We start from the raw sequence: 55,855 nt of genomic DNA on the forward strand, positions 1-55,855 counted from the left end.
GGTTGCCGTTCCCGACGCCGATGACTAGCGTGGGCATCCGTAGTTATCCACAGGGCAGCCTCTCCCGCGCTCCCCTTCCCGATCCGTCGTCCGGAGCACCATGTCCTCACCAGCCCAGCCCGATGTCCCGATCTGGACCACGGTGCAGGAGCTGCTGGAATCCGATGACCGGGTCACCCCGCAGCTCCAGGGCTTCCTGAGCCTCGCGGTGCCGGCCGGCGTGATGTCGGCGACGCTGTATCTGGAGGTGCCGAACGACCTCACCGCGGCACAGATCAACAAGCGTCTGCGCCTGCCCATCATGGAGGCCCTCGCTCATGTCGGCGAGGAAGTGACGTCGTATCGGGTGGTCGTGAACCACGAGCTCGCCGATCAGCCCACCGCTCCCATCGCCGTGGCGGACTATGGTCGGCAGGACCCGGTGCGCGCCGAGTCACCGATGGAGCAGCCGACGGCGCTACGCCACGAGTCACGCCTCAACCCGAAGTACACCTTCGACAACTTCGTCATCGGCCAGTCCAACCGCTTCGCCCACGCGGCCGCGGTGGCCGTCGCCGAGGCGCCCGCCAAGGCCTACAACCCGCTCTTCATCTACGGCGACTCCGGACTGGGCAAGACCCACCTCCTGCACGCCATCGGCGACTACGCGCAGTCGCTCTACGCCGGGGTCAAGGTGCGCTACGTCTCCAGCGAGGAGTTCACGAACGACTTCATCAACTCCATCGCCAACAACCGTGGCGCCGCCTTCCAAGCCCGGTACCGCGAGGTGGACATCCTCCTCATCGACGACATCCAGTTCCTCCAGGGGCGTGCGGAGACGCAGGAGGCGTTCTTCCACACGTTCAACACGCTGCACGACCACAACAAGCAGGTCGTGATCACCAGCGATGTCGCGCCGAAGCACCTCACGGGCTTCGAGGACCGCATGCGCAGCCGTTTCGAGTGGGGCCTCATCACCGACGTGCAGGCGCCCGATCTCGAGACCCGTATCGCCATCCTGCGGAAGAAGGCGCAGAGCGAGGCCCTGCACATCCCCGACGAGGTGCTCGAGTACATCGCCACGGTGGTGTCCTCGAACATCCGCGAGCTGGAGGGAGCACTCATCCGGGTGTCGGCGTTCGCGAGCTTGAACCGCTCGGCCCTCGACATCTCCCTCGCCCAGACCGTGCTGCGGGACATCATCGACACGGCCGAGGACAACATCATCTCGCCCACCGACATCATCACGGCGACCGCGCAGTACTTCAAGCTCACGGTCGACGACCTCTACGGGTCCAGCCGTTCGCAGCAGATCGCCACCGCCCGGCAGATCGCCATGTACCTCTGTCGTGAACGGACCAGCCTCTCCCTCCCGAAGATCGGCCAGCTCTTCGGCAACCGCGACCACACGACGGTCATGTATGCCTACAAGAAGATCAGCGAGCTCATGAAAGAGCGTCGCTCCATCTACAACCAGGTGACCGAGATCACCACGCAGCTCGGCCGCCGCTGACGACCTGCACTCACGAGAGGGACGCCGCATCCGATACCCGGACGGCGTCCCTCTCGGCGTTCCCTGACCATCCGCATGGCCGGATAGATGCGTCTATGCACATGTGGATAACTTGTGGATGACCGTGGAACGCGCCGTGCCGGATGTGGGCCAATCCAGCAAACCTGTGGATAACCCCGGGAAGAAGAAACGCTGACCGCCCCCTCTCCACCCGCGGATTCCTCAGGGTCTCCACAAGTGACAGGCTTGTAGTTCCCTACTCGCGTCTGCTTTCCACCGAGTTATCCACAGTATCCACAACTGTTAACACCGTTAAGGAGTTAAGTCATTCAGGGTGCGATCCGATCACCAGACGGTGGGGAGAACCGTCCGAGGCATGACAAGTCCTCCGGCGTAGGGAAGCGCAGGACTGTGGGGCTAGCATGGGATTCCCTGCACTGGCAGGACCCGACGACGACCCGTCATGTTCGACGACAAGGGAGCACCCGTGAGGTTTCAGGTCAACCGCGATGTCTTCAGCGAGGCTGTGTCCTTCGTCGTCAAGCTGCTCCCCCAGCGCAATCCGCAGCCGATCCTCGCCGGAGTCCTGATCGAGGCTGACGGTTCGGGACTCACGCTCTCGGCCTTCGACTACGAGGCCTCCGCACGGACGACCATCGAGGCGACGGTCGAGACCCCGGGCACGATCCTCGTCCACGGCCGCCTGCTCTCGGACATCGCGAGCCGACTCCCGAACGCTCCCATCGAGATCGCCGTGGAGGATGACGGCGGGATCGCCGTCACCTGCGGCTCGGCGCGCTTCACGCTCGCCGCCATGCCGGTCGAGGAATACCCGTCGATCCCCGAGGTGTCGGGATCCTCCGGCGTCGTCCCCGCCGACGAGTTCGGCACCGCGATCGCGCAGGTCGGCTTCGCCGCATCCCGCGACGATGTGACTCCCGTGTTGACGGGTGTCCAGCTCGAGGTCACCGGCCACACGCTCAGCCTCGTCGCCACCGACCGCTACCGGGTCTCGCTCCGCGACGTGCCGTGGGACGGCGAGGCCGTCGAGGCGACCGCGCTGGTCCCCGCTCGCACGCTCGTCGAGGTCGGGAAGACCTTCGGTCACGCCGGCACGATCCAGATCGCGTTCTCGGGAGCCGGAGACCGCGAGATCATCGCGTTCACCGCAGGCAACAAGACCGTGACCTCGCTGCTCATCAAGGGCAACTTCCCCCCGGTGCGACGCCTCTTCCCGGAGCAGACCGACCACTACGCCGTCGTCAACACCGCCGATCTCATCGAAGCCGTCCGTCGTGTGTCCCTCGTGCTCGATCGTGCCGCTCCGCTCCGCTTCACGTTCTCGACCGACAGCGTCACGATGGATGCGTCCGGCAGCGAGCACGCCCGCGCGTCCGAGTCGGTCGACGCGATCCTCTCCGGCGGCGATGAGGTGACCCTGGGGCTCAACCCGCAGTACCTCATCGAGGCGCTCGGCGCGGTCAAGAGCGAGTTCGTGCGGGTGACGTTCACCTCCAGCGACAACGCCAACAAGCTCAGCCCGGTCCTCATCACCAGCCAGACCTCCGTCGACCAGGCCGGTCTGGACTCGTTCAAGTACCTGCTGCAGCCCAACCTGCTCCTGCGCTGAGCGCGAGCTCTCGCCCCGAGGGAGTGTCCGACCCGGGAGGTAGGCTGGCTCCGTGATTGTGGAGCACCTCAGCCTGGTCGATTTCCGCAATTACGCGACCGCGGAACTCGCGCTGCACCGAGGGCCGAACGTGCTCGTCGGGCGGAACGGCCAGGGCAAGACGAACCTCGCCGAGGCTGTGGTCTTCCTCGCGACACTCGGGTCGCATCGGGTGTCGTCCGATGCCCCGATGGTGCGGGACGGCCAGGACTTCGCCGTCATCCGGGCTCGGCTCTCCCACGGCGAGCGGCGCGTGCTGGTCGAGGTGCAGCTCAATCGGCAGGGATCGAACAAGGCTCGCATCAACGGCTCCCCGTCGAAGACCAACGAGCTCCCCCGCTATGCGCACGTCGTGCTGTTCGCGCCGGAAGACCTCCAGATCGTCCGCGGAGACCCGTCGGCCCGTCGCCGGTTCGCCGACCAGCTCCTCATCCAGCGCACCCCGCGTCTCGCCGCGGTACTGGCCGATTACGATCGCGTGCTCAAGCAGCGCAATGCCCTTCTCAAGTCGGCGCGGGCGCGCGGCATCCGCGGTGAGGCCTTGAGCACGCTGGACGTCTGGGACGACAAGCTCGTGTCCCTCGGATCGGAGATCATCACCGCGCGGCAGCGGTTGGCCGCCGACCTGCAGCAGCCGGTGGCCGACGCCTACGCGGCGATCGCGGGCGCCGACCACCGGCCGCAGCTGGACTGGGCCCTGTCCGTTGCCGGCGGCGATCCGGAGGACGACGACGATCGGGACGACACAGAGGGCACCGCTCCCGGCGACGACGTGCGCGGGGACACCCGTCGCATCGCCGAGATGTTCCGCGCCTCCCTCGCCGCGAAGCGATCGAACGAGCTCGACCGCGGCCTCACCCTCACCGGACCGCACCGCGACGATCTGGTGCTGCGTGTCCGCGACCTCCCCGTGAAGGGCTACGCCTCGCATGGCGAGTCCTGGTCCGTCGCACTCGCTCTGCGTCTCGCCTCCGCAGAACTCCTGCGCAGCGAGTCTCCCGCCGGCGACCCGGTGCTCATCCTCGACGACGTCTTCGCCGAGCTCGACGCGGATCGGCGCCAGCGACTCGCCACCCTCACCGCAGGCTACGAGCAGGTGGTGGTCACCGCGGCGGTGGAGGAGGATATCCCCGACGTGCTCCGTGCTCACGTGGTCCGTATCGCGGCGGGCACCATCAGCGACGAACGGAACCGATCGCAGGCAGAGGAGGGTGCCAGCCATGACTGATGTGCTCACCGACAGCGCGGCCGCGCCGGAGGCTCCCGAGACCGTCGCCACCTACCTGCGACTGCGGGGACTCCAGCCGAGTGCCAAGAACTGGAAGCGCAAGCGACGGATCACCGTCGACGACAACGCGCCGTTCACCCCCGGGCGCGATCCGGGCAGTCTCGGTGCCGTGCTCGACACCCTCAGCCGCGAGTCCGGGTGGGAGACGACGCTCGCCCGGGAAGACCTCGTCCGCCAGTGGGCCGACCTCGCCGGGGCGGACACCGCGAAGCACTCGGAGCCGGTGTCGCTCGAGCGCGGACTGCTCACCGTGAAGTGCGATTCGACGGCCTGGGCGAAGAACCTCCAGTTCATGCGCGCGACCATCCTCACGGAGATCGGGCGACGGTATCCGGAGGCGGGGGTGGAGAACCTCCGCTTCATCGGACCGGACGTCCCCTCGTGGAAATGGGGTCCCAGAGCCGTTCCAGGGCGGGGCCCGCGCGATACCTACGGGTAGGGCACCATGCAAGGGGTCCGAAACGCTCAGAGGGCCACACGCGGCCGTTGAGCGGCATTTCGACTCGAAACCCCGCTAGAATGGGAATTCGAGATATCGATCTGGAGAATGCCCTCTGATGACGCCTGAATCCCCTGCTGACGAGACGGAACCGAACAACGACGCTTCGTCGGGCTCACAGGCCGGAGGATCGGCGGCACCCGCACCGAAGAAGCAGCAGCCCGGTGAGTACGGCGCCGACTCGATCCAGATCCTCGAAGGACTCGAGGCCGTGCGCAAGCGCCCCGGCATGTACATCGGCTCGACCGGACCCCGCGGCCTGCACCACCTCGTCTACGAGATCGTCGACAACTCCGTCGATGAGGCGCTGGCCGGCTACGCCGACACGATCTTCGTCACCCTTCTCGCCGACGGCGGCGTGCGCGTGGTCGACAACGGCCGCGGCATCCCCGTCGATCCGCACTCCTCCGACCCGTCGAAGTCCACCGTCGAGGTGGTCCTGACGATCCTGCACGCCGGCGGCAAGTTCGGCGGTGGCGCTTACGCCGTCTCCGGCGGTCTGCACGGCGTCGGATCCTCGGTGGTGAACGCCCTGTCGACCCGCTTCGACGTGGAGGTCAAGCAGAAGGGCTTCGTCTGGCGGCACAGCTTCGCCGACGGCGGCGTCCCGCAGCAGAAGCTCGAGAAGGGCGAGGCCACCGAGGAGACCGGGACGAGCATCACGTTCTGGCCGGACGCGGAGATCTTCCAGGAGACGGTCGAGTTCGATTACGACACGCTCCGCACCCGGTTCCAGCAGATGGCGTTCCTCAACAAGGGACTGCGCATCGAGCTGTCCGACGAGCGGCCGGAGTCGGCGTACGAGACCGAGGAGGACGGCCAGGCGGTCACGAAGCAGCCGAGCGACGTCTTCTTCTACGAGCGCGGTCTCGTCGACTACGTCGAGTACCTGAACAAGGTGCGCCACGCCGAGGTCGTCAACGAGGAGATCATCGCCTTCGAGTCGGAGGACACGGCCCGCAAGATCTCTCTCGAGGTCGCGATGCAGTGGACCACGTCCTACACGGAGAACGTGTTCACCTACGCGAACACGATCAACACGCACGAGGGCGGCACGCACGAGGAGGGCTTCCGGGCGGCGCTCACCACGCTCGTCAACCGCTACGCCCGTGCGAACAACCTCCTTAAGGAGAAGGACGACAACCTCTCCGGCGACGACGTGCGCGAGGGGCTGACCGCCGTCATCTCGATCAAGCTCGGCGAGCCCCAGTTCGAGGGCCAGACCAAGACCAAGCTCGGCAACACCGAGGCGAAGGCGTTCGTGCAGAAGGTGGTCGGGGATCAGCTCGGCGACTGGTTCGACCGCAACCCGACCCAGGCGAAGAACGTCATCCGCAAGGCGATCGACGCGGCGACCGCGCGGCTCGCCGCCCGCAAGGCGCGCGAGACGGCTCGCCGCAAGAGCGTCTTCGAGTCGGCAGCGATGCCCGACAAGCTCAAGGACTGCACGAGCAAGGACCCGTCGATCAGCGAGATCTTCCTCGTGGAGGGCGACTCGGCCGGCGGTTCGGCGGTGCAGGGTCGCGACCCGCACACGCAGGCGATCCTCGCGCTGCGCGGCAAGATCCTCAACGTCGAGCGCGCGCGTCTCGACAAGGCGCTCGGCAACAAGGAAGTCCAGGCGATGATCCAGGCCTTCGGCACGGGCATCGGCGAGGAGTTCGACATCGAGAAGGCGCGCTATCACAAGATCGTGCTGATGGCCGATGCCGACGTCGACGGCCAGCACATCACCACCCTGCTGCTCACGCTGCTGTTCCGCTACATGCGCGGACTCATCGAGGCCGGCTTCGTGTACCTCGCGATGCCCCCGCTCTACCGCCTGAAGTGGTCGAACGCGGCGCACGAGTACGTGTTCAGCGACGCCGAGCGCGACGCGCTGCTGGCCTACGGCCTGGAGAACGGCAAGCGCATCCCGAAGGACGCCGGCATCCAGCGCTACAAGGGTCTCGGCGAGATGAACGCCAAGGAGCTGTGGGAGACCACGATGGACCACACCACCCGGACGCTCCGCCAGGTGACCATCGAGGACGCCGCCGCCGCAGACGAGATCTTCAGCGTGCTGATGGGCGAGGACGTGGAATCGCGTCGGAGCTTCATCCAGCGCAACGCCAAGGACGTCCGGTTCCTCGACATCTGATCACCGCGGGGCCCCTGAGCGTGTGCCAGGGGATCCGACGCCTCGACAAGCTCAGCCAACCAGGAAAGACACATGACTGACGAAGAACGCCCCGACATCACTGAGGGCCACGAGCACGGCAAGATCGACCAGGTCGATCTGCAGTCGGAGATGCAGCGCAGCTATCTCGACTACGCCATGGCGGTCATCGTCGGCCGTGCTCTCCCCGATGTGCGCGACGGTCTCAAGCCCGTGCACCGGCGCGTGATCTACGGCATGTACGACGGCGGATTCCGCCCCGACAAGTCGTTCTCCAAGTGCGCCCGCGTCGTCGGCGAGGTCATGGGTCAGTATCACCCGCACGGCGACTCGGCGATCTACGACGCGCTCGTCCGCCTGGTGCAGCCGTGGTCGCTCCGATACCCGCTCGCTCTCGGCCAGGGCAACTTCGGCTCCCCCGGAAACATGGGCGCGGCGGCACCGCGGTACACCGAGACGAAGATGGCCCCGCTCGCGCTCGAGATGGTGCGCGACATCGAAGAGGACACCGTCGACTTCGCCGACAACTACGACGGTCAGACCCAGGAGCCGACGGTTCTGCCGTCCCGGTTCCCGAACCTCCTCGTCAACGGCTCGGTCGGCATCGCGGTCGGCATGGCGACCAACATCCCGCCGCACAACCTCCGTGAGGTATCCGATGCCGCGCTGTGGGCGCTGGACAACCCGGACCTCCCCCGGGAGCAGCTGCTGGACGGGCTGATCCAGCGCATCCCCGGACCGGACTTCCCGACCGGCGCGCAGATCCTCGGCACGAAGGGCATCCACGAGGCGTACCGCACCGGCCGCGGCTCGATCACGATGCGCGCGGTCGTCAACGTCGAGGAGATCCAGGGGCGGACCTGCCTGGTCATCACCGAGCTGCCGTACCAGGTGAACCCCGACAACGTGGCCGTCAAGATCGGCGACCTCGCGCGCGACGGCAAGATCACCGGCATCGCCGACATCCGCGACGAGTCCTCGGACCGCACGGGTCAGCGCCTCGTCGTCGTGCTCAAGCGCGATGCCGTGGCGAAGGTGGTGCTGAACAACCTCTACAAGCACACGCAGCTGCAGGAGAACTTCGGCGCGAACATGCTCGCGATCGTGGACGGCGTGCCCCGGACGCTCGCGATCGACGGCTTCATCTCGAACTGGATCGCCCACCAGATCGACGTCATCGTGCGACGGACGCAGTTCCGGCTGAACGAGGCCGAGAAGCGCATGCACATCCTGCGCGGCTACCTGAAGGCGCTCGACGCGCTCGATGAGGTGATCGCGCTCATCCGCCGGTCGCAGACGACCCAAGATGCGAACGAGGGTCTGCAGAAGCTCCTCGACATCGACGAGATCCAGGCCGATGCGATCCTGCAGATGCAGCTCCGTCGCCTCGCCGCACTGGAGCGTCAGAAGATCATCGACCAGGCGAACGAGCTCGAGGCGCTCATCGCGGACTACAAGGCGATCCTCGCCGATGAGGGCCGGCAGCGGACGATCATCCGCGAAGAGCTCACCGCGATCGTCGACCGGTTCGGGGACGAGCGGCGCACGCACATCCTGCACGGCTTCGACGGCGACGTCTCGATGGAAGACCTCATCGCCGAGGAGGAGATGGTCGTCACCGTCACGCGCGAGGGCTACATCAAGCGCACGCGCAGCGACAACTACCGTTCGCAGCACCGGGGTGGCAAGGGCGTCAAGGGCGCCCAGCTCCGCGCCGACGACATCGTCGAGCACTTCTTCGTCACGACGACCCATCACTGGCTGCTGTTCTTCACCGACAAGGGCCGGGTCTACCGCGCGAAGACGTACGAGGTGCCGGAGGCCGGGCGTGACGCGAAGGGCACGCACGTCGCGAACCTCCTCGCGCTGCAGCCGGACGAGAGCATCGCGCAGGTCCTCGACATCCGCGACTACGCGGTGGCCGACTACCTCGTCCTCGCCACGCGCGAAGGCCTGGTCAAGAAGACCCGCCTGGACAACTACGACACCAACCGCCAGGGCGGCGTGATCGCGATCCGGCTGAACGACGAGGACGAGCTGGTCAGCGCCCTCCTCGTCAACGCCGAGGACGACATCCTCCTCATCAGCCGCAAGGGCATGTCGGTGCGGTTCCAGGCGACCGACGAGGCCCTGCGCCCGATGGGTCGCGCCACCGCCGGCGTGAAGGGCATGAAGTTCCGCGAGGGCGACAGCCTGCTGTCCGCTTCGGTCGCCGCACTCGGGAAGTATGTGTTCGTCGTGACCGACGGCGGCTATGCCAAGCGCACCGCCGTCGAGGAATACCGGGTCCAGGGGCGCGGCGGATACGGCATCAAGGTCGCCAAGCTGAACGACGATCGGGGCACTCTCGCGGGCGGTCTGATCGTGTCCGAGGACGACGAGGTCTTGGTGGTTCTGTCCAGCGGCAAGGTGGTACGCTCTGCCGTGGCCGAGGTCCCCGCCAAGGGTCGCGACACCATGGGAGTGGTGTTCGCCCGCACGACGGAGGCCGACCGCATCCTCGCCATCGCCCGGAACGGTGAGCGTGGTCTCACCGAAGAGGAGACCGAGCCGGATGCCGATGCCGAGGCCCCCCAGACGACTGAGACACCCGAGGATACAGACGCATGAGCACAGTGGCCGACAAGCTGGCGAAGAAGTCGACACGGAAGACCGGCGGTAAGCAGGTCCGTCTGCGGCTCGTCTACGTCGACTTCTGGTCCGCCGTGAAGCTCTCGTTCCTGGGAGCGGTCGCACTGGCCGTGGTCACGATGGTGTCGTTCTTCCTGATCTTCCTCGTGCTCCAGGCCACCGGCATCATGTCCACGGCGGACGAGTTCGTGCGCAGCTTCACCGACGGCGCCATCCCGCTGTCGGAGCTCGTGGGTCTGCCGCAGGTCATGGCGTTCGCCGCCGTCGTCGCGATCCTCAACCTCATCGTGTTCACGGTGCTCGGCGCCGTCGTCGCCGGAATCTACAACCTGGCCGTGAAGGTCACCGGCGGGCTGCTCGTCGGCTTCATGTCGAACTGAGCCTCCGAGACCCCGCCTTTCCGCCGAGACCCCGGCCTGCACACGGATGCAGGCCGGGGTTTCGGCGATAGGACGGGGTTTCGGCAGAGTAGGGAAAACCCGAACGGGAGTGTCCGGCTGACTCGGTGGGCGCGGTCGCGCGGCGGCCCTACCGTGGAAGCATGACCACACAGACTGCGACCCCCGCGGCCGCTGCGACCGGGAGGCCGCCGCTGCGTATCCCCCTCACGATCCTGCATCTCGCCGGTGTCGGGGTGATCGGGGGCGCCATCTTCGGGATGCTCGGCGGGCTCCTCGGCACCGGGCTCGGCCTCCTCTTCGTCTTCGGCGTCGGCATCGTGGTGCTCGTAGGCCTCGTGTACGCGCTCTTCGGCGTCGGCTGGTTCGAGATCGCCCGCGTCGCCGGCCTGTACCGGGTGCCGAACGCCCCGCTGCGGCTCCAGCCTCGGGACCGGCCCGGCTTCGGCGGCTGGCTCCGCTCCCTCGGGCGGCAGGCCATCGACGGACGGATGTGGCGCGCGGTCGCGAACTTCGCCATCACCGCCGTCCTCGGGTTCGTGGTGCTCCGGCTGTTCTGGGCCTTCCTCTGGTCGATCTTCATCGCCTTCGCCCCGCTGACGTCGGTAGAGACGATCATCGGTCCCTTCGGCGGCGGGCAGATCCCGGTGTCCTGGGCGCCCCTGATCGGCATCCTCGGCGCGCTCGCCTCGGCGGCCGGCATCATCGGCCTCGCGCTCCTGGCTCGCACGATCGCTCTGGCGATCGTCGCCCGGGCCCGGGAGGTCGAGCTCACCGAGCGCGTGCGGGCATCCACCGCCCAGCGAGAGGGAGCGGTCCGCGCGGCCGACCTGGAACGGACGCGGATCGAGCGCGACCTGCACGACGGCGTCCAGCCGCGGCTCGTCTCGGTCGGGATGACGCTGGGGCTCGCCCAGCAGAAGATCGACACCGACCCCGACGCCGCGAAGGAGCTCATCTCCGAGGCGCACACGTCGACGAAGGCGGCGATCACCGAGCTCCGGCAGCTCGCACGAGGCATCCACGCGTCGGTGCTCGACGACCGCGGCCTGGACGCCGCACTGTCGGCGCTCGCCAGCCGCTCCCCCATCCCCGTGCAGTTGGACGTGCGGATGGACCCTTCGACAAGCTCAGGGACCCAGGGTGGCGGCTCAGGGACCCAGGGGTACGGCTCAGGGACCCAGGGTGGCGGCTCGGGGAGCCAGGGTTACGGCTCCGGGGCTGCGCGGCCGGGGCGCGATGCGGAGGCGGCGGTGTACTTCTCCATCGCCGAGTCGCTGACCAACGCGGCGAAGCACTCCCGAGCGAGCGAAGCGCGCGTCACGGTCCGGCTCCGTGAGGGGAACACCCTCTGGGCGCGGGTCGAGGACAACGGCATGGGCGGCGCCCAGGTGATCCCGGGCGGAGGCCTCGACGGCATCGCGAACCGGATCCTCGCCGCCGGCGGGACCTTTCGACTCGACAGCCCCCAGGGCGGTCCGACCAGCCTGGAGGTGAACGTGCCATGCGCATCCTGATCTGCGAGGATTCCGTCCTCCTGCGCGAGGGCCTGGTGCGCCTCCTCGAAGACGCAGGCCACGAGGTGGTCGCCGCGCTCACCGACACGACCGGTCTTCGCGAGGCCGTGCTCTCGACCACGCCCGACCTCTGCATCCTGGACGTGCGGCTGCCGCCCACCTTCACGGACGAGGGCATCCGCGCGGCCCTGGATCTGCGGGCCATGCACCCGGCGCTCGCCATCCTCGTGCTCTCGCAGTACGTGGAAGAGCGCTACGCGTCCGACCTCATCGCCGCGCAGGGCGGTCCGCTCGGCTATCTCCTGAAGGACCGGGTGGCGGACGTCGCCGAGTTCATCGATTCGGTGCAGCGCATCGCCGACGGCGCCACGGTGCTGGACCCGGAAGTGGTGGCTCAGCTCCTGACCCGGCGGAACCGCGACGACCGCATGATGCGGCTCACCGAGCGGGAGCGCACCGTGCTGGCCCTGCTCGCCGAGGGCAAGTCGAACCAGGCGATCGCCGGCCTCCTCTTCCTCTCGGCGGCGAGCGTCGAGAAGCACATCACCTCCATCTTCCAGAAGCTGGGCTTCGAACAGGACGAGTCGGGCAACCGCCGCGTGCTCGCCGCCCTCGCCCACCTCGAGAACACGGGCGGCACGACGCCGCCGAACGGCCAGACAGGAGTCACACGATGACCACCGAGAACACCGGAGCACAGGGGGGACACACCCCGATCACTCCTCCCCCGCCGCCGTCCGCGGCCTCACCCACGCCGGCGCCCGGCGCGCCCGGACCCCAGCGCTCGTCCGGAGCGACGGCGGTGATGATCGTCACCGCCGTGGTCGGTGGGATCGCCCTGCTCGGAGCCGGAGGCACGGCGGCCGTCGCGGCGACCGGCACCCTCCTCTCCTCCAGCCGGCCGGATTCGGTGCAGACGGTGGACGTCGACGGCGTCACCGCGATCGATCTCGACGCCGACGCGAGTATGGTCCGCATCGACTTCGGCGATGTGGACGCGGCGGAGCTCTCCGTGACCAACGGCCGCGGTTCGTGGACGTTCGAGCGCGAGGCGGACGAGCTCGTCGTCCGGAGTCCTCGGCCGGCCTTCGGCTGGTGGTTCGGCAACTGGTTCGGCGACGACGAGCGTGCCGTCCTCACCCTTCCGGAGGAGCTCAGCGGCTCCGACCTCGACGCGAGTCTCACGCTCGATGCCGGCGCTCTCGACGTCTCCGGTGAGTTCGGCACGCTGGAGGTCCAGATCAACGCCGGATCCCTCGACGTCTCCGGTGCGGCCTCGGCCTTCGATGTGCAGATGAACGCGGGACGCGCGGACGTCCTCCTGGACGGCGTCGACCAGGCGGATCTCGGCATCGCTGCAGGCGATCTGACGGTGGAGCTGACCGGCGATGCGCCGACGACGACCACGATCGACGTGAGCGCCGGATCGCTGAATCTGACCCTTCCCGACGTGGAGTATCGGATCAGTCAGGACGTCAACGCGGGCTCGTTCGATGCCCGGGTCGACGAGTCCCCGAGCGCTCGCCGCACGATCGACGTGTCCGTGTCGGCCGGCAGCGTGGACGTCAGTCCGGGACGGTGACCCGGCCGAGGGCGAGGATCCCGGAGGGGGTCCTCGCCCTCGATTCGGATTTTCGCCGAAACTCCGGTAATGTTCTGGAGGTTGACGGGGCTATAGCTCAGGCGGTTAGAGCGCTTCACTGATAATGAAGAGGTCCCAGGTTCAAGTCCTGGTAGCCCCACCCTTTCAATTCAAGAATTCCCTCACGGGGCCTTAGCTCAGTTGGTAGAGCGCCTGCTTTGCAAGCAGGATGTCAGGAGTTCGAATCTCCTAGGCTCCACCATCCTCTCCCTCACCGATCGGCCGGCGTGAGTTCGTGCGGCGCCGTGTTCAGTCGCTCGGCCCCGTCTGCCGTCACGACCACGATGTCCTCGATGCGGGCTCCCCACTCGCCGGCGAAGTAGATGCCGGGCTCGATGCTGAAGGCCATGCCCTCGCGGAGCACGAGGTCGTTGCCGGGGGCGATGTAGGGCTCCTCATGCACCGAGACGCCGATCCCGTGACCCGTGCGGTGCAGGAACGCCTCGCCGAGCCCCGCCTCCGTGAGAACCGAGCGGGCGGCCGCGTCGACCTCCGCCGCGGTGACCCCGGGGTGCACCGCATCCACGGCGGCCTGCTGCGCCCGGACGAGAGTGGCGATCCGGTCCGCGGCTGCCGGATCGGGCGTTCCGACGACGTAGGTCCTCGTGCTGTCCGAGTTGTAGCCGCTCGGAACGGCGCCCCCGATGTCGACGACCACCACATCGCCGTCCTCGATGACCCGGTCGGAGACCTCGTGGTGCGGGTCGGCCCCGTTAGGCCCCGACCCGACGATGACGAACTCGACGGTCCGATGCCCCTCCTCCACGATCGCCGCGGCGATGTCGGCGGCGACCTCCCGCTCGGTGCGGCCGGCGCGCAGCCAGCCGGGCACGCGGCGGTGCACGGCATCGATCGCCGCGCCGGCTCGGCGCAGCTCGGCGATCTCCTCGTCGTCCTTGGTCATCCGGCCCTCGCGGAGCACCGGCGTGGCGAGTTCGAGCCGGGCCTGCAGCCGTTCCCCGATCGGGACGACGTGCAACGCGGGAAGCGCATCCGACACCCCGACGCGGGAGACGGGACCGGTCGCCGCGGCGACGAGGGCGTAGGGATCGTCGCCGTCGACCCAATCGGCGACGGTCAGTCCGAGTTCTCCGACGGCCGTGCTGCGCACCTTGGCGAGCTCCATCCGCGGGACGATGACCGTCGCCGCGCCCTGCGGCGGCAGGACGAGGGCGGTCAGCCGCTCGATGGTGTCACCCTCGACACCGAGGAGGTACTGCAGGTCGGGGCCGGGACCGACGATGATCGCGTCGAGGCCAGCCTCCTTGGCGCGCTCCTGCGCGCGTGCGAGACGGCGGGTGTAGACGGCGGCGGAGAAGGGAAGGGTGCTCACAGGCACCACGCTAACGCGCGCGACCCCGCTGCGTCAGATCCACTTCGGGATCAGCTGATCGCCTGGCGGATGCGTCCGGCGAGGAACTCGAGGTCCTTCTCCGTGAGCGCGGTCACCGCGTACGCGGTCGGCCAGACGGTGCCGTCATCGAGGTTGGAGATCGGCTCGAACCCGAAGGTGCCGTAGCGGACCTTGAACTTGCTGGCCGGCTGGAAGAAGCACAGCACCTTCCCGTCGCGCCCCCACGCGGGCATACCGTAGTACGTGCGCGGCACGAGGTCCGGCGCCACCTCGGAGACCAGCGCGTGCAGCTTCTCCGCAAGGGCCCTGTCCTCATCGGTGAGCTTGGCGACGGCCTCCTTCAGGTCGGCCTCTCCGGCCGCGCGCAGCTCCTCCGGCGACTTCTTCGCTCGCGAGCGTCGCGTGCGGGCCTCCTTGGCGGCGGCCTGCATGGCCTCGCGCTCCTCGGCGGTGAAGTTCTTCTCGGTGTCAGCCATGATGTTCCTCTCGTGGGCCGGATGATGCTCCCAGCGTAGGGACGGCGCGTGATGTCGGGCTTCTCGATTCGTGATCGATCACCCCGATCGTCACGCGGCGAGGGACGGCCCGAGACCCGGATAAGGTGTGACGCATGGACCTGCGCGTCGCCGCATACGGGGTCGTCACCGATGAGGGTGGGCGCCTCCTGCTGGCGCGGTGGACGGAGGGCCGACGCGTGGCGTGGACGCTCCCGGGCGGCGGCCTGGAACCGGGCGAGGCGCCGGAGGATGCGGTGCGGCGGGAGCTCCGCGAGGAGACCGGGTACACGGTCCGGGTCGGGCAACTCCTCGGCATCCACTCCCGTGTCATCCCGGCCGGACGGCGCGTGCAGAAGTCGTCCGACCCCCTGCATACCCTGCGCATCGTCTATCGGGCCGAGGTCACCGGGGGGAAGCTGCGCTGGGAGACGGACGGCTCCACCGATCGCGCCGAGTGGTTCGCGCTCTCCGCGGTCGCCGGACTGCAGCGTGTACGGCTGGTGGACATCGCCCTGCGGATGGCCGGCCTGCTCTGAGGCTCCGGCGACGGTCAGCGCTCTTCGGGCACCGAGATGTCGGCGACGGTCGCGCCGTACGCCGCGATGAGGGCGTCGGCGTCGACGAAGAGGCTGTAGCCGTGCGCGCCCGCGCCCATCGCGACCCGCTCGCCGACGATGGAGGCGTCGGCGTAGACAGGCCAATCCGTGGTGCTGCCGATCGGGACGATGGTTCCGCGCTCGTAACCGGTCGCCGCGAGAGCGAGCTCGGGTTCGGGCAGGCGGAGTTTGTTCACTCCGACGACGGCCCGCAGCTTCGGCCAGGAGATGGACCGACCACCGGGGATGAGCGCGAACAGATAGGTGCCGTCCGAGCGCTTGACCACGAGGGTCTTCACGATGGCGGACGGCGGGATGCCGAGGATCTCGGCGGCTTCGACGAGGCTACGCGCCTGCGGCCGCTCGCGGATCTCGATGTCGAGTCCGCGGGCGGCCGCAGCATCCCTCACCCGCGCGTGCGGGTCGGGAGTGGTCACGCGTCGGGAGCCGACAGCGGGTCGTCGGCGACCCAGAGCTCGTCGTCGGCCCGCAGCGCCTGCCAGGCGGCGTACAGCACGCCGACGGCGGCCGCAGCACCCAGGACGATGGCGATGACGGATCCGAGACCGGGACCCTTCTTCTGCGAGACGGCCTTGCGGGCCTTGTACTCGACGCCGTGGCGCTTGGCGTTCGCGACGTCCCAGGCGGTCAGCGCCGTACCGACGACGCCGCCCACGATCGGAACGACCTTGTCGTCCACGACGTGCTTGCCGGCCTTGACCGAGCGGTCCACGACCGGGGCGACGCGGCGGTTGTAGGTGTCCTGGACCACCGGGACGATCTGCTCGCGATTGAAGTTGCCGAGCTGGCGACCCGCCTCACGAGCGACGTCGGCAGCGTGGCCGACGAGCACCTGCTGGTCTTCCCACAGCTGGTTCGCGTCCTTCTGAAGACGACGAAGCTGCTTCTTCCGCTTGCGGCTGAGGCTCACGATGCTCTCCTGTCCATTGGAGTACGGGTTCCCCATCTTGCCACGAGAGGCTGGATGCGGCGAGGGAATCGCCCGCCCCTTGCATCATCGGCTCCCGCGTTGTACATGCCCGGCTCGCTCACCGGAAGCTCTGCGAGAATGAACGCATGGTTCACGCTTCCCACGTCGCAACTCTGCACACCAACCACGGTGACATCGTCATCAACCTCTTCGGCGACCACGCCCCGAAGACGGTCAAGAACTTCGTCGGCCTCGCCGACGGCTCCCAGGAGTGGACGCACCCCGCCACCGGCAAGCCGGGCGAGGGTCCCCTCTACAAGGACGTCATCTTCCACCGCATCATCCCGAACTTCATGATCCAGGGCGGCGACCCGCTCGGCCAGGGCGTCGGCGGTCCGGGGTACAACTTCGACGACGAGATCAACAACGAGCTCAACTTCAACGAGCCCTACATCCTCGCGATGGCCAACGCGGGCCTCCGCCGCAACGCCATCACCGGCAAGGTCGAGGGCACCAACGGCTCGCAGTTCTTCATCACGACCGACCCGACCCCGTGGCTGCAGGGCAAGCACACGATCTTCGGGGAGGTCGCCGACGACGCATCGCGCAAGGTCGTCGACGCGATCTCCGCGGTCCCGACGGCGGCGGGCGACCGCCCGATCGAGCCCGTGGTGCTGCAGTCGATCGACATCGTCGCCGCCTGACGACAGCGACGGCCGATCCGGATGACGACGCCCGAGTTCACGAACAACCGTGAGAACTTCTGCTACCGGCATCCGGATCGGCAGTCCTTCGTGCTCTGCCAGCGGTGCCTGCGCACCATCTGCCCCGAGTGTCAGACGCCCGCCCCGGTCGGCGTCATCTGCCCGGAGTGCATGAACGCGGAGCGCAAGAACCGCACCCCCGCTCAGAAGAAGGCCGCGCGTCGGTGGCGTGGTGGTGGGGCCACGACCATGGGCGCCGTGCGCAGCGGCAAGCCCGTCGTCACGTACGTCCTGCTGGCGGTGACGTCGTTCATCGGCCTGGTGCAGCTGATCCCCGGGCTCAACGCCCCGATCATCCAGGCTCTCGGCTTCTACGCGCCGTTCCTCTACCCGAACCTCTCCCTCCTGCCGTTCGAGCCGTGGCGATTGCTGACCGTGCTGTTCGTGCATGGGGGCTTCGTGCATCTCGCGCTGAACATGCTCGCCCTGTGGATGCTCGGACAGAATCTCGAACCGATGCTCGGTCGTGTCCGCTATCTCGCGCTGTACCTCATCAGCGGTCTCGGCGGATCCGTCGCGGTGGCCGTCCTCGCTCCGGAGACGTGGACGGTCGGCGCCTCCGGGGCGATCTTCGGGCTCCTGGCGTCCCTCCTGATCATCGGACGCCACATCGGGGCCAACGTCACCGGCATCCTCGTGATCCTCGGCATCAACTTCGCCTTCGGGTTCTTCGCCGGTGGCATCTCCTGGCAGGCGCACCTCGGCGGCGCGATCACGGGCGCGCTCGTCGCCCTCATCTACGTCCGCACGAAGCGCCGTGACCAGCGGACCTGGCAGATCGTGTCGCTCGCCGCCCTGGTGGTTCTGTTGATCGTCGTGGTCGCCGTGGTGCCGCCCCTCATCCTTTTGGCCTGATCCTGAGTTGTTAACAGGGTTGTTAACCCCTGTGAATAACATCGGTGTAATTCTCCCCAGTGTGGGGATAACCTGTGGATAACTCGACGCCTGCCGCACAGACGAAAGGAACCCCTCGCCGAAGAGGCGAGGGGTTCCTTTCGTTCTGAGCGGTCAGCGCCAGCGAGTGGTCATGAGGAATCCGATGAGGGCGATGCCCAGACCGATGGCCAGATTCCAGTTGTCGAGGCCGGGGATGGGGAACTGCATGCCCGAGATGTAGAAGACGAGGATCCAGGCGAGGCCGAGGAGCATGAAGCCGATCATCACCGGCTTGAACCAGACGGCGTTGGGAGCGGCGTCGCCCTCGGCGCGCTCGACGGCGGGTTCTTCGGTCTTGCGGTCACGTGCCATGCCGTCATTGTACCCGGGAGACCTCGGCGCCGACGAGACGTGAGGACGTCGATCGGCGGCGCCCCGGCTCCTGCTGCACAGGTCGGGCGGATATGATCACGCCCATGACTGCATCTGTCGTGCCTGGGGGGCGGCGCGAGCGGCGGCAGCGACCCCGGTCGCGCGCCACGTTCGCGAGTGTGCTCGGCGAACTCCTCCTGACCGCCGGCGTCGTCGTGCTCCTCTTCGTCGCCTGGCAGATGTGGATCGGCGACATCATCATCGCGGCGCAGAAGAACGAGGAGGGGGCCGCGATCTCGCAGCAGCTCGCCGCGGGGGAGGCACCGGAACTGCCGCCGCTGGTCGAGACGGACGACGGTGAGACGGTCTACGAGGCGCCCGTCCCGGCGGCACCGGCCGACGGGGAGTGGTTCGGACAGATGCACATCCCCCGGTTCGGCGCCGACTACAACTTCGGCATCTACGGCGGCACGAGTCGCGCGCGCACCCTGGATCAGAAGGGCATCGGCGTCTACACGCAGTCGAAGATGCCTGGAGAGGTCGGCAACTTCTCGCTCGCCGGCCACCGCACGACCTGGGGCAAGCCGTTCAACCAGCTCGACAAGCTGCACGTCGGCGACGCGATCGTCGTGGAGACCCCTGACGGCTGGTACACCTATCGGTTCCGCACGCTGGAGTACGTGAAGCCGACGCAGACCGACGTGCTCGCCGATGTGCCGCAGATGCCGGAGCAGCAGACGGGGGAGCAGTACATCACCCTGACGGCCTGCTCACCGCTGTACTCGCTCGCCGAGCGCATCGTCGCGTACGGGGTGTTCGAGAGCTTCCAGCCGCGAGCCGAGGGACCCCCGTCCGCTCTGACCGACCCGCCGCCCCCGCCGGCCGCACCGTCCGTGTGACCCGCCTCCAGGAGAGAGAAGACCCATGTACGCCGCACTCTGGCGCCTGCTGCCCGGTCCGTGGTGGCTGCGCGTCCTCATCCTGCTCGTGGTGATCGCCGCGGTGCTCTACGCGCTGTTCTGGTACGTGTTCCCCTGGGTCAGCCCCCTCATCTCCCCCGGCGAGGTCGACGTCGAATGACGCGCGTCCTGGTGGTCGACAACCACGACAGCTTCGTGCACACCCTCGTGGGATATCTCCGCGAGCTCGGTGCGGACACCACGCTCGTGGAGTCCGACGCGACCGACGCGGCCGAGCTCGAGGAGCTTCTCGGCGCGCATGACGCGCTCCTGCTCTCCCCCGGTCCCGGGGCTCCTGCCGATGCCGGCGTCTCGATCGACGCTGCTCGCATCGCGGTGCGGCGGGGGATCCCCACGCTTGGAGTGTGTCTCGGGCATCAGGTCATCGGGGCCGCTTTCGGCACGGCCGTCCGGTCTGCTCCCGAGGTCATGCACGGCATGGTCTCGGCGGTCCGCCACGACGGCTCCGCCCTGTTCGCAGGGATCCCCTCACCTTTCGACGTCGGGCGTTATCACTCGCTCGCGCTGTCCGCGGTAGACCTCCCCGATGACCTCGCGGTCATCGCCACCGCCCCCGACGGCACCGTGATGGCGCTGGCGCACCGGACGTTGCCGCTGCACGGGGTGCAGTTCCATCCGGAGAGCGTCCTCACCCGAGGGGGTTACCGGCTCCTCGCCAACTGGCTCCGCCTCTGCGGCGACGAGGAGGCCGTCGCCCGCTCCGCCCTCCTCGATCCGCTGACGCGCTGAGCCGCGGCGCGTCCCGCGTCAGGACCCGGTGCAGTAGCGGAGTTCGACCGACGACCCGACGGGGACATCGCCCGGAGCGATGGACATCGAGTGCACCGTCGCCGGATCCGTCGCCGGGCACTCCGGCGCCTCGGTCGGCACCGGCGTGAGTCCCAGGTCGTCGAGCGCCTGCGTCGCCGAGTCCATGGACCAGCCGACGACGTTGTTCAGCGTCACCTTCCCGCTGGCGACCTCGAGGTTCACGACGGTGCCCGGAGCCACCTCGGCCTCCGCCTGCTCGCTCGCCGTCATCACCGTGTTGGCGGCGAGACCCTTGTCATTGCGTTGCGTCACCGTGCCGAGTTCGAGGCCGGCGGCCTTCAGCGCCTTCGTCGCGGCATCGAGGGACATCCCCTCGAGCTTCGGCACGACCACCGTCTCCTCGCCGGAGGACACGTAGAGGGTGACCGTCGAGCCCTTCTCCACGGACACGCCGCCCTCGGGATCGGTGCGGATGACGTTGCCCTCGGCGATCGACGGGCTCGACTCGATGACGATCTTCGAGGAGAGGTCCAGTTCCGCGAGGTCGTCCTGCGCGCGCTCGGAGGCGACGTTCGTCAGATCAGGGACGAGCCTCGAGGTGCTCGGCACGTCGGCGGGGCGCATGCTGATGGTCCAGACCCAGAACAGCACGGACGCCAGGAGCACCGCCAGCAGCGCGACTCCCGCCCAGATCCACGCGACGGGCGGTCCGGACTGTGTGCGGGCCATCGTGGTGTCGGTGCTGAGCTGACGCAGCGACCGCGCCGTCTCCTGCGCCTGGCGCGGACTCGGGCCGTAGAGCTCGCTGGTCAGGGCGCCGATCTGCTTGCGCGTGGGAGCGGCGCCGGTCACCGCGGCGTCCAGAGCGGCGCGGAAGTGAGCGGCGTCCGGATACCGCTGATACGGGTCCTTCGCGAGGGCGCGCAGCACGATCGGGTCCAGGGCTGCGGGCGACTCCTCGTTGACCTCGGAGGGCGGGACCGGCGTCTCGCTGACGTGCTGGTAGGCGACGGCGACCGGCGACTCGCCGCGGAACGGCTGCCGTCCGGTCAGCAGCTCGTAGAGCACCACGCCTGTGGAGTAGAGGTCGGCACGAGCATCGACCGGCTCGCCCTTGGCCTGCTCGGGCGAGAAGTAGGCGGCGGTGCCGATGATCTGGGTGGTCTCGGCCACGGTCGAGGAGGAGTCGGACACCGCGCGGGCGATGCCGAAGTCCATCACCTTCACCTGGCCCTTGTCGGTGACCATGACGTTGCCCGGTTTGATGTCGCGGTGAACGACGCCGGCGCGGTGCGAGTAGTCCAGCGCCTCGAGGATCCCGTCGACGTAGCGCACCGCATCCTCGACGGGCACGGGGCCATCGGCGATGATCTTCTTGAGCAGGGTGCCCTTGACCAGCTCCATCACGATGTACGGCGGCTCGTCCGAGGAGCTGTCGACCGTTGAGGGGTCGCCGGCGTCATACACCCGCACGATCGACGGGTGCGACATGCGTGACGCCGACTGCGCCTCCAGACGGAACCGCGTACGGAAACTGGTGTCGCGGGCGAGCTCAGGGTCGAGGATCTTGATCGCGATCTCGCGGCCGAGCGTCAGATCGTACCCGCGGTACACCTTCGCCATCCCGCCGTGCCCGATGAGCTCGTCGACGCGGTACCGGCCCGCGATGACTTGTGGCTCTGTGGACACGGATGACCCCCTGGAAACGACTGCGGCTGGACTGGATACTCAGGCTACCCTTAGGCGCCGTCCTCGCTGTCACCCTCGCCGTCCTCCGGGGCCACGATCGTGACGGACAGCGGCGGGGAGGCGTTCGACGTGCGCTGGTCGCCCCCGGAGCACAGGCCCTGATACGTCGCGATGAGCTGCTTCCCCACGGCGTCCCCGACCGTCACCTGCGCGTTGCGCTCCGTCGGCTGGAAGTTCGGCCCGCCCGAAGCGAAGGTGCCGTTCTGCAGGGAAACGACGTAGCCGGACAGCGTGGTGCCACTGGGGCAGGTGAAACCGGTGCCCCAGGAGATCGTCACGGTGCTGCCGGCGATCGGGTCGCCGGTGATCGTCGGCTCGTCCGTCGGCGTCGGCAGCGGCGTGCGGCCGGCGTAGACCGTGAGAGCGATCGGGGTCGTCGTCGCGACGTTCCCCTCCGGCTGCACCCGGTAGACCTTGCCGACGTCGCCGTCGCTCGGGGCGGGGTCGCCCTCACCGCAGGCGATGTCGGAGAACCCGGCCTCCTTGAGCGTCGCGGTCGCCGTGCCGCAGTCCATGCCGTTGAGCCCGAGCGCGGTCACGTCGACCCGGGTCTCGTCGGGCGTGGGCTCCTGCGAGGGCGTCTGCGTCTGGGTCTGCGTGGGGGTGCGGCTCGCGGACCCGGTGGGGTCGGGGTCGGTGTCCTTGCCCTGGTTGCCGAACAGCGCCCACAGCGTGCCGGCGACGACGATGAGCAGCAGGACCAGCAGCGCGATCAGCGGCCAGGTCCACGCACTCTTCTTCTTCTTTTTCTTCTCCTGCTCGTCCGCCGCGGCCTCGTCGGTGGGCAGCTGCGCGGTGGTGGGCAGGATTCTCGTCGTGCCGTCGTCGCCGGTCGCGGTCAGCATCCGCGTGGCGTCGTCGTCCCCGGCGATGCCGCCCGTCGCGATGGCGGGCACGGCGATGGCGGCGGAGTTCAGGTCTCCGCGGCGGAGGGCCTGGGCCGCGCGGGCGACCGTGGCCGAGGAGGACGGGCGGTCCGCCGGCTTCTTCGCGATCATCGCCATGACCAGGTTCTGCACGGGGATCGGGACCGTCGGCGGCAGCGGCGGGGGCTGCTCGTTGATCTGCGCCATGGCGATCGCGACCTGCGACTCGCCGGTGAAGGGGCGCTTGCCGGCGAGGCACTCGTACGCGACGATGCCCAGCGAGTACGTGTCGGTCGCGGGGGAGGCGGGGTGACCCGATGCCTGCTCCGGCGACAGGTACTGCACCGTGCCCATGACCTGCCCGGTCGCCGTGAGCGGTACCTGGTCGGCGATGCGGGCGATACCGAAGTCGGTGATCTTCACGCGGCCGTCCGGCGTGATGAGGAGGTTCCCGGGCTTGATGTCGCGGTGCACGAGACCCGCCGCGTGCGCGGCTTGGAGGGCCGAAGCGGTCTGCGCGACGATGTCGAGCGTCTTGTCGGCACTCAGCGCGCCGTCCCGCTCGAGGATCGTCGAGAGGGCTTCACCCGGAACGAGCTCCATGACGAGGTAGGCGCTGCCGTTCTCCTCGCCGTAGTCGAACACGCTGGCGATGCCCTCGTGGTTGACGAGCGCGGCGTGACGCGCCTCCGCGCGGAACCGCTCGAGGAACCCGGGGTCCCCCATGTATTCGTCCTTGAGGATCTTGATGGCGACGGTGCGTCCGATGACGTGATCCGTCGCCTCCCACACCTCGCCCATGCCGCCGATCGCAATCCGCGACTGCAGCTCGTAGCGACCACCGAACGACACACCCTGCGTCGGCCTCATCTGCCCAGCACCGCCTCTATGACCTTCTTCGCAATCGGAGCGGCGATGGTGTCCCCGCTTCCTGATTGACCCTGTCCGCCGCCGTTCTCGACGACGACCGCTACCGCGACCGCGGGGTCGTCCGCGGGGGCGAACCCCGTGAACCACAGCGTGTGCGGCCTGTTTCCGTTCTCCGCCGTTCCGGTCTTACCGGCCACGTCGACCCCGTCTATTCTTGCACCCTGCGCCGCGCCGTTTGAGACGCTGGCGACCATGGCGGAGGTCACCTCGTCCGCCACGTCCGGCTCCATGGCGCGACCGAACTCGGTGCTGTCGAACGACCGGATCACCGAGAGGTCGTTGCCGATCACGGCGTCGACCATCTGCGGGTTCATCACGACGCCGTCGTTGGCGATGCCGGCCGAGACCATGGCGATCTGCAGGGGCGTCGCGGTCACCTGTCCCTGACCGAATCCGGTGAGGGCGGTCTGCGCGTCGTCGAGTCCCTGGGGGTAGCTCGAGGGCGTCGAGGTGAGCGGGATGTCGAAGCTGCGGTTGAACCCGAACTTCTCCGCCATCTCCCGGATCGTGTCGTCGCCGAGTTCGACGGCGAGCTCGGCCATGGGGATGTTGCAGCTGAGACGGATCGCCTCGGCGATCGTGACCGTCGCACCGGAGCCGCAGGTGCCGCCCCATGCGTTGGAGACACGACTGTTCGAGCCCGGCAGCGTGTACGAGGCGGGGTTGGGGAGGGTCGACTCCGGCGTCCACTCGCCACTGGCGTAGGCGGCCGCCGCCACGACGATCTTGAACGTCGAGCCCGGGGGATTGAGGTCACCGGCGATCGCGCGGTTCGACAGCGGCTTGCCGGGGTCGGCCACGAGCTGGTCGTAGGTGGCGTTGGCGGCGTTCGCGTCGTGGGTCGCCATGCTGTTGGTGTCGAAGCCGGGAGTGGACGCCAGCGCGAGGATGCGCCCGGTCTTCGGGTCCATCGCCACGACGGCGCCCTGCAGGCCGTCCAGGGCCTCGGTGGCGGCGCGCTGCGCTGCCGTGTTCAACGAGAGCTCGACGCTGAATCCGCGCTGAGGCTGGCCGGAGAGGATGCGCTCGATCTCCGCGAAGAAGGCGTTCGAGCCGGTGCCGGAGAGGTCGGCGTTCATCGCCTCCTCGATGCCGGTGGCCGAGCCCAGAGCGGGGTTGAAGTAGCCGGTGACGGGCTCCCACATCTCGGCGTCGGTGTACACGCGCTGGAATCGGTACTGGTCGTCGCTGGGGACCGAGTTGGCGATCGCGGTGCCGTCGACGATGATCGCGCCGCGCTGGATCTCGTAGCTGTCCAGCCGGGTGCGCTTGTTGTGCGGGTTCTGCGACAGGCCGTCCGTCTCGACGACCTGGATCCAGCTCGTCGCGGCGAACAGCGCGATGAACATGAACAGCATGACGATGCTGAGTCTGCGGAGCTCTTTGGTCATGTCACCCGATCACCACCCGGGGCTGACGGCGGACGCCGTCGGAGATGCGGAGGAGGAGCGCCACGATGAGCCAGTTCGCGACGAGCGACGAGCCGCCCGCGGCCAGGAACGGGGTGGTCAGGCCGGTCAGCGGGATGACCCGCGTGACACCGCCGACCATGATGAACACCTGCAGCGCGATGGTGAACGACAGGCCCGTGGCGAGCAGCTTGCCGAAGTCGTCCTGACCGGCGAGCCCGATGCGCACGCCGCGGCTGACGAACACCATGTAGAGGCAGAGGATCGCGAAGAGCCCGATGAGGCCGAGCTCCTCGCCCAGGCTCGTGATGATGTAGTCGCTGTGCGCGAGCGGCGTGATCTCCGGGCGACCCTGCCCCCAGCCGGTGCCGATGAGGCCGCCGCGGGCGAGACCGAACAGCCCCTGCATGGGCTGGTAGCCGGCGACGTCGGGGTCGACCTTGGAGGAGTCGAACAGGAAGAGCCAGTTGATGAAACGACCCTGCACGTAGCTGAGGATCTGGGACGCGACGGCGACGCCCGCGACCACGAGGCCGAGACCGATGAGCACCCAGCTCGTCTTGCCGGTGGCGACGTAGAGCATGGCCACGAACATGCCGAAGATGAGCGTTCCGGTGCCGAGGTCGCGCTGGACGACGATGATGCCGAGGGAGACGAGCCAGACGACGAGCACGGGTCCGAGCTCGCGCATGCGCGGCCAGGTGATCCCGAGCACGCGCTTGCCCACCGACGTCAGGCTCTCCCGCGTCCGCACGAGGTAGCCGGCGAAGAAGATCGCCAGGCAGATCTTGGCGAGCTCTCCGGGCTGGAAGGCGAACATGCCGCCGAGCGAGACCCACACCTGCGCGTTCGCATCGGGGATCCGCAGGCCGGGGACGAACGGCAGGAGCAGCAGGAGGATTCCGGCGAGGCCGAAGATGTAGGTGTACCGGAACAGGATCCGGTAGTTGCGCAGCAGGATGACCACCGTGATCGCTCCGGCGAGGGAGATTGCGGTCCAGGCGAGCTGTTTGGTGGAGTAGGCGTTCCACCCGGTGTTCGCGAAGGCGATGTCGATCCGGTAGATCATCGCGACGCCGAGTCCGGTGAGCAGCGTCGCGATCGGGACGACGAAGGGATCGGAGTCGGCTGCCACGAAGCGCAGCACGATGTGCAGGGCGAAGGCCAGGGCCGCCAGCCCGCCGCCGATCGCCAGGATCATCGGGTCGATGGTGCCGAGAGCGCCGAGCTGGACGAGGGTGAGGGCGGCGCCGCTGATCGCACAGGCGAAGAGGAGCAGCCAGAACTCGCGGTTGCGCTGCGTCTGCGGCATGCGCAGGCGGCGCAGAGCCTTGATGACCGTGGTGTCGGCCTGGACGTCGGTGCTCACCCCGCACCTCCCGAGGGCGTCGCGCTCGGGGAGGGGAGCGGCGTGGGCAACGGGGTCTGCTCGATGATGTTCGCCTCGGCGCCCGTGCGGAGACGGTCCACGATGGCCATGGCGTCCGAGAGCGAGCGCGCGCTGATGGTGCGCTCGACCGAGGCCCGCTGGTACGGGGGCAGGTCGGCGAGGAGGATCTCGGTGTCCTCGACCGGTGTCGACAGCGTGATCGGACCGATGTTCTGCTGCACACCCTGGAAGATCACGACGCTGTCCTCATCCGCGCCGATGAAGTAGCGCGTCTGCGTCCAGCTGTAGGCGGCGAACGCGGCGAAGCCCAGCATGGCCAGCACCACGAGCGTTCCGGCGATCCAGCCCAGCCGGCGGCGCTTGGCGCGACGGCGGTCCTCCTCGATCAGCTCCTCGAGGTACTCGGGTGCCGGCTCGAAGTGGCTCGGTTCGTTCGCAGCCTGGCGGACCGGGTGCAGCCAGTTGCTCCGCGGGGCCCGCACCGGCGGCACGTAGACACCCGACGGGTTCGACGCCGCGCCGACGATCGTGGCGGTGCCGGAATGGACGGGGTGCTGTCCGCCCACATCGACGATCACGATCGTGACGTTGTCGGGGGCCCCGCCGTCGAGGGCCTGCTTGAGGAGGTTGTCGGCCGTGCGCCCCGGCGCGAGCCCGAGCTGCATGGCCTTGAGGATGCGGGCCTCGTCCACCACTCCCGAGAGACCGTCGGAGCACAGCAGCCAGCGGTCGCCGGGCTGCGCGTGCATGACGAACATGTCGAGCTCGGGGTCGGCGTCCATGTCGCTGAGCACCCGCATGAGGACGGAGCGCCGCGGGTGGTACCTGGCCTCTTCCGGGGTGATGCGGCCGGAGTCGACGAGGCGCTGCACGAAGGTGTGGTCGGCGGTGATCTGCGTCAGCGCATCGTCGCGGTAGAGATAGATGCGGGAGTCGCCGATGTGGCCGATGACGGCGTACTCGTCGACCATGATGATGGCGCTGAGCGTGGTGCCGAGTCCGGCGAGCTCCGGGCGGTCCTTTGCCGCGCGGATGAGGTCTCCCGCGGCGGTCGTGGCCGCGGCCTGCAGGGCGGCCTGCGCGTCCTCCGTGGAGGAGTACGGCTGGTCCAGCGGCTCCATGCGCTGGATGGCGATGCTGGAGGCGACGTCGCCGCCCGCGTGTCCGCCCATGCCGTCGGCGACGACGAACAGGTTCGCCCCGGAGTACCCGGAGTCCTGGTTGTTGGAGCGGACCTTCCCGGTGTGGGAGATCGCGGCGCTCGAGCCTTCGAAGACCATGCCGGCGTCAGGCCCTCAACTCGAACGTCGTCGCGCCGACCTTGACCGGGGTGCCGAGGCTCAGGGAGACCGGACCGCCCGTCACCCGCTGGCCGGCGACGAACGTGCCGTTCGTCGAGTCGAGGTCCTGGATCGCCCACGTGTCACCGCGGAGCAGGAGTCGGGCGTGGTGGCTGGAGGTGTAGTCGTCCCGGATCACGAGGGCGGACTCGCTGGAGCGGCCGATCGTCATCGCGTCGGAGCCGAGGGGGAGCTCGAGACCCGCCTTCGGTCCGGAGGTGATCACCAGGCGCTTCGCCGTCGCCACGGTCGCGGGACCGGTCGACGGTCGCGCCGACGAGGGACGGGGCGGGGCGGCCGGGGCCGCGGCAGGAGCGGCGGCGGGTGGTCCCGCGGTCGCCTCGGCGGGGAGCTTGCGGGCGCGCACTCCGAACAGGTCGGCGCGCAGGGAGTAGACGACCCCGAACACGAAGAACCACATCAGCACGAGGAAGCCGATGCGGAGCAGGAGCAGGACCAGTTCGCTCATCCGAGGGCTCCGAACACGCGGGTCGCGTCGTCGTCCGGTCGGGACGACCGCGACGGGGTGGCGACGGGGACGATGCGGAACACGAGATCGGTGCGACCGATCGTGATCGTGGTGTCGGAGGGGAGGGCGGCTTCGCGGAGCTTCTGCCCGTCCACCTTCGTGCCGTTCGTGGACCCCATGTCGCGGAGCATGGCGCGCTCGCCGTCCCAGAGGATCTCGGCGTGACGACGGCTCGAGCCCGCGTCGGCGATGGTGATGTCGGCATCGGAGCCGCGGCCGATCACCGTGCGGGCACGGGTGAGGGTGTGCCGGCGTCCGTCGACGTCGACCACGGCCTGCCAGCTCACGCGTCCCTCGACGGTGCCCGAGGTGACGCGGACGGTGCCGGTGGCGACCTTGTCGTCCGCTTCGAGCGTGATGGACAGAGGGCCGGCGAAGCTGTACCCCTGCGACTTCGCGTGCTTCGTGAGGAGGGCGTGCAGCTCGTCCGTCAGCGCGCCGCCGAGCCCGCGCATGCGCTCCGCGTCGTCGGGGCTGAGGCGCACGACGTAGTTGTTGGGCGTGATGATGCGGTCGCGGCTCACCACGGCCGCAGTGGTATCCGCCTCGCGTCGCAGCGCCGAAGCGATCTCCACGGGCTGGATGCCGCTGCGGAAGGTCTTCGCGAACGCGCTGTTCACTGCGCGCTCGAGACCCTTCTCAAAGCTGTCAAGTAGTCCCACTGGGCTCCTCTGGCATGCCGACCGGTAGGGACATCGTAGCCAGGTGACCTGGGGGAACGCCGCCGACGCCCCTGCCGGGGTGTGCAACGCGGTCGAAAACGCGTGATATCCTCGGAAAGTTGAGTTCTTCGGAACGAGACGCTCGCGCGAGTGGCGGAATGGTAGACGCGCTGGCTTCAGGTGCCAGTGTCCTTATGGACGTGGGGGTTCAAGTCCCCCCTCGCGCACAGCGAGACATTCATGAAAGAGTCGGTCAGAGTCTGACCGGCTCTTTCTGTTTCCCCGCGAACACCCACGAACGGTCTCCCGCATGAGCCCCTGGATGCACACCGTCGGACTGATCGTCGTCCGCATCGTCTTCCCCGGGGCCCTGGCTCTGACGACGTTGCTGCTCCTCTGGTACGGCTTCGGCATTCTGGACGAGACGACCGGGTTCGCGTGGGTGATGATCGCGACGGGGGGAGCAGGGTTCCTTCTCTCCCTCCTCCTTCTCTGGCGACTCAACAATGCCCGCGGTCGCGAGGACTTCCGGTGGTACGTCGTGCCGGAGGACGACGCGGAGGGCGCCGTCCCGCCGGAGCCGATCTCGGCCGAGGAGAGGGAGCGCCTCACCCGTGAGCTGGACGAGGTGAACCGCCGGTGGCGGGAGGCGCTGGAGGCCGGTTTCCTCTCCGGCGGCTCGCTCGCCGCCCACGAGATCCGTGCGGAACTCGAGGAACGCGCGACGGCTCTGCGCCGTCGACTCGAGTCGCCTTCCTCCCCCGGTCAGTGACCAAAGTCCTCATCCTTTAGCGACGAAAGGTGGCCTGGAGTTCCGTCAAGCGCCGCCCTACTCTCAGCCGTATCCCAGTTCGGAGGGGTGGGTGGACTGGGCACGGAACAGGGGAGTGTTCATGCAGTTCTCTCTGCACACGAATTCCGAGCGCGAAGAGAAGAAGGACCGGAGAACGCGACGGCGGCTGCTGTCGCCGCGACGCCCGTGGGCGGTGGCGACCATGCTCGCCCTCGTGCTGGGATCGCTCGTCGCGCCCGTGCTCCCGGCGACGGCGGCCCCGGGCGACCCGGCGCAGCTGTACCTCGGCGTCTCCTACGAGGGTCCGATCGTCGGTACGGACAAGGACCTGACGGCACCGACGGAGTGCCCGGCGAACTCGGTACTCACCGGCGTCCGGACGGAGAACAGGACCGCGGAGGCACCGTCCGGAGCGAACGCCATCCTCACTCGATTCGCGCTGCAGTGTTCGACCATCACGGTGAGCAACACGGGCGTCGTGACGGGAACGGTGAACCCCACCTGGATCGATGGGCCGGTCTACGATCAGAGCCGCGGGAATGTGTCCACCGCGACGTGTCCGGCGAACACCTTCGCGCATCGCATCACCGGCACGACCTTCGTCGGCCAGGGCGTTCGATGGCCATCCTCCGTGCAGATCACGTGCCGCCCGATGACCTTCACGGCGGCGGGGGAGCTGCGGATCAACCTCGCGGCGACCCCCACCGTCCTCACCGCGGGTGAGAACTTCAACACCAACGGCGGTCTCGATACGCCGACTCCTCGCTGTGGTCCGGGGGACACCACCGGGACGAGCGACATCGTCGTGCGCGGTTACCGCGCGCAGAGCGGTGGCGAGGGCATCGACGGCTTCAACCCCTCCTGTACGACGATTCCCGACGACTTCGGCGATGCGCCGGCCAGTTACGGCTCGGTCTCCCATGAGCTGAATGCGGCGACGTATCTGGGGTGGTCGGCCGATGCCGAGACGGCGATGCAGTACAGCGCGAACGCGACGGGCGACAACGTGGTCGGCGGCACGGCCCCGAACCAGACCATCAACGACGAGACGGGGGTGGCGTCGTTCGGGCCGATCATGGCCAGCGTGACGAACACCTATTCGGTGTCGGTGTTGGCGTCGAACAAGGTGCCGGGTGTGCCGGCGACCCTGGTCGGCTGGATCGATTTCAACCGCAACGGCGTGTTCGATGCGAACGAGGGTGCCACCGCGACGGTCCCGGCGGGCACGGCGGACGGCTCGTCGGTGACGCTGAACTGGTCCGGCATCGCCTCGCAGACGGTGGGCGGGCAGACGTTCGCCCGATTCCGTATCCAGAGCGGGACAGGGTTGACCGCGGCGACCCCGACGGGGACGGGCGGTCCGGGTGAGGTGGAGGACTACGCCGTCACGATCACGGCTCCGGCGCCCTCTCTGGCGTTGACGAAGACGGTCACGCCGACCACCGCCAGCGCGGCGGGGGACACGGTGACCTATTCGTTCGCGGTCTCGAACACCGGCAACGTCGCCGTCTCGGGGCTCGGCATCCGCGAGTCCGCGTTCAGCGGCACGGGGACGCTCGGGGCGGTGAACTGTGCGGCGACGACGCTCGCCGTGGGGCAGAACACGACCTGTACGGCGGCGTACACGTTGACGCAGGCGGACATCGACGCGGGGACGGTGACGAACACCGCGCTCGCGACCGGAACCTCCGAGGCCAACACCGGCGTGGAGAGCAACCCGAGCACCGCGACGGTCACCACGACCCGCACCCCGGCGCTCACGGTCGTGAAGTCGGCGACCCCGTCCGGACCGGACGACTTCACGGTCGGACAGGTGATCGACTACTCGTTCATCGTCACCAACACGGGCAACGTGACCGTCTCGAACATCGCGGTGAACGAGACGGCGTTCACGGGTTCCGGCTCCCTGTCGACGATCGAGTGCCCGGTCGCCCCCCTCGCCCCGGGTGCGCAGACGACTTGTCGTGCGAGCTACACCCTGACGCAGACGGACGTGGACGGGGGATCGGTCAGCAACACGGCGACCGCCACCGGTGTGCCGCCCGGGTCGCTGACGCCTCCGGTGTCTCCGCCCTCGACCGTGCGCGTGCCGGTGGACCCGGCTCCGGCGATCTCGCTGGAGAAGAGCTCCGAGACGACCGCGATCACCGGCGCCGGGCAGACGATCGACTACTCCTTCCTCGTCACCAACACCGGGAACGTCACCCTGACGAACGTCGGCATCGACGAGGAGTCCTTCTCCGGCACCGGAGCCCTCGACGTGACCTGCCCCGCCGGCGCCGCCTCCCTCGTGCCGGGGGCCGAGGTCACCTGCACCGCGAGCTACACCGTGACGGCCGCGGACTACAACACCTCGGCGCTCACGAACACGGCCACCGCGACGGGCACGCCGCCGACCGGTACGGCACCGGTGTCCTCGCCGTCCACGGTCGAGATCCCCGTCACCTCCGCCCCGGCGCTCACGGTGGCGAAGACGGCGGACCGCACGGAGATCACCGCGGCCGGACAGACGATCACCTACTCGTTCCTCATCACGAACACGGGGAACGTGACGATCGCCGACGTCGGCGTGACGGAGACGTCGTTCACCGGGACGGGTACCGCCCCCGTCGTCACCTGCCCCGCGGCCGCCGCCTCCCTGGCCCCGGGCGCGCAGGTGACGTGCACCGCACCCTACGTGGTGACCCAGGCCGACATCGACGCGGGCGGGGTGACCAACACCGCGACCGTGACCGGGGAGCCGCCCACGGGCGAACCACCGGTGTCACCGCCCTCGACCGTGGTGGTCCCCGCGGACGAGACGCCCGCGATCACCCTCGTCAAGACGGCCGATCCGACGTCGATCACAGCCGCCGAGGCGACCGTCGATTACGCCTTCCTCGTGACGAACACGGGCAACGTGACCCTCACCGACATCACCGTGACCGAGACCGCGTTCTCCGGCACGGGCACGGCGCCGGAGATCACCTGCCCGGCCGCCGCGGCGACACTCGCTCCGGGCGCCCAGGTGACCTGCACCGCGTCCTATGAGGCGACGCAGGCGGATGTCGACGCGGGTCAGGTGACCAACACCGCGACCGCGACGGGCACGCCGCCGCGCGACCTCGAGCCGCCGGTGTCCGGACCCTCCACGGCGATCGTCACGGTGCCCGGCGCGCCCGCCCTCACGGTCGCGAAGACGGCTGACCGGACGGAGATCACCGCCGCGGGGGACGTCATCACCTACTCGTTCCTCGTGACGAACACGGGCAACGTGACCATCGCGGACGTGACCGTGGACGAGGTGTCGTTCTCGGGTACCGGTGCGACTCCCGTCGTCACCTGCCCCGCAGCGGCCGCGTCCCTCGAACCCGGAGGTCAGGTGACGTGCACCGCGACCTACGAGGTGACCCAGGCCGACATCGATGCAGGCGGCGTGACGAACACCGCCACCGTGACGGGCGACCCGCCCGGAACCCTCGAGCCGCCGGTGTCGCCGCCGTCGGAGATCGAGGTGCCGTCGATCGAGACGCCGGGCATCACCGTCGTGAAGTCGGCCGACCCCTCCACGGCTGCCGGCTACACGGTGGGGACGGAGATCATCTACACGTTCGTCGTGACGAACACGGGCAACGTGACCCTCACCGACGTGACGGTGGACGAGACCGCGTTCACGGGCTCGGGAGAGGTGTCGGCGATCTCGTGTCCGGCGGGGGCCGCATCGCTCGCACCGGGGGCGCAGGTCGAGTGCACCGCTACGTACACGCTGACGCAGGCCGACATCGACGCCGGGCAGTTGTCGAACACGGCGACGGCGACGGGCACACCGCCGTCGGGGACGCCACCGGTGTCGCCGCCGACGACGGTGGAGATCCCCGGTGACCCGGCCCCGGCGCTGACCGTGGAGAAGACCGCTGACCGGACGGAGATCACGGCAGCGGGACAGACGATCACCTACTCGTTCCTGGTGACGAACACCGGGAATGTCACGGTGCGCGACGTCACGGTGGAGGAGGGCACCTTCACCGGTACGGGTCCTGCTCCGGTGGTGACCTGTCCTGCGGGTGCCGCCACGATGATTCCCGGTGCGCAGGTGACGTGTACGGCGGAGTACGTCGTCACGCAGGCGGACATCGACGCGGGTGGAGTCACCAACACCGCGACCGTGACGGGCACGCCGCCGTCCGGCGAGCCGCCGGTGTCGCCGCCTTCCGAGGTCGAGGTGCCGTCGGAGCCGTCGCCGGGCCTGTCGGTGTCGAAGACGGCTGACCGGACCGAGATCACGGCCGCCGGCCAGACGATCACCTATTCCTTCCTCGTCGTGAACACCGGCAACGTCACTCTGACGGACGTCGAGGTGACGGAGGCCTCGTTCACCGGCACCGGGACCCCGCCGGTCATCGAGTGCCCGGCCGCGGTGGCGTCGCTCGCTCCCGGGGACGAGGTGACCTGCACGGCGGAGTACGTCGTCACGCAAGCCGACGTGGATGCGGGTGGTGTGACGAACACCGCGACCACGACCGGTACTCCCCCGTCGGGGGAGCCGCCGGTGTCGCCGCCTTCCGAGGTCGAGGTGCCGTCGGAGCCGTCGCCGGGCCTGTCGGTCGTGAAGTCGTCCGACCGGTCGACGATCACCGCAGCGGGTCAGACGATCACGTACTCGTTCCTCGTCACCAACACGGGTAACGTGACGATCGCCGACGTGACGGTCGAGGAGACGGGCTTCACCGGCACCGGCACGGCTCCGGTCGTGACGTGCCCGGCGGGGGCCGCGTCGCTCGCGCCGGGTGCTCAGGTCACCTGCACCGCGCCGTACGTGGTCACGCAGGCCGACCTCGACGGCGGCGGGGTGACGAACACCGCGACCGTGACCGGCACGCCGCCCTCGGGCGAACCCCCCGTGTCACCACCCTCGACCGTGCTGGTCCCCGGCGACCCGGCACCCGCGCTGACCGTGGCGAAGACGGCCGACCGCACCGAGATCACCGCGGCGGGCCAGACGATCACGTACTCCTTCCTCCTCACCAACACGGGCAACGTCACGCTGACGGACGTGGGTGTGGACGAGGTCTCCTTCACCGGCACCGGCACGGCTCCGGTGGTGACCTGTCCTGCGGGAGCGGAGTCGCTCGCTCCGGGAGCGGAGGTGACGTGTACCGCGCCGTACGTCGTGACCCAGGCCGACGTCGATGCGGGTGGCGTCACGAACACCGCCACCGGCACGGGGACACCGCCGTCGGGGCAGCCGCCCGTCTCGCCGCCGTCGACGGTCGAGGTGCCCTCGGAGGGGTTGCCGGCCCTCACGGTCGCGAAGACCGCGGACCTCACGCGCATCAGCGCCGCAGGGCAGACGATCACGTACTCGTTCCTCATCACCAACACGGGCAACGTCACGATGACGGACGTCGGCGTGGACGAGGTGTCGTTCTCAGGGACGGGAACCGCGCCGGTCATCACGTGTCCGGCCGCGGCCGCCTCGCTGGCCCCCGGTGCGACCGTGACCTGCACGGCGCCGTACGTGGTCACCCAGGCGGATGTCGATGCAGGGCAGCTCACGAACACGGCCGTCGCGACGGGAGAGCCGCCGACGGGTCCGCCGACCAGCGAGCCGCCGCTCACGCCTCCGTCGACGGTGGAACTGCCCGGTGACCGGAACCCGGCGATCGCCGTGGTGAAGTCGGCCAGCCCTGACACGGCAGCGGCCTACGTCGTGGGCCAGGACATCACCTACTCCTTCGTGGTGACCAACACCGGCAATGTCACGCTGACGGACGTCACGATCACCGAGGGCGACTTCTCCGGGACGGGTCCGCTGTCGGCGATCGACTGCCCGCCCGGGACCGCGTCGATGGCCCCCGGTGCCCAGCTCATCTGCACGGCGACGTATGTGCTGACGCAGGAGGACATCGACGCCGGCCAGGTGACGAACTCCGCGACCGCCACCGGTGTGCCGCCCGGGGACCTGCAGCCCCCGGTGTCGCCGCCGTCCGAGGCGCGCGTCCCCGCGCTGTCGACTCCGGGCCTCAGCATCGTGAAGTCGGCGACCCCGGCCGTGATGACGACCGTGGGGGAGACTCTGGAGTACTCCTTCGTCGTGACCAACACGGGAAATGTCACCCTGGCGGACGTGGCGGTGGACGACACGGACTTCTCCGGTGAGGGCGAGATGTCGGCGATCACCTGCCCGGACGACGCCGCCCGCATCATTCCGGGCCAAACGGTGACCTGCGCGGCGACCTACACGACCACGCAAGCGGACGTGGACTCCGGACGGCTGACCAACACCGCGACGGCCACCGGCACGCCGCCCTCGGGTGAACCGCCGGTGTCACCGCCCTCGACCGTGGAGGTGCCGTTCGACGGGACCAACTCCCTCGCGATCGAGAAGCGGGCGACGACCGTCGACGTGAACGCCAACCGGCTCATCGACCTCGGCGACCGGGTGGAGTGGACGATCATCGTCACCAACACCGGGGCGCAGACGGTCTCCGACATCGTCGTGTCGGATCCCACGGCCGGTGCGGTCACCTGCCCGGCGACGAGCCTCGCCTCCGGGGAGCAGATGACGTGCACGGTGCCTCCGCACACGATCGACGCCGCGGACGTGCGTCGCGGTGAGGTGCGCAACGTCGCGACCGTGACCGGCAACACGCCGGCAGGGCCGATCGATCCGCCGACCTCGCAGACGGTCACCCGCGTGGTGCCGACGCCGCCGACCGGACTCGCGGTCACGGGTGGCACGCTCGCCGCCGGCGGCCTGCTGCTGGGCGGGGTGATGGTCCTCGCCGGACTGGGCCTGGGCCTCACGCGGATGCGACGGCGAGAGGAAGAGCAGGAACAGCGCTGACCGAGAGGCGGCCCGTGGCGGGTGATCGCCCGCCACGGGCCGCTCCTGGTCGAAGGAGGAGCCCATGATGTCCACACGCCGCCGCAGCATCGCCCGCCTCGCGGCCCCGATCCTGATTCTCGGATTCCTTCTCAGCGGCTGCACGCCCGCCGCGGAGGATCCGGCCCCGACGCGCACGGCCGCGGAAGGGGCGCCGCAGATCCCCGGTGAAGACGAGGGGGTCGTCGGAGCGACGAGCGTGCCGGAGGATGTGCCGGACGCTCCGGAGGTGCGCGCCGGCACCCAGATCACGACCTGCACCACGGAGGATGACGGCGGTACGGCGGAGGGCGTGGTCGGCAATCCGACCGACGAGGATGCCGCCTACGTCGTGACCGTGTTCTTCACCACCGATGCGGCTACGGTCGTCGGGTCCGGTCAGGTGACGGTGGAGGTCCCCGCCGGCGAGGAGGCCGACTGGTCCCTCACCGCGGACTTCGTGCCGCCGAGCGACCTCCGCTGCGCGCTGCGCGGAGCGGGCGCGGCATCCTGACCCGCTGAGGGGCTCAGCTGAAGAGGATGAGGACGTAGACGGCGAAGGTCACCAGGTGCGCGGCGCCGTGCATCGCGGTGACCCGCTTCGCCGCGAACGTCGTCACCGACAGCAGCAGCGTCACGGCGAGCATGAGGAGGTTCGCCGGCGACTCGGCGAGCACCACCTCCTGCCCGGTGAGCATGCCGATCAGGAGGACAGCGGGGATGGTGAGGCCGACCGTCGACACGAGCGCGCCATGGCAGAGGTTGTTCACGCGCTGCGCCTCGCCGTTCAGGGCGGCGCGGATCGAGGTGATCGACTCGGGGAGGAACACGATGCCCGCGATCAGCAGTCCCGCCAGGGCGACCGGAGCGCCGAGCCGGCCGAGACCGTCGTCGAGCAGGGCCGCCATGTCGTGCGAGAGCAGCACGATCGGGACGACCGTGACGACGAGGAGCACGAGGCGGGTCAGCACCTCGACGCGGTGGGCCGCGAGCACCTCGCGGATGGGGTTCCGCGGCGCCGCCGTGCCCTCGGAAGCGCGGGCCCCCGACCGCAGTCGCTCGTCCACCTCGGTGAAGTCGTCGGCCTGCGCACCCATCTGCCGGAACAGGAAGAACGCGTAGAGAGCGAGGGTGAGCAGGATGATCGGGATCTCCTGCCCGATCGTGTACGCACCGTTGTCACCGATGAGACCGGGGAGGCCGAACGCCAGAGCGACGAGGACCACGAGCATCGACAGGTACGCGGATGTGCCGGTGCGGTTGTGCGCCATCCCCCGATGGCGGAGGCCACCGAGGAGGAGGGCCAGGCCGATGACGAGGTTGAGGATGATCATCGACACGGCCATGACCGAGTCCCGCGCGATCGTGGCGTGCTCGCCCGGCCCGAGCATGACGGCCGAGATGAGGATCACCTCGATGAGCACGATCGACAGCGTCAGCACCAGGGAGCCGTAGGGATCGCCCAGCCGGTGGGCGAGGGCCTCCGCCTGCTTCACGACGCCGAACGCGCACACGAGGATGACGGCGACGATCACGAGGAGGGCGACGACGAGGAGGGGTCCGGGCACGGGCGGCGCGAGCAGCGGGTGCAGGGCCAGCAGGGCGGCGAACGCGGCCCACCCCAGCGCCACGCGCAGCACGTCGGTGCGGGTGATGGACGACCGGATCATGACGGACTCCTTCATGAGTCAGTCGTCGTGTGCGGGTACTGCTCCCTCGTCCGCTGCTCCGGGTGCCGGAGACACCTCCAGGATACCCGCGCTCCCGGAACAGCGGCTGAGCAGAGCCGGACTCAGCCTTGCGGTGCGTCGTTCCAGGACCAGATGTCGTCGCCTCGCAGCACGGCGTCGGCCCCGCCGTCGCAGTAGATCGTCTGTCCCGCCATGTGGGTGTTGGCCGGGCTGGTCAGCCAGACGAGCAGCTCGGCGATGGAGGACGCCGGCTGGTGGTAGTTCAGCGGCATCGGCACGGCGGCGTCCACCATGGCCAGGCCCTCGGGCGAGTCGAGCAGGCCGGCCGTCATCGCCGTGGTGACGGTTCCGGGGGCGACGGCGTTCAGCGGGATGCCCGCTCCCGCCCACGCCGGGGTGACGCTCTCGCGACGGACCCAGCGCGAGAGGGCGCGCTTGCTGGACGAGTAGTTGAGGAACCCGGCCTCGGGCGTCGCGGCCAGGCGGTCGCCGATCTCGATCGCGCGCGCCTCGTCGCCGGCGAGGGCGGCGTCGACGAGCTCGGGCGACACCGGCTGCAGCGAGGCCATCGACGACACCACGGCGGCGCGGGGTGCGTCGGCCAAGCTCAGCGTGGGCTGGAGCGCGGTCAGGAACTCGGTCACGCCGAAGAAGTTGATGGACATCGTCTTCGAGATCGGAGCCGAGATGCCGGCGCAGGCGATGACGGCGTCGATCCCGTCGTCGGCCGCCTCGACCACGGCGCTCGCCGCGGCCAGACGCCCCTCGTGGGTGGAAAGATCTCCGTCGACCTCGACGCCGGCGAGGTCGACGCCGATGACGGTGTGGCCCTGGGAGCGGAGCAGCTCGGCGGTGGCGGCGCCGATCCCGGATGCGGATCCGGTGACGACATAGGTGCGGGTCATGGGGTTTCCTCCTTGATGGACACGACCGGCGGCGTGCCGGACAGTGCGGTGACGAAGCGGCCGAGCTGGCGGCGGAATCCGTCGATCTCGTCCGGTGACCAGCCTGCGAGCGCATCGTCGACCATGCGATGGCCGGCCTCGACCAGGCGCGCATAGGCCGTCCGGCCTGCGTCCGTGAGGCGCACCTCGACCGTGCGTCCCGAGCGCACGGGGTCGACGACGCCCTGCGTCGCCATGCGGGCGACGAGCTTCGACGTGGTCGGCCGCGACAGTGTCGCGTGCGCGGCCAGGTCGCCGAAGCCCATCGCACCCCCGTTCATCCCGAGCAGGTAGAGCGCGCGGATGGCGGACGGATCGAGGGCGACGTCGACGGCTTCCGCGACCTGACGTTGCAGGTCGCTCTCACTCCATTCCGACACCACGCGGACGAGTGCCAGGTGGATGCCGGCGACGTCCTCGCCGGTGGTCATGTGTCCATGGTACGCCCCAAAGTTGCCTCAGGCAACAGTAGTGACGTATCCCGCGCTCGCCGTGTCCTCCGCGAGCGTGAAGAAGTGCCGACCGCCCGCGCGCCGCGCGCGTCGCCACCGTCGCTGCTGCCCGTCGGCGTAGTCGAGCACGATCCACGCGGGCGGGGGCGTGCCCTGCGGGCCGAGCACGAACGAGCACGCCCCGAGGCCGGGGGAGGCGAGCTCGGCGACGAAGCGATCGCCACCGGGGGCGAACGGTGCCGTGTCATGGAGCTCCGCCGGCTGTAGCCGCAGCACGGCGTCGGCCGGTTCCTGGGTCTCCGCGCGGAGCCGGCGCCTCATGCGGCACCGCCCTGGCGTGCCGCCCACTCCCGGGTGTCCCGAAGGCCGTGCGCATCGAGGTAGGCGCGGATCACGTCCGCGGTCAGGCGGATCTGCGCCTCCGTGCCCATCGCCGCCTGCATGACGCCGATCGCGGGCGCCGGCTTGCCGTCCACCCGCTCGAGCGCCTCCCAGACGATGTCCTCGCGGCCGCCGCGGCCGAGGGCGTGCGGCATCGAGGTGAACCCCGTCCTGCGCTGCTCGGTGGGTCGTGTCTCTGGCATGGGTGTTCCTCTCTCGGGGCGTATGGGCAGGCTCGCGCCGAGGGACGGGGGTCCCTCGCGAGACGCACGTCGGACGGCGGGGTGGTCTCCCCGGGGTCGGTGCGCGTGGTGCGGTGGCGCGCTCCGCCGGCGGCCCGGTGAGGGGCGTGCGGAGCGGTCGGCCTGGCCGGTTGCTGTCCTTCGACGGTACCACGTTATTTTGAGTCATTCAAAAGAAGTGGCTGGGTCATCCGCTCGTCGAGTGGGGTCCTGAGCGATTCCCGGGCGCGTTTTTCTCCCGTTCAGCGGGAAATTTGACTTCCCTGTGCTTCCGGGTATGGTCGGGGGTTACGCCAGCCAGTCACAAAGGGGAAGCGCCATGTCAGGAAAGTCCACACCGGGTCGCGCAGGAAAGAAGGCGCCGCAGCTCTCGCTCAAGGAGAAGCGGGCGGCGAAGCGCGCGAAGAACGCCCCGGACGAGTTCCTCAAGCCTCGCAAGGGCGCGAAGAGCTGAGGGCTCCGGCCCGGTGGGCGTGGCGGTCCTCCGCTGCGCCCACCGGGGATACCGGGGCGACGGCGAGCTGTCAACGGGCCTTGTCCTCAGCGCGGATCCGACGCACTCTGGAGTCTCCGCTACGAGAGGAGCGCGTCATGTCGAATCCGGAAGCCTTCATGTACCCGGACGAGCCGTTGCTGTCGGAGGAGGCTCTGCGGCTCGCGGAGGAAGACGCCGCCGCCGAGTCCGAGGAGGAACCGTCCCGCGAGGGCATCGCGGCACATCTCGCCGAACGGGGCGGCGACGACCCCGACGCCCTGCAGGACGTGCCCGCCGGCGGCGCCGGTGCGGACGCCGGGGCCGGAAACGCGGCCCGCGTCGACCCGTCGTCGAAGAACCCGCCGGAGCCCGCCTACGAGTCGACCCACAGCAAGGAGCCGGGCGTCGGTCCGCGGCACGAGGGCGACTGAGCCGACGCTCAGCGGAAGAGGCGGCTGATCCCGCTCTCGACCTGCGCGAGCTGGATGAAGACGAGGCCGCGCCAGAGCGGAAGCAGCGGTGCCCGCAGTGCCCGTCGCACCGGACCGCGGGGCCTGGCCTCCCACGTCATCGTCGCGCGGAGCTGCGTCCCGCCCGCGGCCGGTTCGAGTGCCATCGTGAGGGCGCGCGGATTCGCATGGGGCGCGTCGGGGTACTCGAAGCGCCAGGTGAGCGCCCCGGACTCCTCCTCCCGCATCACACGGAGGCGATGGAACTCGGGCTTGCGGCGCAGGGGCCGTCCGTCCGGCGCCGTGGTCGGGGCGAATGCCTCCCAGGGGCCGTCGTTCCCGGCGGGGAGGACGCCGGCGACGCTCTGCTCCCACTCCGGGAGCCGTTCAGGATCGGCGAGCACCGCCCGGAGCTCTGATTCCGCGGCCGGCACGAACATCGAGCGGGACCCGGTGATCCCCCCGGCCACCGGCTTTCGGCCCGGCTGAGGGGAGCGCGCGGTGCCCTCGACCTCGTCGAGCTGGGCCGTGAGGTCGTCTTCCGTCACGGCGAGCCGACCGAGGATGGCGGTGATCAGGCCGCTGGGTTCTGCGAGCAGGGCACGAAGCACGGCGGCGGAGTCCCCGCGGCGACCTCCCTGAGACGCGGCTCGGAGCACGGCGAGGGCACGCTCGGTCCAGTCGTAGCCGTCGGTCTCATGGAACACGATGCGCCCCGGACCCACCGCCGGAGCGTCGATCCCCATGGCGAGGAGCTGCCCCGCGTGCTGCGCTTCGACAGCGGCCCTGGTGGCATCGAGGCGGACGCCGGCCCGTCGGAGCACCTGTCCGCCGGTGTCGGCGTCGATCGTGAGCGCGAGCAGCAGGTGGTCGATGTCCGCGTCGCGCAGTCCGAGGCGTGAGGCCTCCTCCATCGCCGCGAGCGAGAGGGTGTGCATGGCCGCGGCGGCGTCCGTGAAGCGGCTCATGCGTTCCGCCGCGGGACCGGGATGGTCGGGTCGATGCGGCGGCTGTGCTTCTTGTGCGCGGCCTGTCGCGTGACGCCGAGGGCGTCTGCGATGGCCTGCCAGCTCATCCCGGCGCGAAGGGCGGCCTCCACCTGCCGCAGCTCGAGAGCGTCGGCGAGGGTCCGCAGCGAGGCCACGGCGCGCAGCCCGGCACGCGGATCGGTCGTGTCCGCGGCGGCGCGGGCGATGTCGAGGGACTCCATGCTGTCAACCTAGGTTGCTGACAGGCAGATTGTCAACCGCGGTTGCTCGAAGAGTCCCTCGACCGACCCGTCAGGCGGCGGAGGGGTGCAGTACGACCTTGATGCAGCCGTCCTTCTTCTCCTGGAACGTCCGGTACAGCTCCGGGGCGTCCTCCAGCGCCGCGTGATGCGTCGTCAGATCCATCACGCCCAGCGGATCCGACGGGTCCTCGACGAGCGGGAGGAGATCGTCGATCCAGTTCTTCACGTTGCACTGGCCCATCCGCAGGCTGATCTGCTTGTCGAAGAGGGTCTTCATCGGCAGGATGTCGGCATCGCCCGCATACACACCGCTCAGCGAGATCGTCCCGCCGCGGCGGACGGCGTCGATCGAGGCGTAGACGGCAGCGAGCCGATCCACCCCGGCCTTGTCGAGCATCTGCCGCGCTGCGGGATCGGGCAGCAGGCCGACCGCCTTCTGCAGGAACTCCACACCGCTGTTGCCGTGCGCCTCCAGGCCGACCGCATCCACCACGGCATCCGCACCCCGTCCCTGGGTCGCGTCGCGGATCTCTTCCACGGTCGTGTCGGTGAGGTCGAGCGTCTCGATGCCGTGCCGCTCCGCCATCGCCCGTCGTTCCGCCACCGGTTCGACGGCGATGACGCGGTTGCCGCGGTGCCGGGCGATCCGGCTGACGAACTGCCCGACGGGGCCGAGGCCCATCACCGCGAGGGTCCCGCCTTCGGGAAGCTGCGCGTATTCCACGCCCTGCCAGGCTGTCGGCAGGATGTCGCTGAGGAAGAGGTAGCGCTCATCCGGCAGGTCCGGTGCGACCGGGATGTGGTTGTAGTCCGCCAGCGGCACGCGGAGGTATTCGGCCTGCCCGCCGGGGACCTGGCCGTAGAGCTTGGTGTAGCCGAAGAGAGCTGCGCCGCTGCCGTACTTCCGCACCTGGGTCGTCTCGCACTGCGATTGCAGCCCGCGGAGGCAGAAGAAGCACACCCCGCAGGAGATGTTGAAGGGGATCACCACGCGGTCACCGGGCTTCAGCTTCGTGACGTTCGCGCCGACCTCCACCACGACGCCCATCGGCTCGTGCCCGAGGATGTCGCCGCGGTCGAGGAACGGCCCCAGGAGCTCGTAGAGGTGCAGGTCGGATCCGCAGATGGCCGACGAGGTGATCCGGACGATGGCGTCCGCCGGCTGCTGGATGACCGGGTCGGCGACCTCCTCCACCGTCACGTTCCGTTTGCCCTGCCAGGTGAGTGCCTTCATCATGTCCTCCACGTCTCGATGTCCGTCGTCCCTCCACGCTCTCGGGCGCGCCGCAGCATGGCCACCCGGTTGACAGGCCGTGGACGACGTGCGATCCCCGGGACTCAGTGGAAGGGGCAGCCGCGCCCGGAGCCGGAGGCGCGCACCCGCGCTCCGGACGTGGGCTTGGTGGGCAGGCGGCGGCGATTCACGTCGAGCCCCTCGTCGAGCACCGTCAGCTCCGGGTCGCTCAGGACGGCGACGGCGGCGGAGAGCCCGGCGATGACGAGCTTCTCGCCGGGGCAGCGGTGGCCGGAGGCGACGTCGCCCCCGCCCTGGGGGACGAAGGTCGTGATCTCCTCGTAGTCGTCCACGTCGGTGAACCGCTCGGGGGCGAAGCGCTCCGGGTGGGACCACGACCGCTCGTCGGTGTTCGTGCCGAGGATGTCGAGGACGACCCGGCCGCCCTCCGGGACCGTGACGCCGTCGATCTCGACCTCGGCGATGGTACGACCAGGCAGCATCGGCACGAACAGTCCGGTCCGCCGCACCTCCTGCGCGAACAGGACGGCCAGCGTGCCCCCGACCAGGGCGCCGCGCTCCGTCGTCTCCGCCGCGATCCGGGTACGCCACTCGGGGTGGTCGTGCAGCTGCTTCGCGGCGAAGGCCACGAACCGCGCGGCGGCGATCATCGGACGGATGCTGTTCTGCAGCTCGACGCCGGCCACCTGGGCGGGCAGAAGCTCGCCGTTCTCGTCGCGATGCGCGGCCCACAGGGCGAGCGCGGTGCCCTCCGGCGCCGCCAGATCGCCGGCGCGGACGGCTTCGATGAGGCGGCGCGCGTGACGGTCCGAGAAGATCCGGTTCGCGAACGCCTCGACGTAGGCGGGGGAGTAGGGGGCGCCGAACCCGTCCACGATCTGCGCGAGGCGCGCGGCCCAGCGGGTCTGCGCCGCCGGCGTGCCCGGGAGCCCGGCCCAGCGCATCATGGCGCGCCCGAAGGCGCCGACGGCCGCGTCGTAGGCGCTGCGGGTGCCGCCGGCGCGCCAGTCCTCGCGCTCGGCCGCCCATTCCCGTTCGAGGAACGGTGTGAGCCGTTCGACCTGCGCATCCTCGTACGCGGCTTGGACGAAGGTGGCCTTGCGGTGGCGGTGGGCGGTGCCGTCGAGCGCGTGCACGGAACCGTGCCCGAACAGGGGCTCGCGGACGATCCCCGGCATGGCGCCGGCACGGGCGATGCGGCTCTCGTCGTAGAACAGCTCCACACCCTCGGCACCGCGGACGAAGGCCGCCGGGTGCCCGAGGAGGCGCATCGGGGCCGACCGGGCGCCGGGGCGGACTCGGCGCCAGATGCGCTCGCCGAAGTCGTAGCCGCGGGTGAGCAGCGCCGGCGAGTCCTCGTGCAGGGCCGCGTCGACACCGTCGGAGAGTCGGGAAGTCAGTCGCTGAAGCATGATCCGACCCTGTCACGCGCTCGTGCGGCAGCCCAAGGGGGAGGCGTCCTCGGACCGATTGTGCTAGCCGGGACGGTCGGTGTCGCCGATGTCAAGCACCTGCCCGAGTGAGGTTCGCGGCGCGCAGGATGGGGGCAGAACGGAGGAACCATGGCCACCAACACCCGCGACCTGACGTGCACCACCCATGACGTGTTCCGCGTGCTGGCGAACGGCTGGCTCTACCCCGCGTGGGTGGTCGGCGCCTCCCGCATGCGCGACGTGGACGACTCCTGGCCCGCGGCCGGGGCCCAGCTGCACCATTCGGTCGGCACGTGGCCCGCGCTTCTGGACGACACCACCGAACTGGTGGAGTGGCACCCGCCGCACCGTGCGGTCATGCGGGCGCGCGGCTGGCCGGTAGGAGAGGCGCAGGTGACGATCCGCGCGCGGACGACCCCGACGGGATGCCAGGTGCGCATCGACGAGGAGCCCGTCAAGGGCCCGGCGACGATCCTGCCCCGATTCCTGACCACGCCGATGCTCCGCTGGCGGAATGCGGAGACGCTGCACCGTCTCGGCTACCTTGCCGAGGGCCGCGCGTCCTGACGCGGGCTTTGCGCATCACGCTTCGGCGCGCATGAACTCCTCGGCGGCGCGCACCTGCTCCGCCGACGGCCGGATGCCGGTGTACAGGACGAACTGCTCCAGCGCCTGCCGAGTCGCGACCTCGGCTCCCGTGATCACCGTCTTACCCGCGGCTCGGCCGGCGGCGATGAGCGGCGTCTCGGCGGGCAGCGCGACGACGTCGAACACGACTTCGGCGGCGTCGATGGCCTGTTCCGGGAAGGCGAGGGCGTCGGCCTCCGTACCCCCGGCCATGCCGATCGGGGTGACGTTCACGATCACGTCGGCCCTCGCGTCTCCGACCTCGGCGCGCCAGGCGAACCCGTACAGCTCGGCGAGGGAGCGGCCCGCCGTCTCGTTCCGGGCGACGATGGTCACGTCCGTGAAGCCGGCGTCGCGGAACGCGGCGGCCGTCGCCTTCGCCATGCCGCCCGAACCCCGGAGGAGGACCGACGACGCCGGGTCGAGGTCGTTCTCCGTGATCAGCTGAGCGATCGCCGCATAGTCGGTGTTGTGGGCCGTGAGCACGCCGTCGTCGTTCACGATCGTGTTGACGGAGTCGATGGCCTCCGCCGAGGGGTCCATGCGGTCGACGAGCTCGATGACGTCCTCTTTATAGGGCATCGAGATCGCGCACCCGCGGATGCCGAGGCCGCGCACCCCCGCGATGGCCTGCGTGAGGTCGGTCGGGGCGAAGGCCTTGTAGATCCAGTTCAGACCGAGGGCCTCGTACAGGTGATTGTGGAAGCGCGTGCCGTTGTTGCTCGGCCGTGCGGACAGCGAGATGCAGAGCGTCATGTCCTTGTTCAGCATGGTCACCGAATCAGGCTACCGCCGCATCTGTCAAGGTCCATGGCGGGAGAACGCGTCCTCCCCTATGGTGAAAGTGCATGCAAGGGGATCGATCGTCTACGCCTCTCCCCAGGAGGCGGAGGCCCTCCCCACGGGCCGGACGATCCGTGCATGCGATTGGGCCCTCTCGAGTAGTTCAGTCCCCAATGGACTCCTCGAGAGGGCCGCTCTCCGGCTAGCCGCTACGAAGTTTTTTCAGATTTGTCCCCCAAAAGGGGGACAAGAAGCTCACGGAGGGGTTAGGCTGTTCCTGACGCACCCTCCGGTCGTCTTCGGCCCTCATCGCTCCCCCCGCGGTGAGGGCCACACCATTTTCCGGGCGCGTCCGCTCATGCAACATTTGGATTACCTTCTCGCAACGGCTATTCCGCCGGGGGTCCCCTCCACTAGCGTTAGCGATGTCGGTGCACCCCTGCGTCGGCTTCTACATCAGCAGAACAGGCAGTACATGAGCACCCAGGGCACGGTCAAGTGGTTCAACTCGGAGAAGGGCTTCGGCTTCATCTCCCCCGACGACGGAGGCGCTGACGTCTTCGCGCACTACTCCGCCATCCAGTCATCCGGCTACCGCTCTCTCGAAGAGAACCAGCGGGTCGAGTTCGATGTGGCGCAGGGTCCCAAGGGCCTGCAGGCAGAGAACATCCGCCCCGTCTGAGGCGGAAGCAACACCGGGAACTCCCCGTCGGATCCACGCGCAGGCGCTGACCCGGCGGGGAGTTTCGTCTTCCCTGACGGCCCTGGAGCCGGTCAGGGCAGCAGGAGTGCGCGCAGCTCGTCGACGGTCGTGACGCGGAACGCCGCGTCGTCGCCCTCGTGCGGGTCGCTGAAGCCCCAGCCGACGAAGATCACGGGCACGCCGTTGGCGAGACCGCCCTCGACGTCGTGGTGCCGGTCGCCCACGAGGACCGGGCGGGAGGTGTCGGCACCCAGCGCGTGCAGCCGTCGCAGCGCCTCGGCCACGATGTCGGTCTTGGACGCGAGCGTGGCCTCGTCCGGCGTGGCACCCACGGTCGTGAGGAACGACGGCCGGAGTCCGAAGTGGTCGACCAGCGCGTCGACCTGGTTCTCGGGCTTCGAGCTCGCCGTCGCCTGGGGGACTCCCGCCGCGTGCAGGTCATGGATCAGCTCGGCCACCCCGGGATACGTCTGCACGTCGGTCGTGTACCCGTCCGCCTTGCCGAGGGTGCGGTAGAACGCCACCGCCTCGGCCGACTGCTCCGGCGTCATCCCCGCCTGGTCCTGGAAGGACTGGAACATGGGAGGGCCGATCCAGTGCACGAGCTCCTCGCGCGTCGGCGCCGGGTGGCCGAAGTGCGTCAGGGCGATGTTCAGGCGACGCAGGATCCCGACCGAGGCGTCGACGATGGTCCCGTCGACGTCCCAGAGCACACACGAGTAAGGCGAAGAGGGCATGCCTCCAGCCTAGGGTCCCGCGAACGGGTGCCCGCCCGTCCTGCACAGGTGTGCACGAAACGGGTTCATCCACCGAACGCGGGAAGGCCCTTCACGCCGATCTAGAGTCGTGACAGCGGCGGGATCACGGGTGAGAATGGGGGCCATGTACGTGTCGGTGGAAGTCATCACGATGCTGGCGACGGCCGCGACGACTCTCGTCGCGATCATCAGCGGATTCGGCTGGATGATCGGTCGGATGGACGCGCGCTTCGCCGCGGTGGACGCGAGGTTCGCGATCCAGGACGCGAAGTTCGACCGGATCGAGCACGAGCTCACCGAGGTGCAGATCGCGATCGCGCGGCTGGAGGGCCCGCGGCCGCGCCTGGTCTCGACGCGCTGAGGGTCAGAAGAGGCGGGGGATGCCCGACTCGATGCCCTTCATGTCGTCGTAGTCGAGCACGAGGCAGCGGATGCCGCGATCCTCGGCGAGCACGCGGGCCTGCGGCTTGATCTCCTGAGCGGCGAACACGCCCTGCACCGGGGCGAGGTGGGGGTCGCGTCCCAGGAGCTCGAGGTAACGGGTGAGCTGCTCGACGCCGTCGATGTCGCCGCGGCGCTTGACCTCGACCGCGATCGCCACGCCGTCGGCGTCGCGCACCAGCAGGTCGACCGGGCCGATGGCCGTGGGGTACTCGCGACGGACCAGGGTGGCGCCCTCGGCGACGCGGTCCACCTGCTCCGCGAGCAGGCGCTGCAGGTCGGCCTCGACGCCGTCCTTCTGCAGCCCGGGGTCGATCCCGAGTTCGTGGCTGGAGTCGTGGATGACCTCGTAGATCTGCACGCGGAGGGCATCGCCGGTCTTCTTGTGGGTCACGCGCCACACCTCGACGACGCCGGCGCCGGCCTCCTCCTCGCCCGGTTCCTCGGTCGCGAGCACGCACGGCGGGCTCATCCAGTTCAGCGGCTTGTAGCTGCCGCCGTCGGAGTGCACGAGCAGACTCCCGTCACCCTTATGCACGAGCAGGCGGGTGGCGAGCGGAAGGTGGGCGTTGAGTCGGCCGGTGTAGTCGACCGAGCAGCGGGCGATGACGAGACGCACCCGACGAGCCTACTTCGTCGTCGCCGGGGTCGCGGTCAGAAGATCGCGTCGAAGAGTCCCAGCTCGGTGGCGGCCGACCGGGCGATGAGGAAGCCGATGATGCCGATGATCCAGGCCGTGTTCTCGGCGCCCGTCCGCTCCATCCAGGCGGCGAAGCGCTCCAGCGGGCGCTGCACGAGCGGGGCCGCCACCAGTCGCAGCACGAGGAGCACGAGCGCCGGGAGGATCATCAGCGCGCAGTACCCGGCGAGGGAGAGCACCCGGAGCGGCGTGTCGACGCCAGCGTCCGCGAGCATCGTCATCGCCACGATGTAGGGGAGCATCGTCGCGACCTCCACGAGCCCGGCCGCGATGGCGACGGCCATGACCGCGAACCCCCGGGTCTGCGGGTCGAGCAGGCGTTCCCGCCACCGAGCGATCCGACCGGGACGCGGTGCGGTCGTCGCAGTGGCGGTCGAGGGAACGGGTGGGTGTGCCGGGGCGATCGACCCGGATGGCGGTTCGCTGCCCGGCACGCCGGAGCCGGTCGCCGCGGTGGTGGCCGCGCGCGCTCCGACCGGCGCCGCTTCCGCAGGCTTCGTCGGCATCACGAAGGCGGTGACGAGAAGGGCGGCGCCGACGACGAGACGGGTGATCATGCCCGCGGGAGAGCTCAGGAAGGCGGAGGCGACGTCGACGAGATTCACCAGGCCCCAGAGGAAGAGGAGGCCGACCACGAGATAGAACACGGCGATCGTCGCGAGATAGAGGAGGATCCGTCCGGCGCGCACCCGGCCGGGATGCAGCAGCAGGAAGACCGGGATGAGCAGCGTCCCGACGCTCAGGCCGTCGATGAGCGCGAGCACGGCGAGGGAGAGGGGCAGCGGGAGCCCGCCGAAGAGTTCCATGCCTCCACGATTGCGACGGCTCGGCATGCGCGGATCGGGCGAAAGTCGGGGTCGTCCGGATGCTCTCATCCTTTGGTCGGATGCGACGCCGTCCGCGCCGTGATTGCATGAGGGCATGCACGATCCGGCCGACGGAGGGCCCGCCGCCTGGTACCGGCGGCACCGGTGGTGGGTGGACCCGCTGGGCATGGCCGGTCTCGCGACGGTCATGGCGGCGCTCGGGTTCCACGGCATCTGGGGACCGTTCTCCCTGCTGCCGGAGGACGTCTCGCCGTGGTGGGCGCTGGTTCTCGCGATCCCGGCCTGCGCTCTCGCCCTCGGCAAACGGCGTCATCCGTGGACGGTGCTCGCGCTCGTCGCCGGGCTCTTCGTCGCCGACCTCCTCACCGTCGGCGGCGTCGGGACGCTCGTGGTGCTGCTGGACGTGCTGTGGACGGCGGCCTTCCTCGCCGGCCCCCGCGGGCGCCGCGTGCTGCTCGTGCTCCTGGGCGTGGCGACCGTCGCCCTCTTCCTCGCCGCCCTGCTCGTCTCGGCGGCGACTCCCGCGGTCGCGGTGCTGTTCGCGGTGCAGTTCGGCGCGATCTTCGGTACGGACTACTGGTGGGCGGTGGCGGTGTCGCAGGCGCACGAGCTGGCCGACCTGCACCGTCAGCGGGCGGAGGACGCCGCAGCGACCGCCGCCCGGGACCGGGCGCAGGCCGTCCAGCGCGAGCGCGAGGCGATGGCGCGCGAACTGCACGACGTGGTGGCCGGGCATGTGATGGCCATGGCGATCCGGGCGGAGGCGGCGCTCGCAGCGCCCCCGACGCGGGCGGACGATCGCGCCGCTCTGCAGGCCGTGCGCGATGCCGGGCTGGACGCGCACGGAGCCCTGCGCACCATGATCGGGGTGCTGCGCCGCGGCGACGGGGCGCTCGCGCCGACCCCGGGATGGGCCGACCTCGCGGGTCTCGCCGCGGAGGCCCGACGCTCGGGCTTGGACGTGCGCCTCGCCGTCGAGGACCCGGGTGCGCTCGGCGGCGGCGGAGAGCAGGCGGTCGTGCGGGTGGTGCGCGAGGCACTGGGTAACTGTGTCCGCCATGCCAACGGTGCCGTGGTCGAGGTGACCATCGGCCCGGTCGACGAGCAGGCCCGCGTCGCGGTGCGCTCGCGGGGCGGCGCGCCGACCGTCACCGCCGGGCACGGCGGCGAGGGGTGGGGGCTGCAGATGCTGCGGGAGCGCATCACCGCCCTCGGCGGGACGTTCCGCGCCGGTGCGGAACCCGACGGCTGGCTGGTCGAGGCGCGACTGCCGGTGGGGGGCCGGTCATGACCGCACCGACCGTGCTGCTCGCCGACGACCACGGCGCGATCAGGGCCGGCCTGCGCATCATGCTGGAGACGCACGACATCACTGTCGTCGGGGAGGCCGCGGATGGCGAGGTGGCCGTGCGCAATGCCGCAGCGCTCCGGCCGGATGTCGTCCTCATGGATCTGCGCATGCCGGGGCGCGACGGGGTCTCGGCCACCCGCGAGATCGTCGAGCGCGGACTGGGGGATGTGCTCGTCCTGACGAGCTTCGACGAGGACGAGCTCGTGCTCGCGGCGATCCGGGCGGGAGCGGTCGGATTCCTCCTGAAGACCGTCGATGCGCCGACTCTCGTCCAGGCGGTGCGCGCCGTCGCCGTCGGAGACGGGGCGCTGGACCCGCGGGTCACCCGCCGCGCGCTCGCGGCAGTGGCGGCGTCCGCTCCGGAGCCCACGCCGATGACGACGTTCGCGCTGCCGGAGCTGACGCCCCGGGAGCGCGACGTCCTCGACGGGATCCTGCAGGGGTGGTCGAACGCCCAGCTCGCCGCGCGCCTGCGGATCTCCATCCCGACGGTGAAGACGCACGTCTCGAACGTCCTCACCAAGCTCGGCGCGCGCAGCCGGTCGCACGCGGCCGCGCTCGTCCGCGGGGTCGAGGGCTGAGTCAGCGCTCGACGGTCGGGACCGCCGGAGCCTTCTCCTCGGCGCGCAGCGGTCGGGCGGCGCCGGAGAACAGACCCGAGAGCACCACGAGCGCGACGAGGATGAAGAGCGTGTTGAGCAGTCCGATGTGCTCGCTGATGACCCCGAGCACCGGCGGGCCGCCGAGGAACGCCACATAGCCGATGGTCGCGGCCGCGCTCACCCGTGCGGCGGCCTTGGCCGGATCGTCCGCCGCGGCCGACATGCCGAGGGGGAAGCCGAGCGACGCGCCGATGCCCCACAGCGCCGCGCCGACGAGGACCAGCGGCAGCGTGGGCGCGAGGATGAACAGGAGGATTCCGGTGGCGGCGGTCGCGGCCAGGATGCGCAGCACCAGCACCCGGCCGAAGCGGTCCACGAGCGGCCCGCCGAAGAGGCGGACCACGGTCATGCCGACGGAGAAGACCGCCAGGGCGACGGCCCCTGTGCCCTCCGCGAAGCCGTGTCCCTGCTCGGTGCCCAGGGCGATCCAGTCGTTGGCGCCGCCCTCCGCGAAGGACATGCCGAGCATGACGGTTCCCAGCAGGTACGTGCGCGGCTCGCGCCAGGCCTCGAGCGCGGTGTGCATCCGCTGACGGAACGGGGGCTTCTCGTGGTCCTCGGGGTCGAGAGCGGCCTCCCGCACGGGCACCTGGAAGAAGCAGACGACGGCGATGACGGCGATGAGGACGCCCATCGACACCGCGTGCGTGCCGACGTCGACCTTGAGGGCAGCGGCGAGGGCGCCGATGCCGGCGCCGAGCACGGTGCCGAAGCTGAAGAACGCATGGAAGACCGGCAGGATGGTGCGGCCCATCTGCTGTTCGATGGCGGTGGCCTCGACGTTCATCATGACGTCGACGCAGCCGTTGCCGAAGCCGAAGAGCACCATGCCGATGAGGACGACAGGCACCGACCCGAAGACGGTCGCGCCGAGGCCGACGAGGGCGATGCCCGTGGCGAACGTGAGCATCGCCAGGAGCATGCCGCGCCGCGCACCGGTCCGCGCCATCACGGCAGGGCTCGTGGAGATGCCGAGGATGGACGCGACGCCCATGCCGAGCAGGATGAGGCCGACCTGCGCGTTGTCGAGGTCGAGCGCCTCCTTGATCCCCGGCACGCGGGACGCCCAGGTCGCAATCGAGAGTCCGCTGGCGAGGAAGATGGCGAAGATCGCGGTGCGCCAGCGCACGAACTGCGAGCGGGTGAGGGCGGTGTCCATGGCGGACAGCCTATCGAATCGATTCGACCTTGCGCGACCGAACCGGGCTATCCTCGGAGTATGACCAGGGAGACGCCGCGCCGGCCCACGATCGCCGATGTGGCTCGCGAGGCGGGGGTCGCCACCTCGACCGCGTCGGTCGTCTTCAGCGGCAAGGCCAAGGTCGCACCCGCCACCCGCGACCGGGTGCTCGCCGCCGCGACCGACCTCGGCTACACGGGGCCCGACCCGCGCGCCGCCTCCCTCCGTCGCGGTCGCAGCGGCATCGTGGCGGTGGTCCTCGAGGGGCACCTGCGCGCGGCCTTCCTCGACCCCGTGACGACCGCCATGATGGACGGCCTCACCGACGGCCTGGCCGATCTCAGCGCCGGCATCCTCCTCATGCGCGACGAGCCCGGCGAGGACGGCTCGGCCATCGCGAGCGCCCCCGTCGACGCGGTGGTGCTCATCGGCTGCTCGGGCCGTACCCGCGCGTCTCTCGAGATCGTGCGTGGACGGGGTCTCCCCGTCGTCGTCATCGAGGGGGACGCGGGGCTCGACGTCCCGCGCATCACCCTGGACAACGTCGCAGCCTCCGCCGAGATCGCCCGCCACGTGCGCGACCTCGGACACCGGGACGTCGCGCTCGTCACGCTCTCGCTGGACGCCGAGCGCGAGCGCACCCTCATCACGCCGGAGCGTCTGGCCCACGCCACCGTCGACGTGACGGTCGACCGCCTGGCCGGCATGCGGGAGGTCTTCGCTGACGCTCCGGCGATCTCGGCCTCGGGCAGCCTCATCGACGAGGGCATCCTCGTCGGGCGGATGCTGCTCACCGATGCCGACACCCGCCCGACCGCGGTGCTCGCGCAGAGCGACCTGCTGGCCGTCGGAGTGATCCGCGCCGCGGAGGAGCTCGGACTCCGCGTTCCCGAAGACCTCTCGGTCGCGGGTTTCGACGGCATCCCCCTCGACGGCCTCGGCGATCTCACCCTCACCACGAGCGTGCAGCCGGCGGTGGAGAAGGGCAGGGCGGCGGGAGAGCAGGTCGCCCGGATGCTGCGCGGTGAGCCGGGCGTCACGCAGGACCTGCACTGCGTCTTCCGCGCCGGCACCACGACCGCACCGCCTCCGTCGCGCTGACGGCGCGCACCGGTCAGGAGTGGGCGGGCCCGAGAGGAAGCGTCGCCGGCGCGTAGTCGAGGATGCGATACCGCCCGCACGCGATGACGGCTGTCGGGGCCGCAGCGGTCGGCAGGTTCCACGCCACCGTCTGCGCATCCTCGATGAGGAACGAGACCTCCCCCGCCGCGAAGTCGCGACGATCGACGAGCCACGCGTAGCCGCGGAGCTCATGATCGACCTGCACGAGCCGGGCCGGATCGGCCGCGTGCAGCTTGGGGAGCCGGACGGTCCAGAACTGTCCGGCACCGGTGCGCCCTGACGAATCCACCCAGTCCGTCACACAGGCGAGGTCCGCGTCGGGCGCGCTCGCCGCCTGCACGATGCGGGGTACGGACACGGAGCCGCCGGCGAGAAGGGCGATGGCGACGACGGCGGAGACGACCCGCGGCAGCGTGGCTCGCCGCATCCGGACGCGCGGCAGGGTGACGAGGGCGAGGACCGGGGCGAAGGCGAGAGGTTGCAGGTACCGCGCTGCGTGGGTTCCCGCCGCGATGCCGCCGACGAGCACGACGAGCGGGAGTGCCCAGGCGGCGGTGGTCACCAGGCGGTCACCCGCGTCCGACGAGCGGGCCGACCGCACGACCGCGAGGACCATCAGCGCCAGCACGGCCATCGCGCCGAGCACCCCGCCGGGGGAGGACAGCCGATCGATCGCGAGGCCGGCGTAGTACGCGGCGGAGTGGATCCATTCCGTCGGTTGGATGTAGCCGGCACCGGAGTTCGCGATCCATGCCGAGAAGGGAATGCGACCGAGGAAGCCCAGGATGCTGCCGCCGACCAGCGACGCGATCAGCGCCAGACCGCGGCGCCGGATAGCGAGCGTGGTGAGACAGAGACCGCCCAGGACGAGGGAGAGCGGCACCGTGGCCCAGGCGGCGAACAGCGGATTGCTGAGGGTCGCCACCGCCGCGACCACCCCGAGTCCGAGCGGGAGCGCGACGGTGCCGGCAGGGCGATCGAGGAACCGCCGACACAGGCCGACGGCCAGTACGACGGCCACGACGGTCGCGGAGTAGTACGTCGTCGTCAGCACCAGCGACGCGAGCTCGAGCGCGTCTCGCGACGGCGAGGACTCCGTGACGATGAGGAGACAGAACACGGCGAGGGCGCCGACCGCCCAGGCGACCGGTGCGCGACCCTCGACGCGCCGCCCGGCGGCGAGACGGATCGCCCCGTAGAGCGCGAGGACGTTGACACCGCG

General features: G+C 69.7%; 55 protein-coding genes and 3 tRNA genes (1 of these 58 cut by a window edge). 30 read left to right on the forward strand and 28 right to left on the reverse strand.

Going from position 1 to position 55,855, the window contains the following annotated elements; translation table 11 throughout:
* The first annotated feature begins 100 nt into the window (after positions 1-100).
* The 12 genes from dnaA to C6C15_RS00060 all read left to right on the forward strand — a co-directional run bounded on the left by dnaA (position 101) and on the right by C6C15_RS00060 (position 13,496).
* Positions 101-1,492, forward strand: a complete 1,392-nt coding sequence (gene dnaA / locus C6C15_RS00005) for a chromosomal replication initiator protein DnaA (protein ID WP_060921326.1) — start codon at positions 101-103, stop codon at positions 1,490-1,492.
* A gap of 487 nt (positions 1,493-1,979) precedes the next feature.
* A complete protein-coding gene (dnaN, locus tag C6C15_RS00010) occupies positions 1,980-3,122 on the forward strand; it encodes a DNA polymerase III subunit beta (RefSeq protein WP_025102872.1) in 1,143 nt (380 codons plus the stop codon).
* 52 nt (positions 3,123-3,174) lie between these two features.
* A complete protein-coding gene (gene recF / locus C6C15_RS00015) occupies positions 3,175-4,389 on the forward strand; it encodes a DNA replication/repair protein RecF (protein WP_060921325.1) in 1,215 nt (404 codons plus the stop codon).
* Positions 4,382-4,888, forward strand: coding sequence for a DUF721 domain-containing protein (locus C6C15_RS00020; protein WP_105948954.1), 507 nt, complete (start codon positions 4,382-4,384; stop codon positions 4,886-4,888). Before recF ends, C6C15_RS00020 begins: the two co-directional genes overlap by 8 nt.
* A gap of 118 nt (positions 4,889-5,006) precedes the next feature.
* Positions 5,007-7,088 (forward strand): DNA topoisomerase (ATP-hydrolyzing) subunit B, encoded by a 2,082-nt coding sequence (gene gyrB / locus C6C15_RS00025; RefSeq protein WP_082749948.1) that lies wholly within the window; start codon positions 5,007-5,009, stop codon positions 7,086-7,088.
* Positions 7,089-7,160: 72 nt separating this feature from the next.
* Positions 7,161-9,716, forward strand: a complete 2,556-nt coding sequence (gene gyrA / locus C6C15_RS00030; protein ID WP_105948955.1) for a DNA gyrase subunit A — start codon at positions 7,161-7,163, stop codon at positions 9,714-9,716.
* On the forward strand, positions 9,713-10,117 hold the full coding sequence (locus C6C15_RS00035; protein ID WP_025102877.1) for a DUF3566 domain-containing protein: 405 nt from the start codon (positions 9,713-9,715) through the stop codon (positions 10,115-10,117). Before gyrA ends, C6C15_RS00035 begins: the two co-directional genes overlap by 4 nt.
* Before the next feature lie 161 nt (positions 10,118-10,278).
* Complete coding sequence (locus C6C15_RS00040; RefSeq protein ID WP_105948956.1) at positions 10,279-11,652, forward strand: sensor histidine kinase; 1,374 nt, start codon at positions 10,279-10,281, stop codon at positions 11,650-11,652.
* Positions 11,640-12,329, forward strand: coding sequence for a LuxR C-terminal-related transcriptional regulator (locus C6C15_RS00045; RefSeq protein ID WP_060922731.1), 690 nt, complete (start codon positions 11,640-11,642; stop codon positions 12,327-12,329). Before C6C15_RS00040 ends, C6C15_RS00045 begins: the two co-directional genes overlap by 13 nt.
* Positions 12,326-13,234, forward strand: a complete 909-nt coding sequence (locus C6C15_RS00050) for a DUF4097 family beta strand repeat-containing protein (RefSeq protein ID WP_158698483.1) — start codon at positions 12,326-12,328, stop codon at positions 13,232-13,234. Before C6C15_RS00045 ends, C6C15_RS00050 begins: the two co-directional genes overlap by 4 nt.
* Positions 13,235-13,320: 86 nt before the next feature.
* Positions 13,321-13,394, forward strand: a tRNA-Ile gene (locus C6C15_RS00055).
* A gap of 26 nt (positions 13,395-13,420) precedes the next feature.
* Positions 13,421-13,496: transfer RNA gene (locus C6C15_RS00060), tRNA-Ala, on the forward strand.
* A gap of 9 nt (positions 13,497-13,505) precedes the next feature.
* Here C6C15_RS00060 and C6C15_RS00065 read toward each other — a convergent pair.
* Positions 13,506-14,627: a M24 family metallopeptidase gene (locus C6C15_RS00065; RefSeq protein WP_105950716.1), complete on the reverse strand. Its 1,122-nt coding sequence runs from the start codon at positions 14,625-14,627 to the stop codon at positions 13,506-13,508.
* A gap of 50 nt (positions 14,628-14,677) precedes the next feature.
* Positions 14,678-15,124 carry an iron chaperone gene (locus C6C15_RS00070; RefSeq protein ID WP_060922728.1) on the reverse strand — a complete coding sequence of 149 codons (447 nt, stop codon included), beginning with the start codon at positions 15,122-15,124 and terminating at the stop codon, positions 14,678-14,680.
* 134 nt (positions 15,125-15,258) lie between these two features.
* Between C6C15_RS00070 and C6C15_RS00075 the strand changes: the two genes are divergently transcribed.
* The gene (locus C6C15_RS00075) at positions 15,259-15,681 is read left to right on the forward strand and encodes an NUDIX hydrolase (protein ID WP_060922727.1); all 423 of its coding nucleotides are present in this window, start codon (positions 15,259-15,261) and stop codon (positions 15,679-15,681) included.
* 14 nt (positions 15,682-15,695) lie between these two features.
* Here C6C15_RS00075 and C6C15_RS00080 read toward each other — a convergent pair whose 3' ends face one another.
* Both C6C15_RS00080 and C6C15_RS00085 read right to left on the reverse strand, forming a co-directional pair.
* Complete coding sequence (locus tag C6C15_RS00080) at positions 15,696-16,178, reverse strand: aminoacyl-tRNA deacylase (protein WP_234024183.1); 483 nt, start codon at positions 16,176-16,178, stop codon at positions 15,696-15,698.
* Entirely contained in the window at positions 16,175-16,672 is a 498-nt protein-coding gene (locus tag C6C15_RS00085) for a hypothetical protein (protein ID WP_025102885.1), read from the reverse strand. The genes C6C15_RS00080 and C6C15_RS00085 overlap by 4 nt, the downstream gene beginning before the upstream one ends.
* Before the next feature lie 146 nt (positions 16,673-16,818).
* On the opposite strand from C6C15_RS00085, the gene C6C15_RS00090 reads away from it, so the two are divergent.
* Together C6C15_RS00090 and C6C15_RS00095 are read left to right on the forward strand one after the other, a co-directional pair.
* Positions 16,819-17,376, forward strand: coding sequence for a peptidylprolyl isomerase (locus tag C6C15_RS00090; protein WP_025102886.1), 558 nt, complete (start codon positions 16,819-16,821; stop codon positions 17,374-17,376).
* Between the two features lie 21 nt (positions 17,377-17,397).
* Positions 17,398-18,291 (forward strand): rhomboid family intramembrane serine protease, encoded by an 894-nt coding sequence (locus C6C15_RS00095; RefSeq protein WP_105948957.1) that lies wholly within the window; start codon positions 17,398-17,400, stop codon positions 18,289-18,291.
* Between the two features lie 153 nt (positions 18,292-18,444).
* Here the strand turns inward: C6C15_RS00095 and C6C15_RS00100 are convergent, their stop codons facing one another.
* On the reverse strand, positions 18,445-18,684 hold the full coding sequence (locus C6C15_RS00100; protein WP_025102888.1) for a cell division protein CrgA: 240 nt from the start codon (positions 18,682-18,684) through the stop codon (positions 18,445-18,447).
* Positions 18,685-18,788: 104 nt separating this feature from the next.
* On the opposite strand from C6C15_RS00100, the gene C6C15_RS00105 reads away from it, so the two are divergent.
* From C6C15_RS00105 to C6C15_RS00110, 3 genes are read left to right on the forward strand one after another with little or no spacing between them, the layout of a single operon-like run.
* Complete coding sequence (locus tag C6C15_RS00105; RefSeq protein ID WP_060922725.1) at positions 18,789-19,583, forward strand: class E sortase; 795 nt, start codon at positions 18,789-18,791, stop codon at positions 19,581-19,583.
* A 25-nt stretch (positions 19,584-19,608) separates the two neighbouring features.
* On the forward strand, positions 19,609-19,764 hold the full coding sequence (locus tag C6C15_RS17175) for a membrane protein (RefSeq protein ID WP_036292274.1): 156 nt from the start codon (positions 19,609-19,611) through the stop codon (positions 19,762-19,764).
* Positions 19,761-20,393 (forward strand): anthranilate synthase component II, encoded by a 633-nt coding sequence (locus tag C6C15_RS00110; protein ID WP_105948958.1) that lies wholly within the window; start codon positions 19,761-19,763, stop codon positions 20,391-20,393. Before C6C15_RS17175 ends, C6C15_RS00110 begins: the two co-directional genes overlap by 4 nt.
* Positions 20,394-20,411: 18 nt before the next feature.
* Here C6C15_RS00110 and pknB read toward each other — a convergent pair whose 3' ends face one another.
* The 7 genes from pknB to C6C15_RS00145 are packed head-to-tail and all read right to left on the reverse strand — an operon-like array spanning position 20,412 to position 29,289.
* On the reverse strand, positions 20,412-22,103 hold the full coding sequence (gene pknB / locus C6C15_RS00115) for a Stk1 family PASTA domain-containing Ser/Thr kinase (RefSeq protein WP_105948959.1): 1,692 nt from the start codon (positions 22,101-22,103) through the stop codon (positions 20,412-20,414).
* Between the two features lie 50 nt (positions 22,104-22,153).
* Entirely contained in the window at positions 22,154-23,899 is a 1,746-nt protein-coding gene (locus C6C15_RS00120) for a serine/threonine-protein kinase (RefSeq protein WP_082750095.1), read from the reverse strand.
* The gene (locus C6C15_RS00125; RefSeq protein ID WP_060922721.1) at positions 23,896-25,350 is read right to left on the reverse strand and encodes a peptidoglycan D,D-transpeptidase FtsI family protein; all 1,455 of its coding nucleotides are present in this window, start codon (positions 25,348-25,350) and stop codon (positions 23,896-23,898) included. The genes C6C15_RS00120 and C6C15_RS00125 overlap by 4 nt, the downstream gene beginning before the upstream one ends.
* Before the next feature lies 1 nt (position 25,351).
* A complete protein-coding gene (locus tag C6C15_RS00130) occupies positions 25,352-26,737 on the reverse strand; it encodes an FtsW/RodA/SpoVE family cell cycle protein (RefSeq protein WP_105948960.1) in 1,386 nt (461 codons plus the stop codon).
* A complete protein-coding gene (locus tag C6C15_RS00135) occupies positions 26,734-28,038 on the reverse strand; it encodes a PP2C family protein-serine/threonine phosphatase (RefSeq protein ID WP_060922719.1) in 1,305 nt (434 codons plus the stop codon). Before C6C15_RS00135 ends, C6C15_RS00130 begins: the two co-directional genes overlap by 4 nt.
* Before the next feature lie 7 nt (positions 28,039-28,045).
* A complete protein-coding gene (locus C6C15_RS00140; RefSeq protein ID WP_105948961.1) occupies positions 28,046-28,567 on the reverse strand; it encodes an FHA domain-containing protein FhaB/FipA in 522 nt (173 codons plus the stop codon).
* The gene (locus tag C6C15_RS00145) at positions 28,564-29,289 is read right to left on the reverse strand and encodes an FhaA domain-containing protein (protein WP_060923298.1); all 726 of its coding nucleotides are present in this window, start codon (positions 29,287-29,289) and stop codon (positions 28,564-28,566) included. Before C6C15_RS00145 ends, C6C15_RS00140 begins: the two co-directional genes overlap by 4 nt.
* A gap of 144 nt (positions 29,290-29,433) precedes the next feature.
* Here C6C15_RS00145 and C6C15_RS00150 point away from each other — a divergent pair.
* From C6C15_RS00150 to C6C15_RS00165, 4 genes are all read left to right on the forward strand, one after another.
* Positions 29,434-29,516, forward strand: a tRNA-Leu gene (locus C6C15_RS00150).
* 83 nt (positions 29,517-29,599) lie between these two features.
* Positions 29,600-30,061, forward strand: coding sequence for a hypothetical protein (locus tag C6C15_RS00155; protein ID WP_105948962.1), 462 nt, complete (start codon positions 29,600-29,602; stop codon positions 30,059-30,061).
* A gap of 121 nt (positions 30,062-30,182) precedes the next feature.
* Positions 30,183-36,908, forward strand: a complete 6,726-nt coding sequence (locus C6C15_RS00160) for a DUF7507 domain-containing protein (protein WP_158698484.1) — start codon at positions 30,183-30,185, stop codon at positions 36,906-36,908.
* Positions 36,909-36,972: 64 nt separating this feature from the next.
* Complete coding sequence (locus C6C15_RS00165) at positions 36,973-37,440, forward strand: hypothetical protein (protein WP_060923308.1); 468 nt, start codon at positions 36,973-36,975, stop codon at positions 37,438-37,440.
* Positions 37,441-37,453: 13 nt separating this feature from the next.
* Here C6C15_RS00165 and C6C15_RS00170 read toward each other — a convergent pair whose 3' ends face one another.
* The 5 genes from C6C15_RS00170 to C6C15_RS00190 all read right to left on the reverse strand — a co-directional run bounded on the left by C6C15_RS00170 (position 37,454) and on the right by C6C15_RS00190 (position 40,597).
* The gene (locus tag C6C15_RS00170; protein ID WP_199787674.1) at positions 37,454-38,596 is read right to left on the reverse strand and encodes a calcium:proton antiporter; all 1,143 of its coding nucleotides are present in this window, start codon (positions 38,594-38,596) and stop codon (positions 37,454-37,456) included.
* Between the two features lie 122 nt (positions 38,597-38,718).
* Positions 38,719-39,522 carry an SDR family oxidoreductase gene (locus C6C15_RS00175; protein ID WP_060923310.1) on the reverse strand — a complete coding sequence of 268 codons (804 nt, stop codon included), beginning with the start codon at positions 39,520-39,522 and terminating at the stop codon, positions 38,719-38,721.
* Positions 39,519-39,992: a MarR family winged helix-turn-helix transcriptional regulator gene (locus tag C6C15_RS00180; protein WP_060923311.1), complete on the reverse strand. Its 474-nt coding sequence runs from the start codon at positions 39,990-39,992 to the stop codon at positions 39,519-39,521. The genes C6C15_RS00175 and C6C15_RS00180 overlap by 4 nt, the downstream gene beginning before the upstream one ends.
* Positions 39,993-40,019: 27 nt before the next feature.
* A complete protein-coding gene (locus C6C15_RS00185; protein ID WP_060923312.1) occupies positions 40,020-40,334 on the reverse strand; it encodes a hypothetical protein in 315 nt (104 codons plus the stop codon).
* Positions 40,331-40,597 carry a hypothetical protein gene (locus tag C6C15_RS00190; RefSeq protein ID WP_060923313.1) on the reverse strand — a complete coding sequence of 89 codons (267 nt, stop codon included), beginning with the start codon at positions 40,595-40,597 and terminating at the stop codon, positions 40,331-40,333. Before C6C15_RS00190 ends, C6C15_RS00185 begins: the two co-directional genes overlap by 4 nt.
* A gap of 358 nt (positions 40,598-40,955) precedes the next feature.
* Between C6C15_RS00190 and C6C15_RS17390 the strand changes: the two genes are divergently transcribed.
* Positions 40,956-41,090 (forward strand): hypothetical protein, encoded by a 135-nt coding sequence (locus C6C15_RS17390; RefSeq protein WP_255218720.1) that lies wholly within the window; start codon positions 40,956-40,958, stop codon positions 41,088-41,090.
* 137 nt (positions 41,091-41,227) lie between these two features.
* Positions 41,228-41,542, forward strand: a complete 315-nt coding sequence (locus C6C15_RS00195; RefSeq protein ID WP_105948965.1) for a hypothetical protein — start codon at positions 41,228-41,230, stop codon at positions 41,540-41,542.
* Between the two features lie 8 nt (positions 41,543-41,550).
* On the opposite strand, the gene C6C15_RS00200 is transcribed toward C6C15_RS00195, so the two are convergent.
* The 4 genes from C6C15_RS00200 to C6C15_RS00215 all read right to left on the reverse strand — a co-directional run bounded on the left by C6C15_RS00200 (position 41,551) and on the right by C6C15_RS00215 (position 45,458).
* Positions 41,551-42,528, reverse strand: coding sequence for an SRPBCC family protein (locus C6C15_RS00200; protein WP_105948966.1), 978 nt, complete (start codon positions 42,526-42,528; stop codon positions 41,551-41,553).
* Positions 42,525-42,770, reverse strand: a complete 246-nt coding sequence (locus tag C6C15_RS00205) for a hypothetical protein (RefSeq protein WP_105948967.1) — start codon at positions 42,768-42,770, stop codon at positions 42,525-42,527. The genes C6C15_RS00200 and C6C15_RS00205 overlap by 4 nt, the downstream gene beginning before the upstream one ends.
* Before the next feature lie 70 nt (positions 42,771-42,840).
* Positions 42,841-44,025 (reverse strand): zinc-dependent alcohol dehydrogenase, encoded by a 1,185-nt coding sequence (locus C6C15_RS00210; protein WP_105950718.1) that lies wholly within the window; start codon positions 44,023-44,025, stop codon positions 42,841-42,843.
* Positions 44,026-44,129: 104 nt separating this feature from the next.
* Complete coding sequence (locus tag C6C15_RS00215; protein WP_083370960.1) at positions 44,130-45,458, reverse strand: cytochrome P450; 1,329 nt, start codon at positions 45,456-45,458, stop codon at positions 44,130-44,132.
* A gap of 150 nt (positions 45,459-45,608) precedes the next feature.
* Here C6C15_RS00215 and C6C15_RS00220 point away from each other — a divergent pair, with 150 nt between their 5' ends.
* Complete coding sequence (locus tag C6C15_RS00220; RefSeq protein WP_060923431.1) at positions 45,609-46,046, forward strand: SRPBCC family protein; 438 nt, start codon at positions 45,609-45,611, stop codon at positions 46,044-46,046.
* A gap of 15 nt (positions 46,047-46,061) precedes the next feature.
* On the opposite strand, the gene C6C15_RS00225 is transcribed toward C6C15_RS00220, so the two are convergent.
* Positions 46,062-46,883, reverse strand: coding sequence for a shikimate 5-dehydrogenase (locus C6C15_RS00225; RefSeq protein ID WP_199787675.1), 822 nt, complete (start codon positions 46,881-46,883; stop codon positions 46,062-46,064).
* Between the two features lie 481 nt (positions 46,884-47,364).
* Between C6C15_RS00225 and C6C15_RS00230 the strand changes: the two genes are divergently transcribed.
* Positions 47,365-47,571, forward strand: coding sequence for a cold-shock protein (locus tag C6C15_RS00230; RefSeq protein ID WP_017203899.1), 207 nt, complete (start codon positions 47,365-47,367; stop codon positions 47,569-47,571).
* A 92-nt stretch (positions 47,572-47,663) separates the two neighbouring features.
* Here C6C15_RS00230 and C6C15_RS00235 read toward each other — a convergent pair whose 3' ends face one another.
* A complete protein-coding gene (locus tag C6C15_RS00235) occupies positions 47,664-48,329 on the reverse strand; it encodes an HAD hydrolase-like protein (protein WP_105948969.1) in 666 nt (221 codons plus the stop codon).
* A 145-nt stretch (positions 48,330-48,474) separates the two neighbouring features.
* On the opposite strand from C6C15_RS00235, the gene C6C15_RS00240 reads away from it, so the two are divergent.
* Entirely contained in the window at positions 48,475-48,711 is a 237-nt protein-coding gene (locus C6C15_RS00240) for a response regulator (RefSeq protein ID WP_105948970.1), read from the forward strand.
* Positions 48,712-48,714: 3 nt separating this feature from the next.
* Here the strand turns inward: C6C15_RS00240 and nucS are convergent, their stop codons facing one another.
* Positions 48,715-49,410 carry an endonuclease NucS gene (gene nucS, locus C6C15_RS00245; RefSeq protein WP_060923428.1) on the reverse strand — a complete coding sequence of 232 codons (696 nt, stop codon included), beginning with the start codon at positions 49,408-49,410 and terminating at the stop codon, positions 48,715-48,717.
* Between the two features lie 35 nt (positions 49,411-49,445).
* Positions 49,446-50,297 (reverse strand): GAP family protein, encoded by an 852-nt coding sequence (locus C6C15_RS00250; RefSeq protein ID WP_105948971.1) that lies wholly within the window; start codon positions 50,295-50,297, stop codon positions 49,446-49,448.
* A gap of 115 nt (positions 50,298-50,412) precedes the next feature.
* Here C6C15_RS00250 and C6C15_RS00255 point away from each other — a divergent pair, with 115 nt between their 5' ends.
* Positions 50,413-51,609: a sensor histidine kinase gene (locus C6C15_RS00255; protein ID WP_083370961.1), complete on the forward strand. Its 1,197-nt coding sequence runs from the start codon at positions 50,413-50,415 to the stop codon at positions 51,607-51,609.
* Positions 51,606-52,250, forward strand: a complete 645-nt coding sequence (locus tag C6C15_RS00260) for a response regulator (protein WP_105948972.1) — start codon at positions 51,606-51,608, stop codon at positions 52,248-52,250. Before C6C15_RS00255 ends, C6C15_RS00260 begins: the two co-directional genes overlap by 4 nt.
* 1 nt (position 52,251) lies before the next feature.
* On the opposite strand, the gene C6C15_RS00265 is transcribed toward C6C15_RS00260, so the two are convergent.
* Positions 52,252-53,490 (reverse strand): MFS transporter, encoded by a 1,239-nt coding sequence (locus C6C15_RS00265; protein ID WP_105948973.1) that lies wholly within the window; start codon positions 53,488-53,490, stop codon positions 52,252-52,254.
* Between the two features lie 60 nt (positions 53,491-53,550).
* Here C6C15_RS00265 and C6C15_RS00270 point away from each other — a divergent pair, with 60 nt between their 5' ends.
* Positions 53,551-54,612 (forward strand): LacI family DNA-binding transcriptional regulator, encoded by a 1,062-nt coding sequence (locus tag C6C15_RS00270; protein ID WP_105948974.1) that lies wholly within the window; start codon positions 53,551-53,553, stop codon positions 54,610-54,612.
* A gap of 13 nt (positions 54,613-54,625) precedes the next feature.
* On the opposite strand, the gene C6C15_RS00275 is transcribed toward C6C15_RS00270, so the two are convergent.
* Complete coding sequence (locus C6C15_RS00275; RefSeq protein WP_234024184.1) at positions 54,626-55,753, reverse strand: hypothetical protein; 1,128 nt, start codon at positions 55,751-55,753, stop codon at positions 54,626-54,628.
* On the reverse strand, positions 55,681-55,855 hold the end of the coding sequence (locus C6C15_RS17270; protein ID WP_234024185.1) for a hypothetical protein. Its footprint extends 272 nt past the window's final position; 175 of the gene's 447 nt are visible here — the last part of the coding sequence; the start codon falls outside the window, past its right edge; its stop codon occupies positions 55,681-55,683. The genes C6C15_RS00275 and C6C15_RS17270 overlap by 73 nt, the downstream gene beginning before the upstream one ends.

It is taken from the genome of Microbacterium sp. str. 'China', assembly GCF_002993305.1.
Taxonomy (GTDB): domain Bacteria; phylum Actinomycetota; class Actinomycetes; order Actinomycetales; family Microbacteriaceae; genus Microbacterium; species Microbacterium paraoxydans.

Excerpts from the sequence above, each read along its gene's own strand:
- dnaA (WP_060921326.1), top strand. The coding sequence starts at position 101 with ATGTCCTCACCAGCCCAGCCCGATGTCCCGATCTGGACCACGGTGCAG.
- C6C15_RS00020 (WP_105948954.1), top strand. The coding sequence starts at position 4,382 with ATGACTGATGTGCTCACCGACAGCGCGGCCGCGCCGGAGGCTCCCGAG.
- gyrB (WP_082749948.1), top strand. The coding sequence starts at position 5,007 with ATGACGCCTGAATCCCCTGCTGACGAGACGGAACCGAACAACGACGCT.
- gyrA (WP_105948955.1), top strand. The coding sequence starts at position 7,161 with ATGACTGACGAAGAACGCCCCGACATCACTGAGGGCCACGAGCACGGC.
- C6C15_RS00035 (WP_025102877.1), top strand. The coding sequence starts at position 9,713 with ATGAGCACAGTGGCCGACAAGCTGGCGAAGAAGTCGACACGGAAGACC.
- C6C15_RS00040 (WP_105948956.1), top strand. The coding sequence starts at position 10,279 with ATGACCACACAGACTGCGACCCCCGCGGCCGCTGCGACCGGGAGGCCG.
- C6C15_RS00045 (WP_060922731.1), top strand. The coding sequence starts at position 11,640 with ATGCGCATCCTGATCTGCGAGGATTCCGTCCTCCTGCGCGAGGGCCTG.
- C6C15_RS00050 (WP_158698483.1), top strand. The coding sequence starts at position 12,326 with ATGACCACCGAGAACACCGGAGCACAGGGGGGACACACCCCGATCACT.
- C6C15_RS00070 (WP_060922728.1), bottom strand. The coding sequence starts at position 15,124 with ATGGCTGACACCGAGAAGAACTTCACCGCCGAGGAGCGCGAGGCCATG.
- C6C15_RS00075 (WP_060922727.1), top strand. The coding sequence starts at position 15,259 with ATGGACCTGCGCGTCGCCGCATACGGGGTCGTCACCGATGAGGGTGGG.
- C6C15_RS00090 (WP_025102886.1), top strand. The coding sequence starts at position 16,819 with ATGGTTCACGCTTCCCACGTCGCAACTCTGCACACCAACCACGGTGAC.
- C6C15_RS00095 (WP_105948957.1), top strand. The coding sequence starts at position 17,398 with ATGACGACGCCCGAGTTCACGAACAACCGTGAGAACTTCTGCTACCGG.
- C6C15_RS00100 (WP_025102888.1), bottom strand. The coding sequence starts at position 18,684 with ATGGCACGTGACCGCAAGACCGAAGAACCCGCCGTCGAGCGCGCCGAG.
- C6C15_RS00105 (WP_060922725.1), top strand. The coding sequence starts at position 18,789 with ATGACTGCATCTGTCGTGCCTGGGGGGCGGCGCGAGCGGCGGCAGCGA.
- C6C15_RS17175 (WP_036292274.1), top strand. The coding sequence starts at position 19,609 with ATGTACGCCGCACTCTGGCGCCTGCTGCCCGGTCCGTGGTGGCTGCGC.
- C6C15_RS00110 (WP_105948958.1), top strand. The coding sequence starts at position 19,761 with ATGACGCGCGTCCTGGTGGTCGACAACCACGACAGCTTCGTGCACACC.
- C6C15_RS00120 (WP_082750095.1), bottom strand. The coding sequence starts at position 23,899 with ATGAGGCCGACGCAGGGTGTGTCGTTCGGTGGTCGCTACGAGCTGCAG.
- C6C15_RS00125 (WP_060922721.1), bottom strand. The coding sequence starts at position 25,350 with ATGACCAAAGAGCTCCGCAGACTCAGCATCGTCATGCTGTTCATGTTC.
- C6C15_RS00135 (WP_060922719.1), bottom strand. The coding sequence starts at position 28,038 with ATGGTCTTCGAAGGCTCGAGCGCCGCGATCTCCCACACCGGGAAGGTC.
- C6C15_RS00140 (WP_105948961.1), bottom strand. The coding sequence starts at position 28,567 with ATGAGCGAACTGGTCCTGCTCCTGCTCCGCATCGGCTTCCTCGTGCTG.
- C6C15_RS00155 (WP_105948962.1), top strand. The coding sequence starts at position 29,600 with ATGAGCCCCTGGATGCACACCGTCGGACTGATCGTCGTCCGCATCGTC.
- C6C15_RS00160 (WP_158698484.1), top strand. The coding sequence starts at position 30,183 with ATGCAGTTCTCTCTGCACACGAATTCCGAGCGCGAAGAGAAGAAGGAC.
- C6C15_RS00165 (WP_060923308.1), top strand. The coding sequence starts at position 36,973 with ATGATGTCCACACGCCGCCGCAGCATCGCCCGCCTCGCGGCCCCGATC.
- C6C15_RS00170 (WP_199787674.1), bottom strand. The coding sequence starts at position 38,596 with ATGATCCGGTCGTCCATCACCCGCACCGACGTGCTGCGCGTGGCGCTG.
- C6C15_RS00175 (WP_060923310.1), bottom strand. The coding sequence starts at position 39,522 with ATGACCCGCACCTATGTCGTCACCGGATCCGCATCCGGGATCGGCGCC.
- C6C15_RS00180 (WP_060923311.1), bottom strand. The coding sequence starts at position 39,992 with ATGACCACCGGCGAGGACGTCGCCGGCATCCACCTGGCACTCGTCCGC.
- C6C15_RS00185 (WP_060923312.1), bottom strand. The coding sequence starts at position 40,334 with ATGAGGCGCCGGCTCCGCGCGGAGACCCAGGAACCGGCCGACGCCGTG.
- C6C15_RS00190 (WP_060923313.1), bottom strand. The coding sequence starts at position 40,597 with ATGCCAGAGACACGACCCACCGAGCAGCGCAGGACGGGGTTCACCTCG.
- C6C15_RS17390 (WP_255218720.1), top strand. The coding sequence starts at position 40,956 with ATGTCAGGAAAGTCCACACCGGGTCGCGCAGGAAAGAAGGCGCCGCAG.
- C6C15_RS00195 (WP_105948965.1), top strand. The coding sequence starts at position 41,228 with ATGTCGAATCCGGAAGCCTTCATGTACCCGGACGAGCCGTTGCTGTCG.
- C6C15_RS00200 (WP_105948966.1), bottom strand. The coding sequence starts at position 42,528 with ATGAGCCGCTTCACGGACGCCGCCGCGGCCATGCACACCCTCTCGCTC.
- C6C15_RS00205 (WP_105948967.1), bottom strand. The coding sequence starts at position 42,770 with ATGGAGTCCCTCGACATCGCCCGCGCCGCCGCGGACACGACCGATCCG.
- C6C15_RS00210 (WP_105950718.1), bottom strand. The coding sequence starts at position 44,025 with ATGAAGGCACTCACCTGGCAGGGCAAACGGAACGTGACGGTGGAGGAG.
- C6C15_RS00215 (WP_083370960.1), bottom strand. The coding sequence starts at position 45,458 with ATGCTTCAGCGACTGACTTCCCGACTCTCCGACGGTGTCGACGCGGCC.
- C6C15_RS00220 (WP_060923431.1), top strand. The coding sequence starts at position 45,609 with ATGGCCACCAACACCCGCGACCTGACGTGCACCACCCATGACGTGTTC.
- C6C15_RS00230 (WP_017203899.1), top strand. The coding sequence starts at position 47,365 with ATGAGCACCCAGGGCACGGTCAAGTGGTTCAACTCGGAGAAGGGCTTC.
- C6C15_RS00235 (WP_105948969.1), bottom strand. The coding sequence starts at position 48,329 with ATGCCCTCTTCGCCTTACTCGTGTGTGCTCTGGGACGTCGACGGGACC.
- C6C15_RS00240 (WP_105948970.1), top strand. The coding sequence starts at position 48,475 with ATGTACGTGTCGGTGGAAGTCATCACGATGCTGGCGACGGCCGCGACG.
- C6C15_RS00250 (WP_105948971.1), bottom strand. The coding sequence starts at position 50,297 with ATGGAACTCTTCGGCGGGCTCCCGCTGCCCCTCTCCCTCGCCGTGCTC.
- C6C15_RS00255 (WP_083370961.1), top strand. The coding sequence starts at position 50,413 with ATGCACGATCCGGCCGACGGAGGGCCCGCCGCCTGGTACCGGCGGCAC.
- C6C15_RS00260 (WP_105948972.1), top strand. The coding sequence starts at position 51,606 with ATGACCGCACCGACCGTGCTGCTCGCCGACGACCACGGCGCGATCAGG.
- C6C15_RS00265 (WP_105948973.1), bottom strand. The coding sequence starts at position 53,490 with ATGGACACCGCCCTCACCCGCTCGCAGTTCGTGCGCTGGCGCACCGCG.
- C6C15_RS00270 (WP_105948974.1), top strand. The coding sequence starts at position 53,551 with ATGACCAGGGAGACGCCGCGCCGGCCCACGATCGCCGATGTGGCTCGC.